General features: G+C 71.6%; 56 protein-coding genes and 1 pseudogene (1 of these 57 running past the window's edge). 45 read left to right on the top strand and 12 right to left on the bottom strand.

The window, feature by feature from the left end:
* Positions 1-429 carry the 3' portion of a PH domain-containing protein gene (locus tag ABD140_RS27460; RefSeq protein ID WP_344243892.1) on the top strand. It extends 111 nt beyond the left edge of the window, so the window shows 429 of its 540 coding nt (coding positions 112-540); its start codon lies off the left edge, out of view; the stop codon is at positions 427-429.
* Positions 426-1,781: a PH domain-containing protein gene (locus ABD140_RS27455; protein ID WP_344243891.1), complete on the top strand. Its 1,356-nt coding sequence runs from the start codon at positions 426-428 to the stop codon at positions 1,779-1,781. The genes ABD140_RS27460 and ABD140_RS27455 overlap by 4 nt, the downstream gene beginning before the upstream one ends.
* 55 nt (positions 1,782-1,836) lie before the next feature.
* On the opposite strand, the gene ABD140_RS27450 is transcribed toward ABD140_RS27455, so the two are convergent.
* From ABD140_RS27450 to ABD140_RS27440, 3 genes are all read right to left on the bottom strand, one after another.
* A complete protein-coding gene (locus tag ABD140_RS27450) occupies positions 1,837-2,130 on the bottom strand; it encodes a hypothetical protein (RefSeq protein WP_344243890.1) in 294 nt (97 codons plus the stop codon).
* A gap of 277 nt (positions 2,131-2,407) precedes the next feature.
* On the bottom strand, positions 2,408-2,722 hold the full coding sequence (locus ABD140_RS27445) for a hypothetical protein (protein ID WP_344243889.1): 315 nt from the start codon (positions 2,720-2,722) through the stop codon (positions 2,408-2,410).
* 275 nt (positions 2,723-2,997) lie between these two features.
* On the bottom strand, positions 2,998-3,279 hold the full coding sequence (locus ABD140_RS27440; RefSeq protein ID WP_344243888.1) for a hypothetical protein: 282 nt from the start codon (positions 3,277-3,279) through the stop codon (positions 2,998-3,000).
* 236 nt (positions 3,280-3,515) lie between these two features.
* On the opposite strand from ABD140_RS27440, the gene ABD140_RS27435 reads away from it, so the two are divergent.
* The 7 genes and pseudogenes from ABD140_RS27435 to lysX all read left to right on the top strand — a co-directional run bounded on the left by ABD140_RS27435 (position 3,516) and on the right by lysX (position 11,923).
* Entirely contained in the window at positions 3,516-4,469 is a 954-nt protein-coding gene (locus tag ABD140_RS27435) for an SAM-dependent methyltransferase (RefSeq protein ID WP_344243887.1), read from the top strand.
* Between the two features lie 264 nt (positions 4,470-4,733).
* Positions 4,734-5,618: a Rossmann-like and DUF2520 domain-containing protein gene (locus ABD140_RS27430; protein ID WP_344243886.1), complete on the top strand. Its 885-nt coding sequence runs from the start codon at positions 4,734-4,736 to the stop codon at positions 5,616-5,618.
* A gap of 32 nt (positions 5,619-5,650) precedes the next feature.
* A complete protein-coding gene (gene panC, locus ABD140_RS27425; protein ID WP_344243885.1) occupies positions 5,651-6,490 on the top strand; it encodes a pantoate--beta-alanine ligase in 840 nt (279 codons plus the stop codon).
* Positions 6,491-6,904: an aspartate 1-decarboxylase gene (gene panD, locus ABD140_RS27420; protein ID WP_344243884.1), complete on the top strand. Its 414-nt coding sequence runs from the start codon at positions 6,491-6,493 to the stop codon at positions 6,902-6,904. It begins immediately after the preceding gene.
* A gap of 85 nt (positions 6,905-6,989) precedes the next feature.
* Positions 6,990-9,596 (top strand): annotated as a pseudogene (locus ABD140_RS27415) (L-aspartate oxidase).
* The gene (locus tag ABD140_RS27410; protein WP_344243883.1) at positions 9,596-10,384 is read left to right on the top strand and encodes a type III pantothenate kinase; all 789 of its coding nucleotides are present in this window, start codon (positions 9,596-9,598) and stop codon (positions 10,382-10,384) included. Before ABD140_RS27415 ends, ABD140_RS27410 begins: the two are co-directional and overlap by 1 nt.
* Positions 10,385-10,429: 45 nt before the next feature.
* On the top strand, positions 10,430-11,923 hold the full coding sequence (lysX, locus tag ABD140_RS27405; protein ID WP_344243882.1) for a bifunctional lysylphosphatidylglycerol synthetase/lysine--tRNA ligase LysX: 1,494 nt from the start codon (positions 10,430-10,432) through the stop codon (positions 11,921-11,923).
* A gap of 125 nt (positions 11,924-12,048) precedes the next feature.
* Here lysX and ABD140_RS27400 read toward each other — a convergent pair whose 3' ends face one another.
* The gene (locus ABD140_RS27400) at positions 12,049-13,032 is read right to left on the bottom strand and encodes a LacI family DNA-binding transcriptional regulator (RefSeq protein ID WP_344243881.1); all 984 of its coding nucleotides are present in this window, start codon (positions 13,030-13,032) and stop codon (positions 12,049-12,051) included.
* A 376-nt stretch (positions 13,033-13,408) separates the two neighbouring features.
* On the opposite strand from ABD140_RS27400, the gene ABD140_RS27395 reads away from it, so the two are divergent.
* Positions 13,409-13,639 (top strand): LuxR family transcriptional regulator, encoded by a 231-nt coding sequence (locus tag ABD140_RS27395; RefSeq protein WP_106397151.1) that lies wholly within the window; start codon positions 13,409-13,411, stop codon positions 13,637-13,639.
* Between the two features lie 112 nt (positions 13,640-13,751).
* Here ABD140_RS27395 and ABD140_RS27390 read toward each other — a convergent pair whose 3' ends face one another.
* A complete protein-coding gene (locus ABD140_RS27390) occupies positions 13,752-14,690 on the bottom strand; it encodes a C40 family peptidase (RefSeq protein ID WP_344243880.1) in 939 nt (312 codons plus the stop codon).
* Between the two features lie 189 nt (positions 14,691-14,879).
* On the opposite strand from ABD140_RS27390, the gene ABD140_RS27385 reads away from it, so the two are divergent.
* From ABD140_RS27385 to ABD140_RS27370, 4 genes are all read left to right on the top strand, one after another.
* Positions 14,880-15,392: an amino-acid N-acetyltransferase gene (locus ABD140_RS27385; RefSeq protein WP_344243879.1), complete on the top strand. Its 513-nt coding sequence runs from the start codon at positions 14,880-14,882 to the stop codon at positions 15,390-15,392.
* Between the two features lie 7 nt (positions 15,393-15,399).
* Positions 15,400-16,173 carry an RDD family protein gene (locus tag ABD140_RS27380; protein WP_344243878.1) on the top strand — a complete coding sequence of 258 codons (774 nt, stop codon included), beginning with the start codon at positions 15,400-15,402 and terminating at the stop codon, positions 16,171-16,173.
* Between the two features lie 466 nt (positions 16,174-16,639).
* Positions 16,640-16,972, top strand: a complete 333-nt coding sequence (locus tag ABD140_RS27375; protein WP_344243877.1) for a histone-like nucleoid-structuring protein Lsr2 — start codon at positions 16,640-16,642, stop codon at positions 16,970-16,972.
* Between the two features lie 271 nt (positions 16,973-17,243).
* Complete coding sequence (locus ABD140_RS27370) at positions 17,244-19,757, top strand: ATP-dependent Clp protease ATP-binding subunit (protein ID WP_344243876.1); 2,514 nt, start codon at positions 17,244-17,246, stop codon at positions 19,755-19,757.
* Positions 19,758-20,057: 300 nt separating this feature from the next.
* Here the strand turns inward: ABD140_RS27370 and ABD140_RS27365 are convergent, their stop codons facing one another.
* Entirely contained in the window at positions 20,058-20,933 is an 876-nt protein-coding gene (locus ABD140_RS27365) for an HhH-GPD family protein (RefSeq protein ID WP_344243875.1), read from the bottom strand.
* A 67-nt stretch (positions 20,934-21,000) separates the two neighbouring features.
* Between ABD140_RS27365 and ABD140_RS27360 the strand changes: the two genes are divergently transcribed.
* From ABD140_RS27360 to disA, 3 genes are all read left to right on the top strand, one after another.
* Positions 21,001-21,705: a hypothetical protein gene (locus ABD140_RS27360; protein ID WP_344243874.1), complete on the top strand. Its 705-nt coding sequence runs from the start codon at positions 21,001-21,003 to the stop codon at positions 21,703-21,705.
* Between the two features lie 48 nt (positions 21,706-21,753).
* Complete coding sequence (gene radA / locus ABD140_RS27355; protein WP_344243873.1) at positions 21,754-23,148, top strand: DNA repair protein RadA; 1,395 nt, start codon at positions 21,754-21,756, stop codon at positions 23,146-23,148.
* A gap of 586 nt (positions 23,149-23,734) precedes the next feature.
* Positions 23,735-24,805, top strand: a complete 1,071-nt coding sequence (disA, locus tag ABD140_RS27350) for a DNA integrity scanning diadenylate cyclase DisA (RefSeq protein ID WP_344243872.1) — start codon at positions 23,735-23,737, stop codon at positions 24,803-24,805.
* A gap of 193 nt (positions 24,806-24,998) precedes the next feature.
* Here disA and ABD140_RS27345 read toward each other — a convergent pair whose 3' ends face one another.
* Positions 24,999-26,048, bottom strand: a complete 1,050-nt coding sequence (locus tag ABD140_RS27345) for an alpha/beta fold hydrolase (protein WP_344243871.1) — start codon at positions 26,046-26,048, stop codon at positions 24,999-25,001.
* A 63-nt stretch (positions 26,049-26,111) separates the two neighbouring features.
* Positions 26,112-26,810 carry a class I SAM-dependent methyltransferase gene (locus ABD140_RS27340; RefSeq protein ID WP_344243870.1) on the bottom strand — a complete coding sequence of 233 codons (699 nt, stop codon included), beginning with the start codon at positions 26,808-26,810 and terminating at the stop codon, positions 26,112-26,114.
* Positions 26,811-26,923: 113 nt separating this feature from the next.
* Between ABD140_RS27340 and ABD140_RS27335 the strand changes: the two genes are divergently transcribed.
* The 6 genes from ABD140_RS27335 to proC all read left to right on the top strand — a co-directional run bounded on the left by ABD140_RS27335 (position 26,924) and on the right by proC (position 31,683).
* On the top strand, positions 26,924-27,796 hold the full coding sequence (locus tag ABD140_RS27335; protein WP_344243869.1) for a sugar phosphate isomerase/epimerase family protein: 873 nt from the start codon (positions 26,924-26,926) through the stop codon (positions 27,794-27,796).
* Between the two features lie 2 nt (positions 27,797-27,798).
* A complete protein-coding gene (locus ABD140_RS27330) occupies positions 27,799-28,059 on the top strand; it encodes a helix-turn-helix domain-containing protein (RefSeq protein ID WP_344243868.1) in 261 nt (86 codons plus the stop codon).
* Between the two features lie 7 nt (positions 28,060-28,066).
* Positions 28,067-29,251 (top strand): RNA-guided endonuclease InsQ/TnpB family protein, encoded by a 1,185-nt coding sequence (locus ABD140_RS27325; RefSeq protein ID WP_344243867.1) that lies wholly within the window; start codon positions 28,067-28,069, stop codon positions 29,249-29,251.
* Positions 29,252-29,343: 92 nt separating this feature from the next.
* Positions 29,344-29,889, top strand: a complete 546-nt coding sequence (locus ABD140_RS27320; protein ID WP_344243866.1) for an ABC transporter permease — start codon at positions 29,344-29,346, stop codon at positions 29,887-29,889.
* Between the two features lie 28 nt (positions 29,890-29,917).
* Entirely contained in the window at positions 29,918-30,823 is a 906-nt protein-coding gene (locus ABD140_RS27315; protein WP_344243865.1) for a proline dehydrogenase family protein, read from the top strand.
* A 65-nt stretch (positions 30,824-30,888) separates the two neighbouring features.
* Positions 30,889-31,683, top strand: coding sequence for a pyrroline-5-carboxylate reductase (gene proC / locus ABD140_RS27310; protein WP_344243864.1), 795 nt, complete (start codon positions 30,889-30,891; stop codon positions 31,681-31,683).
* Between the two features lie 129 nt (positions 31,684-31,812).
* On the opposite strand, the gene ABD140_RS27305 is transcribed toward proC, so the two are convergent.
* Positions 31,813-32,841, bottom strand: a complete 1,029-nt coding sequence (locus ABD140_RS27305) for an alpha/beta hydrolase (protein WP_344243862.1) — start codon at positions 32,839-32,841, stop codon at positions 31,813-31,815.
* A gap of 180 nt (positions 32,842-33,021) precedes the next feature.
* Here ABD140_RS27305 and ABD140_RS27300 point away from each other — a divergent pair, with 180 nt between their 5' ends.
* From ABD140_RS27300 to ABD140_RS27275, 6 genes are all read left to right on the top strand, one after another.
* Positions 33,022-34,182 (top strand): acetoin utilization protein AcuC, encoded by a 1,161-nt coding sequence (locus ABD140_RS27300; protein WP_344243860.1) that lies wholly within the window; start codon positions 33,022-33,024, stop codon positions 34,180-34,182.
* A 2-nt stretch (positions 34,183-34,184) separates the two neighbouring features.
* Complete coding sequence (locus tag ABD140_RS27295; RefSeq protein ID WP_344243917.1) at positions 34,185-34,964, top strand: phosphatase; 780 nt, start codon at positions 34,185-34,187, stop codon at positions 34,962-34,964.
* Between the two features lie 109 nt (positions 34,965-35,073).
* Entirely contained in the window at positions 35,074-35,277 is a 204-nt protein-coding gene (locus tag ABD140_RS27290; protein ID WP_106397174.1) for a helix-turn-helix domain-containing protein, read from the top strand.
* A 188-nt stretch (positions 35,278-35,465) separates the two neighbouring features.
* Positions 35,466-35,564: a 30S ribosomal protein bS22 gene (locus tag ABD140_RS27285; protein ID WP_012854759.1), complete on the top strand. Its 99-nt coding sequence runs from the start codon at positions 35,466-35,468 to the stop codon at positions 35,562-35,564.
* Between the two features lie 92 nt (positions 35,565-35,656).
* Positions 35,657-36,673, top strand: a complete 1,017-nt coding sequence (locus tag ABD140_RS27280; protein ID WP_344243856.1) for an NAD-dependent epimerase/dehydratase family protein — start codon at positions 35,657-35,659, stop codon at positions 36,671-36,673.
* Complete coding sequence (locus ABD140_RS27275) at positions 36,673-37,602, top strand: lysophospholipid acyltransferase family protein (protein WP_344243855.1); 930 nt, start codon at positions 36,673-36,675, stop codon at positions 37,600-37,602. The genes ABD140_RS27280 and ABD140_RS27275 overlap by 1 nt, the downstream gene beginning before the upstream one ends.
* Before the next feature lie 18 nt (positions 37,603-37,620).
* Here the strand turns inward: ABD140_RS27275 and ABD140_RS27270 are convergent, their stop codons facing one another.
* The gene (locus ABD140_RS27270; RefSeq protein ID WP_344243854.1) at positions 37,621-38,493 is read right to left on the bottom strand and encodes an HAD family hydrolase; all 873 of its coding nucleotides are present in this window, start codon (positions 38,491-38,493) and stop codon (positions 37,621-37,623) included.
* Between the two features lie 234 nt (positions 38,494-38,727).
* On the opposite strand from ABD140_RS27270, the gene ABD140_RS40215 reads away from it, so the two are divergent.
* The 8 genes from ABD140_RS40215 (at position 38,728) to ABD140_RS27230 (ending at position 46,718) form a co-directional block, all read left to right on the top strand.
* A complete protein-coding gene (locus tag ABD140_RS40215) occupies positions 38,728-40,071 on the top strand; it encodes a putative quinol monooxygenase (RefSeq protein WP_425544157.1) in 1,344 nt (447 codons plus the stop codon).
* Entirely contained in the window at positions 40,068-40,301 is a 234-nt protein-coding gene (locus ABD140_RS27260; protein WP_344243853.1) for a glutaredoxin family protein, read from the top strand. Before ABD140_RS40215 ends, ABD140_RS27260 begins: the two co-directional genes overlap by 4 nt.
* A 187-nt stretch (positions 40,302-40,488) precedes the next feature.
* Positions 40,489-41,190: a redox-sensing transcriptional repressor Rex gene (locus ABD140_RS27255; RefSeq protein WP_344243852.1), complete on the top strand. Its 702-nt coding sequence runs from the start codon at positions 40,489-40,491 to the stop codon at positions 41,188-41,190.
* On the top strand, positions 41,187-42,512 hold the full coding sequence (locus ABD140_RS27250) for a glutamyl-tRNA reductase (protein ID WP_344243851.1): 1,326 nt from the start codon (positions 41,187-41,189) through the stop codon (positions 42,510-42,512). Before ABD140_RS27255 ends, ABD140_RS27250 begins: the two co-directional genes overlap by 4 nt.
* On the top strand, positions 42,509-43,411 hold the full coding sequence (gene hemC / locus ABD140_RS27245; protein ID WP_344243850.1) for a hydroxymethylbilane synthase: 903 nt from the start codon (positions 42,509-42,511) through the stop codon (positions 43,409-43,411). Before ABD140_RS27250 ends, hemC begins: the two co-directional genes overlap by 4 nt.
* On the top strand, positions 43,408-44,952 hold the full coding sequence (locus ABD140_RS27240) for a bifunctional uroporphyrinogen-III C-methyltransferase/uroporphyrinogen-III synthase (RefSeq protein ID WP_344243849.1): 1,545 nt from the start codon (positions 43,408-43,410) through the stop codon (positions 44,950-44,952). The genes hemC and ABD140_RS27240 overlap by 4 nt, the downstream gene beginning before the upstream one ends.
* On the top strand, positions 44,952-45,917 hold the full coding sequence (hemB, locus tag ABD140_RS27235; RefSeq protein ID WP_344243848.1) for a porphobilinogen synthase: 966 nt from the start codon (positions 44,952-44,954) through the stop codon (positions 45,915-45,917). Before ABD140_RS27240 ends, hemB begins: the two co-directional genes overlap by 1 nt.
* A gap of 153 nt (positions 45,918-46,070) precedes the next feature.
* Positions 46,071-46,718 carry a bifunctional DNA primase/polymerase gene (locus ABD140_RS27230; RefSeq protein WP_344243847.1) on the top strand — a complete coding sequence of 216 codons (648 nt, stop codon included), beginning with the start codon at positions 46,071-46,073 and terminating at the stop codon, positions 46,716-46,718.
* A gap of 103 nt (positions 46,719-46,821) precedes the next feature.
* Here the strand turns inward: ABD140_RS27230 and ABD140_RS27225 are convergent, their stop codons facing one another.
* The gene (locus ABD140_RS27225) at positions 46,822-48,495 is read right to left on the bottom strand and encodes a serine/threonine-protein kinase (RefSeq protein WP_344243846.1); all 1,674 of its coding nucleotides are present in this window, start codon (positions 48,493-48,495) and stop codon (positions 46,822-46,824) included.
* Positions 48,496-48,706: 211 nt separating this feature from the next.
* On the opposite strand from ABD140_RS27225, the gene hemL reads away from it, so the two are divergent.
* The 8 genes from hemL to ABD140_RS27185 all read left to right on the top strand — a co-directional run bounded on the left by hemL (position 48,707) and on the right by ABD140_RS27185 (position 55,673).
* Positions 48,707-50,014, top strand: coding sequence for a glutamate-1-semialdehyde 2,1-aminomutase (hemL, locus tag ABD140_RS27220; RefSeq protein WP_344243845.1), 1,308 nt, complete (start codon positions 48,707-48,709; stop codon positions 50,012-50,014).
* 18 nt (positions 50,015-50,032) lie between these two features.
* Entirely contained in the window at positions 50,033-50,665 is a 633-nt protein-coding gene (locus ABD140_RS27215) for a histidine phosphatase family protein (RefSeq protein WP_344243844.1), read from the top strand.
* A 51-nt stretch (positions 50,666-50,716) separates the two neighbouring features.
* Positions 50,717-51,256 carry a TlpA family protein disulfide reductase gene (locus tag ABD140_RS27210; protein ID WP_344243843.1) on the top strand — a complete coding sequence of 180 codons (540 nt, stop codon included), beginning with the start codon at positions 50,717-50,719 and terminating at the stop codon, positions 51,254-51,256.
* Positions 51,253-52,005 (top strand): cytochrome c biogenesis CcdA family protein, encoded by a 753-nt coding sequence (locus tag ABD140_RS27205; RefSeq protein WP_344243842.1) that lies wholly within the window; start codon positions 51,253-51,255, stop codon positions 52,003-52,005. Before ABD140_RS27210 ends, ABD140_RS27205 begins: the two co-directional genes overlap by 4 nt.
* Positions 52,006-53,544, top strand: coding sequence for a cytochrome c biogenesis protein ResB (gene resB, locus ABD140_RS27200; protein WP_344243841.1), 1,539 nt, complete (start codon positions 52,006-52,008; stop codon positions 53,542-53,544).
* Positions 53,545-53,548: 4 nt separating this feature from the next.
* Positions 53,549-54,496, top strand: a complete 948-nt coding sequence (gene ccsB, locus ABD140_RS27195; RefSeq protein ID WP_344243840.1) for a c-type cytochrome biogenesis protein CcsB — start codon at positions 53,549-53,551, stop codon at positions 54,494-54,496.
* A gap of 62 nt (positions 54,497-54,558) precedes the next feature.
* Complete coding sequence (locus ABD140_RS27190; RefSeq protein WP_344243839.1) at positions 54,559-55,368, top strand: hypothetical protein; 810 nt, start codon at positions 54,559-54,561, stop codon at positions 55,366-55,368.
* A gap of 11 nt (positions 55,369-55,379) precedes the next feature.
* Positions 55,380-55,673 (top strand): hypothetical protein, encoded by a 294-nt coding sequence (locus ABD140_RS27185; protein WP_344243838.1) that lies wholly within the window; start codon positions 55,380-55,382, stop codon positions 55,671-55,673.
* Here ABD140_RS27185 and ABD140_RS27180 read toward each other — a convergent pair.
* Entirely contained in the window at positions 55,670-55,867 is a 198-nt protein-coding gene (locus ABD140_RS27180; RefSeq protein ID WP_106397192.1) for a BldC family transcriptional regulator, read from the bottom strand. The two genes, ABD140_RS27185 and ABD140_RS27180, sit on opposite strands and share 4 nt — an antisense overlap.
* Positions 55,868-56,115: the final 248 nt, after the last annotated feature.

Here is a 56,115-nt window from a genome sequence, read left to right as displayed (position 1 = left end):
AAGTGGTATCGGCGGGTGGTCGCGCTGGTCGTCGCGCTGCTCGCCGGTCCGCTCGGCGCGTTCGTCGTGGCGCGGACGGGCGGGACGCCCGGCGCGGTCGTCTGGAGCGCGGCGACGGTGCTGGCCTTCGTCCTGGCCTGGCTGGTGGCCGAGCAGGCGTACCAGGCCTGGGGCTTCCTGGAGCGCGGCGACGATCTCGTGATCACCTCGGGCGTCTTCCAGCGCCGGATCGTCATCGTCCCCTACGCGCGGATGCAGTTCGTGGACGTGACGTCGGGCCCGCTGGAGCAGCTCTTCGGGCTGGCGACGGTGCGGCTGCACACCGCCGCGGCGACGACGGACGCCGCGATCCCCGGGCTGCCGATCGCGGTCGCCGACCAGCTGCGGGACAGGCTGGCGGCCAGAGGAGACGAGGGGGCCGGCCTGTGAACCCCCACCCGTACCCGCCGAGGCACCCGCACCACCGGCCGGGCTGGGCGCCGCCCGCCCGCCCGGCGATGGAGGTGCACCGGCTGCACTGGGCGACCGCTCCGCTGCGTTCGCTGAACATCGTGGTCGTCTACTTCGTGCTGATCGGGATGTGGCTGCTGCTGGACCCGGAGGACTGGTCCCGGCTGGACCCGGCACGGTTCCTGGTGTTCCTGCTGGTCACCTTCCCGGTGGCGGTGGTGGCGGGCGTGATCGGGGTGTGGGCGTGGTGGGCGGTGCGGTTCTGGATCGACGGCGACGACCTGGTGGTCGACACCGGGATGGTGCGCAGCCGGATCCGCCGCATCCCGTTGTCGCGGATGCAGGGCGTCGACGTGGTCAGCCCGCTGCTGGGCAGGCTGCTCGGGCTGGCCGAGGTGCGGCTGGAGCTGGCCGGGGGCAGCTCCGCCGAGATCACGTTGCGGTATCTGGGCAAACGTCGGGCGCGCGAGCTGCGGGCCGAGCTGGTGGCGCTGGCCGCCGGGCTGCCCGGTCACACCCCGGAGGCGCCGGAGCGGCCGTTCTGCCGGGTGGGGTTCGGCGTGCTGTTCGCCTCGCTCGCGTTGCGGATCCCGGTGCTGCTGTCCTTCGCGCTGTTCGTCGCGCTGGTCGTCTTCGGCATCGCCACCGGGGAGCTGGCGGTGCTCGCGGTGGCCGTCCCGATCCTGCTGGGCCTGTGCCGCGAGGTGATCGCGCCGCTGGTGATGTACACCCGGTTCCGCTCCTCGATCGCGCCGGACGGCATCCGGTTGCGGTTCGGCCTGCTGGAGAGCCGGCTGCAGACGGTGCCGCCGGGCCGGATCCAGGCGCTGCGGGTGGTGGAGCCGTGGATGTGGCGGTACTTCGGCTGGGCCCGGGTGGAGATGACGGTCGCCGGTTACGGTGGAGAGCGCCAGTCCCTGTCGTCCACGCTGCTGCCGGTGGGGCCGGTGGAGGCGGCTTTCGCGATGGTCTCGGAGGTCTTCCCCGGAGTCGTGGTCGAGGGCGTCGCGCTGACTCCGACGCAGTCGCGGTGGCGGAAGAACGACGCCGCGGGCATCTCCCGCGAGGTCTTCGTGTCCCGGCGGGGCAGGTTCCGCCGTACCTGGGACGTGGTCGACTTCGCCCGCGCGCAGTCCGTGCGGCTGACCTCCTCGCCGCTCCAGCGGCTGCTGGGGCTCGGCACCGTCCAGGTGGACGTGCCGCCGGGTCCGGTGCAGGTGGCGGCGGTGGACTGGGAGGTGGCGCGGGCCAGGGGCCTGGCGGACGAGACGGTGGCGCGGGCCAGGCCGGCGCGGGCCAGGTCCGGTTCGCTGGAGCACTGGGCCGGATAGGGATGAAAAGGGCCGGGGCCCCCAGAGGGGACCCCGGCCGGATGCCGCGAGGCGATCAGTGGCGGAAGCCGCGCTCGACCTCGATGCTGTCCTCGTTCTGGCTGTCCTCGCAACCCGCGGTGGTCGGGCTGACGACCGGGATCAGCTCGATCGGGACCACGTTGGTGCCGCAGATGTTGATCGAGAGCAGGTTGTTCAGCAGCCCGTTGCCGTCGACGCTGGTGGGGCTGATGACGTCCGGCCCGCCGAAGTGCGGGTGCGGGTTGGCGTAGGCGGGGCTGACGGAGCCGAGAACGGCAGCCGTGGACAGAGCGAGCGCACCGGCCGCGGCGAACTTCTTGAACGACATGTAGGGGATCCTCCCTGTACTGGTTGATGCCGGAGCACCTGCGCAGCGACCCCGGCCATACGTAGAGTAGTTATTCAGCTACTCCGGGGTAGCGCGACCCCTAGTGGCAGAGAGTTACCCGACCTCTATCAAGGCGTGACCATTCGATGACTTTAAGTAGTCAACTTGTCTGTTTGTGGTGGGAGACCAGGGGGAATGCCAGGTCAGCCGGTTTTTTGCGTGATGTGGGAGAAGGCCGGGACTCCTGGGGAGCCCCGGCCGGATACCGCTAAGCGGATCAGTGGTGGAAGCCGCGGAAGCCGCGGTCGACCTCGATGTTGTCGTCGTTCTGGCTGTCCTCGCAGCTCGCGATCGTCGGGCTGACGACCGGGATGACCTCGATCGGGATCACGTTGCTGCCGCAGATGTTCAGCGAGAGCAGGTTGTTCAGGATGCCGTTGCCGTCGACGCTGGTGGGGCTGATGACGTCGGGGCCGCCGAAGTGCGGGTGCGGCTGCGGGCCGCCGCCGGCGAGGGCGGGACCCGCGGTGGCCAGGGCACCGGCGGTGGCGAGGGCGAGCGCACCGGCTGCGGCGAGCTTCTTGAGCGTCATTAGGGGATCCTCCCTGTGTTCTGGCGGGGCCGTAGCGCCTGTGCGGCGCTCCCGGTCGTCCGGGTGGTCTTCCGGCCTTCCGCCGATGATGCGAGATGGGGCGACGGCAGCCGTTCGCTGCCGCCCGAAGAGGACGGGCTGGTCACCTGAGGGTGATCAACCCGTCCGGGTGGTGCTGGAGACCCGGGGTTCGCGCCGTTGAGGCGGCTCCACCGGTCGTCTCCGGGTGGTCGGGGCCTTGCTGCGGTCCCGACCGGAGCGGTCGGCGGACCGGGTCAGTCGACCTCGATGTGGCCGTCGTTCTGGCTGTCCTCGCAGAACGCGGTGGTCGGGCTGAGCACCGGGATGACCTCGATCGGGATCACGTTGCTGCCGCAGATGTTCAGCGAGATCAGGTTGTTGCCGATGCCGTTGCCGTCGACGCTGGTCGGGCTGATGACGTCCGGGCCGCCGAAGTGCGGGTGCGGCTGCGGGTGCTGGGCGGCGAGCGCCGGTCCCGCGACACCCATGACGCCGAGGGCCAGCGCACCGGCCGCGGCGAACTTCTTGAGCGTCATTAAGGGGATCCTCCCTGTACTGGTCGATGCCGGAGCACCTGCGCAGCGACCCCGGCCATACGTAGAGTAGTTATTCAGCTACTCACGGGTAGTGCGACCCCTGTGGGCAGAGGGTTGCTTTACCTGTGCTCAAGTGTGACGGGTGCATTACTTTAAGTAGTTATTTCATCCGTATGTACCGGTGGTTGAGTTGAATGTCGGCACCGCCGGGTTGCTGGGCATGCGACCCTGGTGCAGTGATCACCTGGCGCGCGGCGATGGAGCGGGCACTGTACGGGCCCGACGGTTTCTACCGGCGGGAACATCCTGAGGCGCACTTCCGGACGTCGGTGCACGCCTCGCCGCTGTTCGCCCGAGCCTTGGCCGGTCTGCTGGCGGAAGTTGACGCCCGGCTCGGCCGCCCGGATCGGCTCGACGTGGTGGACATGGGCGCGGGCTGCGCCTCCCTGCTCACCGGGATACGGGAGGCGGCGCCCCGGGACGTGGCGCGGCGCATGCGCACGGTCGCCGTCGAGGTGGAGCCCAGGGGCGGCGGCGAGGGCGTCGTGTGGGCGACCGAGCCGCCGGAGGGGATCACCGGTCTCGTCGTGGCCAACGAGTGGCTCGACAACGTGCCGCTGGACATCGTGGAGTACGGCCCCGGCGGGCCGCGCCTGATGCTCGTGGACACCGCGGGCAACGAGCAGCCGGGGCCCGAGCCGGCGGAGGCCGATCTGGCCTGGCTGGCCCGCTGGTGGCCGGAGCGCACGGGCAGGGCCGAGATCGGGCGCAGCCGGGACGAGGCGTGGGCGTGGCTGGTGGGGCGGATGGACGCCGGGGTGGCCGTCGCCGTCGACTACGCCCACGACGCGGCGACCCGGCGGCCCACCCTCGCCGGCTACCGGGACGGCAGGTCCGTCTGGCCCGTCCCGGACGGCTCCTGCGACGTCACCGCGCACGTCGCGCTGGACTCCTGCGCGGTGCCGGGGCTGGAGACCGTGCTCACCACCCAGCGGGAGGCCCTGCACGCCCTGGGCGTGGACGGGCGCAGGCCGCCCAGGGAGCTGGCGGTCCGCGATCCGCGCGGTTACGTGGCCGCCCTTTCGCGGGCCGGCGAGGCCGCCGAGCTCACCGATCCGGGCGGTCTGGGCGGGTTCGGCTGGCTGATGCAGGCCAAGGAGCCCGCCGGCCTGGACTTCTTCCGGACCTGAGAAGCCGCCGCCCCTCCGGCGAACGGTGGGACGGCGGTCTTCGGGACCCCTGGAGTAACTGAGCGAACGTCCGTCCCTAGGCGCCTCCTCCCTGTGAATGGGCAGGAACACCACCTTGTCCCGTGGCACCCTCGAGGAGTAATGACCGCCGGGGTGACCATAGGGTGACTCGGAGTCAGGGAGGGCGTCAGACGAGGTGCCCCCCGGGCTTGGGTAACCTTGGCTCGCACCGTCCGGTACCCCTTTCGAGGACTGGAACGTTCAATGGATCTGCCTACCCAGCGGCCCGGCAGGCTGAAGGTCGGCGTCGTCGGCGCGGGCCGCGTCGGCGCCGTGCTGGCCGCCGCGCTCGCGCGCGCCGGCCATCGCGTCGTCGCCGCCTCCGCCGTCGCCTCGCTGCTGCGCGCCCAGGAGCTGCTGCACGGGCTGCCGTTCCTGGCCCCCCAGGAGGTGGTCGCCGCCGCCGACCTCGTCCTGCTGACCGTCCCCGACGACGCCCTCGCCGACCTGGCGGCCGGCATGGTCGAGGCGGGAGTCCCCGTCCAGGGCAGGATCTTGGTCCACGCCAGCGGCCGGCACGGCACCGCGGTGCTGGCCCCGCTCGCCCGGGAGGGCGGGCTGCCGCTGGCCCTGCACCCGGTGATGACCTTCACCGGCCGCACCGACGACCTGGAGCGGCTCACGGGCGTCTCCTTCGGGGTGACCGCGCCGGGGCCGCTGCGCCCGGTGGCCGAGGCGCTGGTGGTGGAGATGGGCGCCGAGCCCGTCTGGATCGCCGAGGAGCAGCGCACGACCTACCACGCGGCACTCGCCCTGGGCGCCAACCACCTGGTCACCCTGGTCGTGGAGGCCTCGGGGCTGCTGCGCGCCGCCGGGGTCGCCGAGCCGGGCCGGATGCTGGGGCCGCTGCTGGGCGCGGCCCTGGACAACGGGCTGCGGCTGGGCGGCCAGGGGCTGACCGGCCCGGTGGCGCGGGGCGACGCGGGCACCGTCTCGGACCACCTGGCCGCGCTGAAGGCGGTCGAGCCGGACGCGGTGCCGGGCTACCTGGCGCTGGCCCGGCGCACCGCCGACCTGGCACTGGACTCCGGCCTCCTCAAGCCCGAGGACGCCGAAAGGCTGCTGGGCGTGCTGGCCGACTCCCGGTGAGCCCGCCTTCTTCCCGAGCAGGAAGGACCTCGATGATCGTTCACTCTCTCGCCGACCTGGCGCGGGCCCGCGGGGCGCTGCCGGGCACCGTCGGGTTCGTCCCCACGATGGGGGCGCTGCACGACGGGCACCGCGAGTTGATCAGGCGGGCGCGCGAGGCCGCCGACCACGTTGTGGTCAGCGTCTTCGTCAACCCGCTGCAGTTCGGCGAGCAGGCGGACCTCGAGCGCTACCCCCGGACGCTGGAGGCCGACGCGGCGATCTGCGCCGCCGAGGGCGTGGCCGTGGTGTTCGCGCCGTCCGTCGAGGACGTCTACCCCAGGCCGCTGGAGGTCTCGGTGAGCACCGGCCGGATGGGCCGGGTCGTGGAGGGCGCGGCACGGCCGGGGCACTTCGACGGGATGGCCACGGTGGTGGCCAAGCTCTTCGGAATGGTCCGCCCCGACAGCGCGTTCTTCGGGCAGAAGGACGCCCAGCAGCTCGCGGTGATCCGCCGGCTCGCCGAGGACCTCAACCTCGGCGTGGAGATCGTCGCGGTGCCGACCGTCCGGGAGCCGGACGGGCTGGCGCTCTCCAGCCGCAACCGCTTCCTGGCGGAGGCCGAGCGGCGTACCGCGCTCGCACTGTCGCGGGCCCTGTTCGCGGGCCGCGACGCCGTACCGGACGGCGTGGCGGCCGTCCTGGCGGCGGCGCAGCCCGTGCTGGACGAGGCGTCCAAGGCCGATCCCCCGCTGCGCCAGGACTACCTGGTCCTGGCCGATCCGGCTACCTTCGATCCCGTCGAACCCGGGCACCGCGGCCCGGCCGTCCTGGCCGTCGCGGCACGCGTCGGCGCCACCCGTCTGATCGACAACCTCCCCCTGGAGTTCTGAATGTTCCGGACCATGTTCAAGTCCAAGATCCACCGCGCCACCGTCACCCAGGCGGACCTGCACTACGTCGGTTCGGTCACCATCGACGCCGACCTCATGGAGGCGGCCGACCTGCTGCCCGGCGAGCAGGTGCACATCGTGGACATCACCAACGGGGCACGGCTGGAGACCTACGTCATCGAGGGCCCGCGCGGCACCGGGGTGATCGGGATCAACGGCGCCGCCGCGCACCTGGTGCACCCGGGCGACCTGGTCATCGTCATCAGCTACGCCGCGATGACCGACGCCGACGCGCGCTCCTTCCGTCCCTCGGTGGTGCACGTGGACGCCGACAACAAGATCGTCCTGCTGGGCGAGGACCCGGCCGAGCCGGTGCCGGGCACCGACACCCGCCGTCCCGACCTCGTGCACTGACCCGGGGCCTCGTGCGACCTACCCCGGGGGAATAGCCCTCCCCGGATTAGTGTCATACTGACGAAAACCCCCCGAGGAGGGCGTCATGATCGAGGAGCTCGCCGCAGGAGCGCCCGGCTGGACCGCGCGCACCGACACGGTCGTGATCGGCTCGGGCATCGCCGGGCTGGTGGCGGCCATGCGCGCGACGCGGCACGGCCGGGTGCTGCTGGTCACCAAGGCGCTGCTGGACGCCGGTTCCACCCGCTGGGCCCAGGGCGGCATCGCCGCCGCGCTCGCCCCCGAGGACAGCCCCGAGGAGCACCTGGCCGACACCCTCACCGCCGGGGCCGGCCTGTGCGACGCCGAGGCCGTGCGGACCCTGGTCACCGAGGGCCCGGACGCGGTGCGCCGGCTCATCGCCCTGGGCGCCCACTTCGACCTCGCCGCCGACGGCACGGTCTCGCTCACCCGCGAGGGGGGCCACCACCGGCGGCGCATCGCCCACGCGGGGGGAGACGCCACCGGCGCCGAGATCAGCCGGGCGCTGCTGGCCGCGCTCAAGCAGGCCGAGGGGGTCGAGGTCATCGAGCACGCCCTGGTGCTCGACCTGCTCACCGAGGGCGGGCGCGCCGCCGGGGTCACCCTGCACGTCATGGGCGAGGGCAGCCGGGACGGGGTGGGCGCGGTGCGGGCGCACTCGGTCGTGCTGGCCACCGGCGGGCTCGGCCAGGTCTTCTCGGCCACCACCAACCCGGCGGTCTCCACCGGCGACGGGGTGGCGCTGGCGCTGCGCGCCGGAGCCGAGGTCGCCGACCTGGAGTTCGTGCAGTTCCACCCCACGGTGATGTGGCTGGGGGAGGGCGCCACCGGCCAGCAGCCGCTGATCTCCGAGGCGGTGCGGGGCGAGGGCGCGCACCTGGTCGACGCCTCGGGCACCCGCTTCATGCTCGGCCGGCACGAGCTGGCCGAGCTCGCGCCCCGCGACGTCGTCGCCAAGGGCATCATGAACCGCATGCGCGAGACGGGCGAGCCGCACATGCTGCTCGACGGGCGCCACCTGGGCGCCCGCTTCTGGGAGTCGCGCTTCCCGACGATCCTGGCCAGCTGCCGCGAGCACGGCATCGACCCGGTGGTCCAGCCGGTCCCCGTCGTCCCGGCCGCCCACTACGCCAGCGGGGGCGTGCGCACCGACGGGTACGGGCGCACCTCGATCCCCGGCCTGTACGCCTGCGGGGAGGTGGCCTGCACGGGCGTCCACGGCGCGAACAGGCTGGCCTCCAACTCGCTGCTGGAAGGCCTGGTCTTCGCCGAGCGCATCGGCGAGGCGCTGGCCGGGGACCCGGTCGCGACCGGGACGCCCGCGACCGCGCGGCCGCGCCGCCGCGGCCTGCTCGACCCGTCGGTCCGCGGCGAGGTGCAGCGCGTCATGAGCGGCCACTGCGGGGTCCTGCGCTCGGCGGAGGGGCTGGCCGAGGCGCGCCGCCTGCTGGCGGAGCTGGGCGGGCGCACCTGCGACGACCCGTGCCTGGAGGCGTGGGAGGCCACCAACCTGCACACCGTGGCCACGGCCGTCGTGGCGGCGGCCGAGCGCCGCGGGGAGACCCGCGGCAGCCACTGGCGCGAGGACTTCCCCGACCGCGACGACGCCCGCTGGCTGGGGCGGCTGAACGGGCGGCTGGCCGAAGGGGGGTTCCGGCTGGAGTTCACTCCCGAGCGCTCCCACCGGACCACCGCCGCCTGAGCGGTCCCGGGTCCGCGGGCCCGATCAGGCACCACCCCCGTCAGCGCGGCCGCGCGCCGCGCCAGTGAGCAAGTGAGTGAGGAACCGATGACGCCCGAGCTGTCGCAGCGGCTGCGGGACCAGGGGCTGGACCCCCTGGCCGTGGCGAGCCTCGTCAGGACGGCGCTGGCCGAGGACGGCGAGACCGACGTCACCAGCGAGCCCATCTTCGACCCCCGGCAGGTCTCCACCGCGGACTTCACGGCCCGGGAGGAGGGCGTCGTGGCCGGGCTGGTGGTCGCCGAGACGGTCTTCGAGGTCCTCATGGACGGCGAGGCCGAGCTGGAGCGGCACTTCCGGGACGGCGACCACGTCGCCAAGGGCGACGTGCTGCTGACGGTCACCGCGCCGACGGTCAAGCTGCTGCGGGCCGAGCGGATCGCCCTCAACTTCATGACACATCTGTCGGGTATCGCCTCCCAGACGGCGCTGTGGGTGAAGGAGATCGAGGGCACGGGCGCGCGGGTGCGCGACAGCCGCAAAACGCTGCCCGGCCTGCGCGCGCTCCAGAAGTGGGCGGTGCGCTGCGGCGGCGGCGTCAACCACCGCATGTCGCTGGAGGACGCCGCGCTGGTCAAGGACAACCACGTCGCCGCGGCGGGCGGCGTCACCGCGGCGTACGAGGCGATCCGCAGTCGTTACCCCGAGCTGCACATCCAGGTCGAAGTGGACACCCTGGAGCAGCTGGAGGAGGCATTGACGGCCGGAGCCACCGACGTTCTGCTGGACAATATGTCGGACATGACGATGGCCGAGGCCGTCCGGCTCACGGCCGGGCGCGCCACGCTGGAGGCATCGGGCGGACTGGGCTTGGCCAGGGCCCGGAGAGCCGCCGCCACCGGGGTGGACTACCTTGCGGTGGGTGGCCTCACGCATTCCGCGACGGCCCTCGACATCGGCCTTGACTTCCGTACCGCAGCGGGGACCTGATGCTTCTCACGATCGACGTCGGCAACACCAACACCGTCCTGGGACTGTTCGAGGGCGACGAGGTCATCGAGCACTGGCGGATCAACACCGATCCGCGCCGGACCGCGGACGAGATAGCCGTCGTCCTGCAGGGGCTCATCCAGCAGAGCCCGCTGCTGGTCGAGACCGACATCAGCGGCATCGCGCTGTGCTCCACGGTGCCGTCGGTGCTGCACGAGATGCGGGAGATGTGCCGCCGCTACTACGGCGACGTCCCCGCGATCATCGTGGAGCCGGGCGTGAAGACCGGGGTGCCGGTGCGCATGGACAACCCCAAGGAGGTCGGGTCCGACCGGATCGTCAACTCCCTGGCCGCCATCCACCTGCACGGCGGCCCGGCGATCGTGGTGGACTTCGGCACCGCGACGACCTTCGACTGCATCTCGGCCCGCGGCGAGTACGTCGGCGGCGCCATCGCGCCGGGCATAGAGATCTCGATAGACGCCCTGTCGATGCGCGGCGCCCAGCTGCACAAGATCGAGCTGGTGCGGCCCCGGCACGTCATCGCCAAGAACACCGTCGAGGCGCTGCAGTCGGGCATCATCTTCGGCTTCGCCGGCCAGGTCGACGGGCTGGTCGACCGGATGGTCGAGGAGCTGTCGGACAACCCCGACGAGGTGAAGGTCGTGGCGACCGGCGGGCTGGCGCCGCTGGTGCTGGAGGAGGCGCGCAGCATCGACGTCTTCGAGCCCTGGCTCACCCTGCACGGCCTGCGGCTCATCTACGAGCGCAACATCGGCGGTTCCTGAGATACGCGTTCGCACCGGTTTTCCGGGGTCGATAGCCTTGACATCGTGAGCGAACATGCCTACGAGGACGCCCCGGAGCAGATGCGCGTCCGCCTGGACAAGGTGGAGCGGCTCCGGGAGAGCGGCATCGACCCCTATCCGGTGAACTTCCCGCGGACCCACGCCATCGCCGAGGTCCGCGAGAAACATCCCGACCTCGAGCCGGGCACCGAGACGGGGGAGAAGGTCTCCGTCGCGGGACGGGTCATGCTCTCGCGCGTCGGCGGCAAGCTCTGCTTCGCCACCCTCAAGGACGGCACCGCCGAGATCCAGGTCATGGTGTCCCTGGCCGGGGTCGGCGAGGAGTCCCTGGCGGCCTGGAAGCGCGACGTCGACCTCGGCGACCACGTCGGCGTCACCGGCGAGGTCATCACGTCCCGCCGCGGCGAGCTGTCGATCATGGCCGAGAGCTGGGCGATCACCTCCAAGTGCCTGCGCCCGCTGCCGGAGAAGCACGCCGGGCTCACCGACCCCGAGGCGCGGGTGCGGTACCGCTACGTCGACCTCATCGTCAACGACGAGGCGCGCCGGATGGCGCGGCTGCGCAGCGACACCGTGCGCGCCGTCCGCGACTTCTGGCACGAGGAGGGCTACCTCGAGGTCGAGACGCCGATGCTGCAGCCGATCCACGGCGGCGCGACGGCGCGTCCGTTCAAGACGCACATCAACGCCTACGACATGGAGCTCTATCTGCGCATCGCGATCGAGCTCTACCTCAAGCGGCTGGTCGTCGGCGGCATCGACAAGGTCTTCGAGATCAACCGCAACTTCCGCAACGAGGGCGCGGACTCGACGCACAACCCCGAGTTCACCATGCTCGAGGCCTACGGCACCTACCTCGACTACAACGACATGGCCGACCTCACCCAGCGCATGTACCAGAAGGCCGTGGTGGCCGCGCTGGGCACCACGGTGGTCGTGCACGAGGGGCAGGAGTACGACCTCGGCCTGAAGGAGTGGCCGCGCATCACGCTGTACGGCGCGGTGTCGGAGGCGGTGGGCGAGGAGCTGACCCCGCACACTCCCATCGAGACCGTGCGCAAGCTCGCGGACGCCCGCGAGGTGCACTGGGACCCCAAGTGGGGCCAGGGCAAGGTGGTGCAGGAGCTGTTCGAGGAGCTCGTCGAGCACACCCTGAGGCAGCCGACGTTCGTCATGGACTACCCGCTGGAGACGTCGCCGCTCACCCGCGAGCACCGCGAGGAGCCGCTGCTGACCGAGAAGTGGGACCTCATCGGGTTCGGCACCGAGCTGGGCACCGCCTACTCGGAGCTGGTCGACCCGATCGAGCAGCGCCGCAGGCTCACCGAGCAGTCGCTGCTGGCCGCCGGCGGCGACCCGGAGGCGATGCAGCTGGACGAGGACTTCCTGCGCGCCCTGGAGTACGCGATGCCGCCGACCGGCGGCATGGGGGCGGGCATCGACCGGATGATCATGGCCTTCACCGGGCGGAACATCCGCGAGACCATCCTCTTCCCGCTGGTGAAGCCGGGCTCCTGACCCGCTCCCGGGGAGGTGCCGGGCTTCCGGCCCGCTCCCGCGGAGGCCGGGCTCCCGTCTCGTTCGCCACGGGCGAGGCCGGGGGCCCGGCCCTGCGCTTTTCCGGGACGTGCCGCCGGCGCTCCTCAGGAGGCCGAGTCGCGGACGACGAGCTCGGGCGCCAGCGTGAGGTGGCGCCCCTCGGCCTCGTCCATGAGGAGCTCCGCCGCCGCCGCGCCCAGCTCGTCGCGGGGCTGGCGCACGGTCGTGAGCGGGACGACGCAGGTGGCCGCCGGGGCGATGTCGCCGTAGCCGACGACCGCGACGTCCTGCGGGATCTTCACCCCGTTGCGGGTGAGCTCGTTGACGAGTCCGACGGCCAGCAGGTCGTCGACGCAGAAAACGCCGGTGGGGAGCGTTCCAAACTCCAGAAGCCGCCGTGCCGCGCGCTGCCCCGCCTGCGCGGTGGGCTCCTGCTCGGCGATGGTGAGCACCTGCTCGGGCGCGTACCCGGCCTGGCCCAGCGACTGCAGCGCGCCGCCGCGCCGCTGGCGCACCGGCGGCGGTTCGGGCTCGGTGGTGACGAACGCGATGTCGTGCCGGCCGAGCTCGACGAGGTGGCGCGTGGCGAGCCTGCCGCCCTGCCGGTGGTCGACGCCCACCGAGGACGCGGTGGTCCCGCTCATCCTGCGGTCGAGGAGCACCGTGCGGATGTCGCGGGCGCGCAGCCGGGCGACGCGGTCGGCGTCCAGCGCGACGGGGGCGACGATGACGCCGGAGACGCCCTGCTGCTCCAGGAAGTCCAGCCGGCGCCGCTCCTTCTCGGGGTCGCCGTCGCTGGTGCACCAGATGATGTCGTAGCCGCCGGTGTCGCAGGCGCGCTCGACGCCGCGGACGAGGTCCGCGGCGCAGGGGCCGGCGAGGTCCTCGACGATCACTCCCAGTGTCCGCCCGGAGCCCTTGCGCAGAGTCCGCGCCGCCTCGTTGCGCACGAAGCCGAGCTCCTCGATGGCGGCGAGAACGCGGACACGGGTGGCTTCGGCCACGACGTCTGGCCGATTTAGGACATTCGAAACGGTCCCAACTGAAACTCCCGCGCGGCGTGCTACCTCCCGGATGCTGGCTCGCATCAGACCACTCCCCCCCGGGTCGGGATGTGTTGTCGCAGGTTAACGGCTTTCGGGCGCGCACCGCTTCTCGGGGGCGGCACGAAACGTGATTCAGGGGTCACTTTTTGCGCTCTCGGAGAGCTTGACGGTCCGCATCCGGCCGCCTAGCGTTCCGGGTCGTAGGGAGTTTGAAACGATTCATGGACCGGAGAGGGCAAGGCTGCAACCGATGACCCTTCTCTCGAGCCGACGTTACTCAGCGTTCCCCGCGAACGGCGCTCGAACGACGTATCGGCCGAGTCCGGCCACCGACGGACAGTAGTAGTACGGGACCCATTGCCCACAGCAGCGCACGCTGCGCCCCCGCGGTCAGCACCAGCGACGAGGGAGGAATGGAGTGGATCAGGGCACACTCGCGCGCCGGGCCTTCGACGAACCCCGGTTGAACGAGGATGAACTGAAGTTGCTGGCGCAGATCGCCAGCGGCGTGACCGCCGACGTGGCGGCCCGGAAGCTCGAACTCAGCGCGCGCACCCTGCGCCGCAGGCTTCGTGCCATCTGCGACCGCCTCGACGTCAACACCCCCATCGAAGCCGTCGTGTGGGCGGCTCGCAGACAACTCATCTAGCACGACCGCGGAGCGGGCGACCCGGCGATCCCGGTGCCCCCGACGAACACCGCCGCCATGGAGGGCCACGCCCCCATGGCGGCGTTCTGCGTCCTGCGGGCCTGCGGCGGCCTCAGGCGACCCGTACGCCGCCCGCGAAGGGGCGGCCGCCGATCGGGGCTATCTTCACCACGTCGCCCGTCTGGGGGGCGTGCACCATCTGCCCGTCGCCGATGTAGAGGCCGACGTGGTGCAGGTCGCTGTAGAAGAAGACGAGGTCGCCCGGCTGCAGTTCGGCGAGCCCGACGTGGGCGCCGGCGTTCCACTGGCTGCCGGTGTAGTGCGGCAGGTGGATGCCGACCTTCGCGTACGCCCACATCGTCAGCCCCGAGCAGTCGTAGCTGTCGGGCCCGTCCGCGCCCCAGACGTAGGGCTTGCCGAGCTGGGTGAGGGCCAGCCGCAGCGCCTCGGCCGCCTTGCCCGCGCCGGGCACCGGCGGGATGTCGACGATGCTCTTGGGACTCTTCCGGACGATTTTGTCGCGGATCTGGGTGTAGTCCTTCTTGAGCTTGTCCTGCCGCTCGGTCAGCTGGGTGTTGAGCCGGCGGACCTGGCCAGCGCGGTCGTCGGCGGCCTTCTCCGCGCGCTGCGCCGACTGCATGGCGGCGAGCAGCTCGGACACCTTGGTGCCGTTCTGGGAGGCGAAGAAGCTGAGCGTGGAGGTGCGGTCCAGGAAGTGCTGCGGCTGGTCGGTGGTGGCCAGGATGAGCGCCTGGTCGGTGCCGCCCAGCATGTAGCTGGTGGCGGCCAGCCCGCTCACCTCCCGCGCCACGACGTCCAGCGCCTTCTTCTGGCGCGAGGCGTTGTCGGAGGCGACCTTGGCGGCGCGCTCCGCCTGCTTCAGCTTGACCTTGAGGCCGTTGATCTGCTCGCTGACCTTCTCGAGCTCCTCGTGAATGGACTGGATCCGCTTCATCGGGTCGGGCTCGGCGTACGCGGCGCCGGGAACGGCGACGACGGCGGCGAGGGCGCCGCAGGCCAGGGCGAGCAGGCGATGGTGGGGGCGCTTCACGGAATTCCTCTCCTCGGCCGCCCACCGGGTCAGCTGTGGATGGGGGCCGGAGCAGCAGATTGCGAGCCACTGCTGATACTCAGCGCAGGAGACTAACGAAGTCTGCCGTCCGTGCCAACCGCGGCCGCTGATTCCGCAGGTCGTTCCCGGTCCGCGAAGGGGTCGCGTACGACTAGTCTCAAGCCCATTATGGAGATGGCGATCCGGCGGGCGCGCACGCCCGATGTCCGTGCCGTCCGGCGTCTCGTCGACACGTACGGCGGCCCGGGACGGCGTCTTCTGGAGAAGAGCACGGTGAACCTCTACGAGGACGTCCAGGAGTTCTGGGTGGCCGACGCGCCGGAACTCGGGGGAGTCATCGGATGCGGCGCCCTCCATGTGATGTGGGAGGACCTCGCGGAGGTCCGCACGGTCGCCATCGATCCGGAATGCCGGGGTATGGGGATCGGTCACCGGATCGTCGACCGGCTTCTGTCCACGGCGCGGGAACTGGGTGTCCGGCGGGTTTTCTGCCTTACCTTCGAGGTGGAGTTCTTCGCCCGCCACGGTTTCCGAGAGATCCAGGGCACTCCGGTGGCGCACGCCGTCTATGAAGAGCTCCTGAGATCCTATGACGACGGGATCGCGGAGTTCCTCGACCTGGATCGGGTGAAGCCCAACACACTGGGAAACACGCGGATGTTGCTCCGCTTGGAGGAATGACGACATCATGACCGAACCCCCCAACCCGTACGGTCCGCGTTCGGGCGGCGGATATGGTCCGCCTCCGCCGTCGCAAGGACCTTACGGCGCACCTCGCCCACCGCAACGGCCCGGGTATGGACCGCCTGAGCCGGGATATGGCGGAGATCCGGGATATGGCCCGCCACAGTCGGCATATCCCGATCCCGCGGAACAGCCGCAGCGGACTTACCGTTCCGCCGCGTCCAGCGGTCCGCATCCGGCGGAGAACCTTCCGCTCGCCGCATTCAAGCAACGCGCGTTCGCCCGGCTCATCGACGCCGGCCTGGTGTGGGTCGCCGGTTTCGCGCTGGTCTTCCCGATCGTTCTGGCGTCCATCGGCATCAACAAGGACGAGGAGGGCGGGTGGTCGACGCCCGTCCTGTGGACGACATTCGTCGTGGTGGCGGTGCTGCCGTTCCTCTACGAGGCGATCCAGCTCGCCTTCTGGGGCCGCACCCTGGGCAAGCGGCAGATCGGCCTGCGGGTCGTGCTGGCCGATCCGGCGGGGGACCCGCTTCCCCTGATGACGGCGTTGTGGCGGGCGGCCCTCAACAATCTCGGCTACATGCTCGGCGTCTTTCTCTTCCTGCTCCTGGGCGTGAAGGTCTGGGCCTTCTTCCTCTTCTTCATGTTCGTCGCGGCGGCCGGGGTGCTCATGGCCTACTTGTGGGCGATCTGGGATCGTCCCCTCTTCCAGGCGATCCACGACCGTTACGCGGGAACCGTCGTGGTGGACGACCACGCGGAGTGGAGCCCGTAGCGTTTCGGCGCGCTTTGCGAGAGGTTCCTCGCGGGCGCCCGCGGCAAGGCCCTTCGGAACGCCTTCCGAGGGGCCTTCGCCGTGGGGATAGGGTCTGCCGAGGTGAAGGCGCATGTCCGTAGCGTCCCAAGATCACGCAATTCTCACCTTATCTCCTCTTTATAGGGATGCTTCGTGGGGTGACGTTGCTGTTGGGTTATCAGGGGACATGTAGGTGGGAATCAGCCCGCTATGCAAGATCCACTTCAGCGTTCGATGGGCTTACTGTGAAACTCGGCGGGGATTTCGGCCGCCGGAGCCGATTACGGTGCGTTACCCGGTCGGCGCGTTACACGACCTCCGCAGAAGCCGGAGGAAAACTTCGAGCGCCTCGAATTGTCAAGTGCTGACGGCGGGTATATGTTTAGGAACCGAATGGAGTTTGCCGGGGCCTCCCGGCACTGACACTTGCGGAAAGGCCAGCCCCATGGCACGCGAAACTATTGTTCGTCTGGTCGACGATCTCGACGGCGGCGCGGCGGACGAGACCGTGTCGTTCTCGTTCGATGGTGTGGCCTATGAGATCGACCTCAGCTCGGAGAACGCCAAGAAGCTGCGTGATTCGCTGATCCCCTTCATCGAGCACTCGCGCCGTGCCGGTTCGGCCAAGCGCGGCCGGACGGGTGCCGCCAAGCGGGGGGCCTCCAACCGCGAGCGCAGCGCGGACATCCGCGCCTGGGCCAAGGGCCAGGGCATCAAGGTGAATGAGCGCGGTCGCATTCCCGCCTCGGTCGTCGAGCAGTACGACGCGGCGCACTGAGCGGATCCGCTCGCCGATGCGGCCCGCCTTCCGATCAGGAGGCGGGCCGTTCGCTTCTGGCGTATCGAAAAAATCGGTCATCTCGGGATCTCGAGCGTCTATGCGGGTAGCAGGGGGGAATGGCGGTTCCAGAGCCGTGGTCGTTCGTTCGCCTGTGGCGTATCGGGAACATCGCATGGCGAACCGGTAGTTGGATGAGGATGAACAGCCTCGGCTCTGGGAAGGTCTTCACCTGATGGCCTCCTGCGGGGCGGTGTGAGGGAGCGACGAGATGTTCGAAAGGTTCACCGACCGTGCGCGGCGGGTGGTCGTCCTGGCCCAGGAAGAGGCCAGGATGCTCAACCACAACTACATCGGCACTGAGCACATCCTGCTGGGGTTGATCCACGAGGGTGAGGGTGTCGCCGCAAAGGCCCTTGAGAGCCTGGGGATCAGTCTCGAAGCGGTGCGCCAGCAGGTCGAGGAGATCATCGGCCAGGGTCAGCAGGCGCCGTCGGGGCACATCCCCTTCACCCCGCGTGCCAAGAAGGTGCTCGAGCTGTCCCTGCGCGAGGCGCTGCAGCTGGGCCACAACTACATCGGCACCGAGCACATCCTGCTCGGGTTGATCCGCGAGGGCGAGGGAGTCGCCGCGCAGGTGCTGGTGAAGCTGGGAGCGGACCTCAACCGGGTCCGCCAGCAGGTGATCCAGCTGCTCCACGGCTACCAGGGCAAGGAGCCGGCCGCGTCCGGCGCGGCGTCGGAGTCCGCTCCCTCCACATCGCTCGTGCTCGACCAGTTCGGCCGCAACCTGACCCAGGCCGCCCGCGAGGGCAAGCTGGACCCGGTGATCGGGCGCGACAAGGAGATCGAGCGGGTCATGCAGGTGCTGTCCCGCCGCACCAAGAACAACCCGGTGCTGGTGGGCGAGCCCGGCGTCGGCAAGACCGCCGTGGTCGAGGGCCTGTCCCAGAAGATCGTCAAGGGCGAGGTGCCCGAGACGCTCAAGGACAAGCAGCTCTACACGCTGGACCTCGGCGCGCTGGTCGCCGGCTCCCGCTACCGCGGTGACTTCGAGGAGCGCCTGAAGAAGGTCCTCAAGGAGATCCGCACCCGCGGCGACATCATCCTGTTCATCGACGAGCTGCACACCCTGGTGGGCGCGGGCGCCGCGGAGGGCGCGATCGACGCCGCCAGCATCCTCAAGCCGATGCTGGCCCGCGGCGAGCTGCAGACCATCGGCGCCACCACCCTGGACGAGTACCGCAAGCACCTGGAGAAGGACGCGGCCCTGGAGCGCCGCTTCCAGCCCATCCAGGTCGCCGAGCCGTCCCTGCCGCACACCATCGAGATCCTCAAGGGCCTGCGCGACCGCTACGAGGCCCACCACCGGGTCTCGATCACCGACGGCGCGCTGGTGGCCGCGGCCCAGCTGGCCGACCGCTACATCAGCGACCGGTTCCTGCCGGACAAGGCGATCGACCTCATCGACGAGGCCGGGTCCCGGATGCGCATCCGCCGGATGACCGCGCCGCCGGACCTGCGCGAGTACGACGAGAAGATCGCCGACGTGCGCCGCGAGAAGGAGAGCGCGATCGACGCGCAGGACTTCGAGAAGGCCGCCGCGCTGCGCGACAAGGAGAAGCAGCTCCTGGCCGCCAAGTCCCAGCGCGAGAAGGAGTGGAAGGCCGGCGACATGGACGTCGTCGCCGAGGTCACCGAGGAGCTCATCGCCGAGGTCCTGGCCACGGCCACCGGCATCCCGGTCTTCAAGCTGACCGAGGAGGAGTCCGCCCGCCTGCTGCGCATGGAGGACGAGCTCCACCGCCGGGTCATCGGCCAGGAGGACGCCATCAAGGCGCTCTCCCAGTCGATCCGCCGCACCCGCGCCGGCCTGAAGGACCCCAAGCGCCCCGGCGGCTCGTTCATCTTCGCCGGCCCGTCCGGCGTCGGTAAGACCGAGCTGTCCAAGACGCTGGCGGAGTTCCTGTTCGGCGACGAGGACGCGCTGATCGCCCTCGACATGTCCGAGTTCATGGAGAAGCACACCGTCTCGCGGCTGTTCGGCTCGCCTCCCGGCTACGTCGGGTACGAGGAGGGCGGCCAGCTGACCGAGAAGGTGCGCCGCAAGCCGTTCTCGGTCGTGCTGTTCGACGAGATCGAGAAGGCGCACCCGGACATCTTCAACTCGCTGCTGCAGATCCTGGAGGACGGTCGCCTGACCGACGCCCAGGGCCGGGTCGTGGACTTCAAGAACACCGTCATCATCATGACGACCAACCTCGGCACCCGGGACATCTCCAAGGGCCTGTCCATCGGCTTCGGCCGCGCGGACGACGCCAAGGGCGACTACGAGCGGATGAAGGCCAAGGTCGGCGAGGAGCTCAAGCAGCACTTCCGCCCCGAGTTCCTCAACCGCGTCGACGACATCGTGGTCTTCCACCAGCTGACCCCGAAGGAGATCATCCAGATCGTCGACCTCATGGTCGCCAGCCTGGACGAGCGCCTGCGCGACCGCGACATGGGCATCGAGCTCAAGCAGCCCGCCAAGGACCTGCTGGCCGAGCGGGGCTACGACCCCGTGCTGGGCGCCCGGCCGCTGCGCCGGACCATCCAGCGGGAGATCGAGGACGCCCTGTCGGAGAAGATCCTGTACGGCGAGCTCCAGGCCGGCCAGATCGTCGTGGTCGACGTCGAGGGCGAGGGCGAGAACGCCAAGTTCACCTTCAAGGGCATGCCCAAGCCGTCCTCGGTGCCGGACGTGGCCGAGCTCGGCGCCTCGTCGCTGAACCTGAAGAAGGACTGACGGCCGCAGCGCCGCAGACCCGCCGGAAGGCCCGCACCCCCCAGGGGCGCGGGCCTTCCCCCTGTTCGGCCGTCCCGGACGGGCGGCCGGGGAGGGAGGGACGTTCGGCCCATGCCCGCGGGACACCGGGACCGGCAGACTCGGCCGAGGAGTTGGGGAACCCCCTTCCGCCCCAGGGCGGGAGGGGGCCGTACCGCGCTTCGGGCGGGCAGCCGGTTGCAGGGGGGCCGGGGCCGTGCCGCCGGCTCTGGTTCCGCGGGGGCGGTTCCGCCGGCGCGGGCGGGGCCGCCGTCGCGTGCCTCAGCGGGGGAGGGCGTAGCGGCCGTCCTCCAGGGGATCGACGAGGCCGTCGGCGATCAGGCCGTCCAGGGCGCGCTCCCGCTGGACGGCGTCGGACCACACGACGTCCAGGGCGGGCTTCTCCACCGGGCCGCTGGTCTCCCGCAGCACCGCCAGCAGGCGCCCGCGGCACTGCCGGTCGGTGCCCGCGTACGTCTGGCCGCGGCGGGGCGGGCCGTCGTAGGGCGGCTTGCCGTCCAGGTACCAGGCGCACTGGTCGATGACGGGGCAGTCGGCGCAGCGGGGGGAGCGGGCCGTGCAGACCAGGGCGCCCAGCTCCATGACGGCCACGGCCCAGGTGGCGGCGGTCTCCGCGTCGGCGGGCAGCAGGGTCTCGGCCAGCTTCGTCTCGGCGCGGGTGGCGGCCTTGGGCGGGTACTCCACGCCGGTGCGCAGCCGGGCCAGGACGCGGCGCACGTTGGTGTCCAGCACGGCGTGCCGCTGCCGGAAGGCGAAACTGGCGACGGCCGCGGCGGTGTAGGCGCCGACTCCGGGCAGGGCGAGCAGGGTGTCGTGGTCGTCGGGGACCCGGCCGCCGTGCCGCTCGGTGATCGCCACGGCGCAGGCGTGCAGGCGCAGGGCGCGGCGCGGGTAGCCCAGCCGGCCCCAGGCGCGCACCGCCTCCCCGGACGGCTCGGCGGCCAGGGCGGCGGGCGTGGGCCAGCGGCCCATCCACTCCCGCCACACCGGCAGGACCCGCACGACCGGGGTCTGCTGCAGCATCAGCTCGCTGACCAGGATCGACCAGGGGGTGGCGGACGCCTCCCGCCAGGGGAGGTCACGGGCGTTCTCGGCGTACCACTGCAGCACGGGCTCAGTGGGCATCTGGCTGGACATCGGCGCCAGCTTAAGGCTTGCGCGTGTCGCTCGGGGCAGGTGAAGATCGGAAAAGCATACTGTCCGTATGGATTCGGCCACGATGCGTCAAGACGACGAGGGCGACGAGGAGTTCCAGGAGGCCTACTGGCGCCGCAGGGCGATCGCGCTCGGCGTGGTCGTGCTGGTCGTCGGCGGCCTGGCCTGGGCCTGCTCGGGAGGCGGCGGGGAGAAGGCGCCGGCCGCCACGAAGACGAGCGCGGCGGCGAGCCCGACGCCCACGGTCTCCGATGGCGGAAGCGGCAGCGGCGGCCCCCTGGCGATCCCGACGGTCATGGTGACGGTGACCCAGACCGCGACGGTCGCCGCGCCGCGCCGGCCCGGCGACGCCTGCGCGCCCCGCGACGTGGTCGCCACCCTCACCCCGTCCGCGCCGGAGTTCGCCCCGGGCGTGCAGCCGACCTTCACCCTGACCGTGGTGAACACCGGGAAGATCGACTGCACCTTCGACGTCGGCTCCCGGGCCCTGGTGACGCGGATCAAGTCCGGCTCCGACCGGATCTGGAACTCGGCGCACTGCGAAGACGCCGCGGCCTCGTCCATCCAGCGCCTGCGCCGCGGCGTCCCCCACACCCGCGTGCTCTCCTGGGACCGCCGCCGCAGCGACAAGGGCTGCGACGGCCCGCGCACCAAGGCGCTCCCGGGCACCTACGTGATCCAGGCCCAGGGCAGCGGCGTCCACACGGAAAAGGGCGTGTTCGAGCTCGCCGAGGACAGGCGCTCCCGGCGCTGAGGTTTCGCGCGGGCGCTTTTGTCGGTGGGGCGCTCTAGGGTTCTGGCCATGGCCAAAGCAGTGAAGCCCGCTTACAGGTGCGGTGAGTGCGGGTGGCAGACCGCCAAGTGGGTGGGGCGGTGCGGGGAGTGCCAGGCCTGGGGCACGGTCGCGGAGGCGGGGGCGGCGGCTCCGCCGCGGGTGGTGAGCGCGGGTCCGGTGAGCTCGCCGGCCAAGCCGATCGGCGAGGTGGACGTGCGCTCGTCGCACAGCCAGCCGACCGGCATGGACGAGCTCGACCGGGTGCTCGGCGGCGGCCTGGTGCCCGGCGCGGTGCTGCTGATGGCGGGCGAGCCGGGCATCGGCAAGTCGACCCTGCTGCTGGAGGTGGCCGCCCTGGCCGCCGACCGGGGCAACGTGCTGTACGTCACGGGCGAGGAGTCCGCCGAGCAGGTCCGGCTGCGGGCCGACCGGGTCGGCGCCGTCGCCGCGCAGCTCTACCTGGCGGCCGAGACGGACCTGGGCGCGCTGCTGGGCCACGTGGAGACGGTGGAGCCCCAGCTGCTGATCGTCGACTCGATCCAGACGATCGGCTCGGCGGAGGCCGACGGGGCGCCCGGCGGGGTCACCCAGATCAGGGAGGTCACCGCCAACCTCATCCGCGTCGCCAAGGAGCGCGGCATCACCGTGGTCCTGGTCGGCCACGTGACCAAGGAGGGCGCGATCGCGGGCCCCCGGCTGCTGGAGCACCTGGTCGACGTGGTCCTGTACTTCGAGGGCGACCGGCACAGCCGGCTGCGGATGATCCGCGCGGTGAAGAACCGCTACGGGCCGACGGACGAGCTGGGCTGCTTCGACCTCTCGGAGGTCGGGATCGTGGGCCTGGCCGACCCCAGCGGGCTGTTCCTCACCCGCCGCGAGGAGCCGGTGCCGGGCACCTGCGTCACCGTCACCCTGGAGGGCAGGCGCCCCCTGGTCGCCGAGGTGCAGGCCCTGGTCGGCCCGAGCTTCCTGCCCTCGCCCCGGCGGGTCACCTCGGGCCTGGAGTCCAGCCGGGTGGCGATGGTGCTGGCGGTGCTGCAGCAGCGTGCCCGGATGAAGATGCACGAGAAGGACATCTACGTCTCGACGGTGGGCGGGGTGCGGCTGACCGAGACGTCGGTGGACCTCGCGGTGGCCCTGGCCGTCGCCGGCTCCGACACCGAGCAGCCGCTCTCGCCCACGCTCATCGCGGTCGGCGAGGTGGGCCTCGCCGGCGAGGTGCGCCCCGTCCCCGGCGCCCAGCGCCGCCTGAGCGAGGCGGCGCGTCTGGGCTTCCGCAGCGCGCTCGTCCCCCGCGGCGCCCTGGACCTGGGCAAGGGCGGCCCCCTGCGCCAGCTGGGCGCCGTCGAGTTCGAGGGCATGAAGGTCATCGAGGTCGACAACCTGGGCGAGGCCACCCGTGTGGCCTTCACCGCACCCTGAGCCCCCTCGGCTCACCCGGAACTCCCGGCTCTGCCCGGAACCCCGGCTCTGCCCGGAACCCCGGCTCTGCTCGGAGACCTCGGCTCTGTCCGGACCTCGGCTCTGCTCGGAGACCTCGGCTCTGTCCGGACCTCGGCTCTGCCCGGAGGCTCCCCGGCGGGGCTCAGATGCCCCTGGACGGCCCGGACGGGCACGACAGGACCGGATATGGGTCGACAGGCACTGAGTGTGCCCAAATCGGGCTGTAAGTCCTTTGCATGGCCTTTTCCTGCCTTCCGGGGAAAGGGCCCGGTAAGGGGTGTCTGGCCGCGGGGAGAGGGTGTTTCGGCGGCGCGGGGGGTGGACGGCCGCGGATTCGGGGGTATGGGCACGTGGGTGGGACTGACCGGAGGGAAGGATCCGGCTCCGTGGGAAAGAAGAAGGGAACCGATGGACCGGATCGGGCGTCGAATCATGGCAGGTGGCGGCCTCGATAGGCTGTCCGCGCTCTGACGCCGCCTTCGGCGGGGTCCTTCTCCGGGAGGCCTTCTTCCGGCGGGGGGCCGAGGGCGCACCTTGTTGACGACCGGCGACCTGCGGGGGTCAAGTGCCAACACAAGAAAAAATCGTCGACGAGAGGCGCCGCGCGACGCTGGCCGCGGTGGCTCCGGGGACGGCTCTTCGTGACGGCCTGGAACGCATCCTGCGCGGCCACACCGGGGGCCTCATCGTCCTGGGCCACGACCGGACCGTGGAAGAGGTGTGCTCCGGCGGGTTCACCCTGGACGTCGAGTTCTCCGCCACCCGCCTGCGCGAGCTGGCCAAGATGGACGGCGCGATCGTGCTGGACTCCTCCTGCACGCGCATCGTGCGGGCGGCGGTGCACCTGGTGCCCGATCCGACCATCGAGACCGAGGAGTCCGGCACCCGGCACCGCACCGCCGAGCGGGTGGCGCGGCAGACCGGCTATCCGGTGATCTCGGTGAGCCAGTCGATGCGGATCATCGCCCTGTACCTGGACGGCCGCTACGTGCTGGAGGACTCGGCGGCGATCCTGTCCAAGGCCAACCAGGCGCTGGCCACCCTCGAACGCTACAAGCTCCGCCTCGACGAGGTCTCCGGCACCCTGTCGGCGCTGGAGATCGAGGACCTGGTCACCGTCCGCGACGTCACCGCGGTCGTGCAGCGGCTGGAGATGGTGCGCCGGATCGCCGACGAGATCGACGGCTACGTGGTGGAGCTGGGCACCGACGGGCGGCTGCTCTCCCTGCAGCTGGAGGAGCTGGTCTCCGGGGTGGAGGAGGAGCGCGAGCTGATCGTGCGGGACTACCAGCCCAGCGAGCGCCCCACCGAGGAGGTGCTGGCCGCCCTCGACGAGCTGACCCCCAACGGCCTGCTGGAGCTGGGTGACGTCGCCCGCACCATGGACTTCAGCGGCGCCGACGCCCTGGACCTCCCGGTGAGCCCCAAGGGCTACCGCCTCCTGGCCAAGGTCCCCCGCCTGCCCAACCCGGTGGTGGAGCGCCTCGTGGAGCACTTCGGCGGCCTGCAGAAGCTGCTCGCCGCGACCATAGACGACCTCCAGGCCGTGGGCGGCGTCGGCGAGGCCCGCGCCCGCTCGGTCCGCGAGGGCCTCTCCCGCCTCGCCGAGTCCAGCATCCTGGAGCGCTACGTCTGACCGCCCCGGCGGACGCCCGGCAGACCGCGCCCCGGTGGGCCTTGCCGCCCGGCAGGCCGCGCCCGGTGGGGCCGTACCGCCCGGTGGGCCGCGCCCCGGCGGGGCCGTACGCCCGGCGGGCCGTACCGTCCGGCGGGCGCCGTTCCCCCAGGGGTGGGGCGTGCCGGAGGCCGGGGGGCCTCCGGCGGCGGGGTCAGAGGGTCTTGCGGGTGCGTTCGATGAGGTCGCCCAGGTGGTCGCTGACGATCGAGGGGCGCTCCATCATGGCCATGTGGCCGGCGGTGGGGATGACCTCCAGCCGGGCGTCGGGGCACTTGGTGGCGAGGGTGAGGCTGTGCTCGACGGGGGTCAGCGCGTCGTTCTCGGCGGCGATGATCAGGGTCTCGGCCTTGCGCAGGGCGTTGCAGGGGCTGAGCTCGGGGACGCTGGTCATCGAGTGGATGAAGCCGGTGAGGGCCTGCATGCGGGTGGCGGTCATCATCTCCTCGGCGAAGAGCACCGCCGAGGGGCTGGCGTCGGGGCCGAAGGCGACGAGGTCCTCCACCAGCAGGGCGGAGTCGCGGCCGAGGTGGCGCAGCCGCTCCAGGACGCCCGAGCCGAGCCCGGCGGCCTTGAGGCCGTGCGGCATCAGCAGGCGGTTGACCCGGGCCAGGGCGGCGGGCAGCCCGAGGGTGACCTCGCCCAGGCCGCCGGAGGAGGTGCACAGCAGCCCCGCGGCCCTGACTTTGCCACCGATGAGCTCGGGGTGCTCGTCGGCGAACTTCATGATCGTCATGCCGCCCATGGAGTGGCCGACGAGGACCACGGGGGTCTCCGGCGGGACGGTCTGCTCGATGACGGCGCGCAGGTCGTGCGCGAGCTGGTCCACGCAGTAGGAGGAGCGGTCGTCCGCCGAGCCGGAGCGGCCGTGGCCGCGCTGGTCCCAGAAGACGAGCCGGCCCAGGCCGCGCAGCGCCTTGCGCTGGAAGTGCCAGGAGTCGCCGGTGAGGGTCCAGCCGTGGCAGAAGACGACGGCCAGGTCGGTGCGGTCGTCGTTGTCGATCTCCGCGTACAGCCGGGTGCCGTCGTCGGCCAGCACCGGCACGGGGGTGCCGCGCAGGGCGCCGAACTGCTCCCCGGCGTGGGGGTCGGGGCGCAGCCGCAGCCGGCGCAGGGCGTGCCGCTGCAGGGCCATCCCGCCCGCGGCGCCCGCCGCGCCCAGTCCGAGGGCGGTCGCCGCCAGCATCACATTACGACGAGTCATGGAAGTCCTCCTGTTTCCCGGCATTGTTGTACAAACTGTCTAGCGAGTGAAGTGCCGGGCGGGTCAGTAGGACCTGTGCCACAGATTGACCGCGTAGTCGACCTCGGTCCCCGGCACCTCGGCCAGGAATCCGGCGGCCAGGTCGGCGGGGAACTCGATGTTCAGCACCGCCTCCAGCCCCGCCCGGTCGGCGAAGGCCCAGCGGATGGTCAAGGGAAGGCGGGAGAAGCCCTGGCGGGTCCAGAAGCGCTCGACCTCGGCCGGGTCGTAGGCGGGCAGCCACCGGCGGAACCAGCGGCCGAAGGTGGACCTGGTGGCGTCGTTGTCGATGATGAAGGCGGTGCCGCCGCGCCGCGTCACCCGGGCGATCTCGCGCAGCCCCGGCTCGCAGCCCGGACCGAAGAAGTACGCCCACCTCGCGTGCACGACGTCGACACTGGAGTCGGGTAGTGGCAGGGCCTGGGCGGCGGCGGTGCGGACCGTCACATGGCCCAGTCCGGCCACCCGGGAACGGGCCGCGGCGGCCAGGCCCGAGTGGGGCTCCACCCCGATCACCCGCGCCGCCTTCTCCGCGAAGAAGGGCAGGTGGTAGCCGGTGCCGCAGCCGACGTCCAGGACCGTGGCGCCGTCCCAGGGGCGCAGCTCCCGCATCGCCTCCGCCAGCACCCCGTCGGGGTCGACGGCGCGGTTCTCCAACTCGTACGTCTGGGGGGTGTTCCAGATGTTGGGACTGGGCACGGCACCGGGGGCGATCTCTACCACGGACAGAGAGTAACCAACAGTGCTGATGGTTCGTCCTTTTCCCGCCAAGTACGGGTCCCGTCGCGGCGGGGAACGCATAGGCTTTCGGCAGAACGGTCAGAGAGCGAGGAGCCTTGTCCCGCAACGACGTCGCCGAGTCGATCCGGGTGCCCGACGCCCCGATCACGCTGTCCACCGCTTCGGTGTACCCCGAGAAGGTGCCGAGCGCCTTCGAGATGGCGTCCTGGCTGGGTTATGACGGGGTGGAGGTGATGGTCACCCTGGACGCCGCCTCGCAGGACCTCAACGTGCTGCGCCGGCTGTCGGAATACCACCAGATGCCGATCAAGTCGATCCACGCGCCCTGCCTGCTGTTCACCCAGATGGTCTGGGGCCGCGATCCGTGGCACAAGCTGATGCGCTCCAAGGAGATCGCCGAGCGGCTGGGCGCGGAGGTCGTGGTGGTGCACCCGCCGTTCCGCTGGCAGCGCGAGTACGCCCGGGACTTCGAGACGGGCCTGGCGCGCATGCAGGAGGAGACCGACGTGGTCTTCGCGGTGGAGAACATGTTCCCCGCCAAGGCGCGCGGCACCGAGCTCGGCATGTACGCCCCGCACTGGGACCCCACCGGCTACGACTATCCGCACCTGACGCTGGACACCTCGCACACCGCGGTCTCGGGCAGCGACGCGCTGGAGATGGCCGACCGCTACGGCGAGCGGCTGCGCCACCTGCACCTGGCCGACGGCGTCGGCATCCCCAACAAGGACGAGCACCTGGTGCCGGGCCGCGGCTCCCAGCCGTGCGGGGAGATCCTGGAGCGGCTGGCGCTGCAGGGCTTCCGCGGCCACGTGGTGCTGGAGGTCAACACCCGCAAGGCCACCTCGCGCTCCGAGCGCATCGAGGACCTCGCCGAGGCGCTGGCCTTCGCCCGCCTGCACCTGGCGGCCAGCCGCACATGGGAGGTCTCGCGTTCGGGCGAGGTCTCCCGGCAGCGCACCAGCTGACCGTGCCCCCGGGCAGAGACGGCGCGCCCGCGCGGCCGGGCCGGCGCAAAGGCCCCTCCGGCACCCGCCCGCTGATCCTCGCCGCCGCCCGCGAGCTGTTCGCCGAGAAGGGCTTCGACGGCACCTCGCTGCGCGCGGTGGCCAGGTCGGCCGGGGTGGACCCGGCGCTGGTGCACCACTTCTTCGCCGGCAAGGAGGCGCTCTTCGTCGACCGGCCTGGAGCGGTGCATTCACACCTCCTCCATCGAACTGGCGTGCGATGATGGGCGCGTGGCATCTGCGGCAGGAGAAACGGGCAGTGCCCGCTACACCTACCGGTTGCGGTTGTCGTCGCGGGCTGAGGCGGCGTTGCTGGCTGAATGGGATCGGTGCCGGTGGGTGTGGAACCAATGCGTGAGCGTCTCTCGTGCCACCTACCAAGCCGGTGAGGCGTGTGGTCCGGCACTGCTGGACAAACAACTGACCGCCTGGCGCGCCGAGCATCCGTGGCTGGGGCAGGGCGCGTCGGTGCCACAGCAGCAGACCGTTCGAGATTTCGGTCGTTCGCGTGCCAAGGCGATCAAAGACATCAAGGCGCGTTTGCCGGTACGGCGGCGGTCCGGGATGCCACGTTTCAAGAAGAAGCATGCGGCGGCTCCGACGTTGAACTACACCCGCAACGGATTCCGTCTTCGTGAGGGGCGCCTGCTGCTGGCCGGTGGTATCAGTGTGCGGGTGGTGTGGTCACGTCCGCTTCCCGCACAGCCGTCCAGCGTCCGTATCTACCGCGATGTGCTGGGCCACTGGTATGGCTCGTTCGTCGCCCCTGCACCGTTCGAACCTCTCCCGTCGGTGGGTGGGGCGATCGGTATCGACTGGGGAGTGAAGGAGATCGCGACGACCACCAGCGACGCCCACGACCTGCCCCACTCCCAGCACGGCAAGTCGGCCGCTGCGCGTCTGGCCCGCTACCAGCGGATGATGGCCCGTCGCCGCACACCCAAGGGCAGGCTGGCCTCTCAGGGCTACCGCAATGCCTGTCGCCAAGCAGCCAGGGCGTACGCCAAGGTCGCACGGCGCAGGCAGGATGAGGCCCGTAAATGGGCCAAGAGCGTGGTGCGTGATCATGATGTGCTGGCGGTGGAGGACTTTCGGCCGAAGTTTCTGACCAGATCTACAATGGCCCGTAAGGCTGCAGACGCTGCGATCGGGTCGGCCAAGAGCACACTGATCCGGATGGCGCGTAAACACGGCAGGACCGTTCATCTGGTGGACCCTGGCCATACCACCATGGATTGCGGCACGTGCGGGGCGAGAGCCAAGCACCGCCTGCCGCTGTCGGAGCGCACTTACACCTGCACCACGTGCGGAGCCGTATCCCCCAGGGACAAGAACTCCGCGCGTGTGATGCTCGTCCGGGCGGGTCTGGACCCGGACGGCGCTGATCGCAGAAGACCTCTTGCTCCGCCGGGGTGAGAGGCAGCGTGAGCCGTGAATCCCCACACATTCTCAGGTGAGGAAAAGGCCCATCAGGGCTCTTTCCTTCAGAGCGGGGAGCAGTCAAGTTCATGTTCGTGGTGACCAGCGTGGCCACGCTGCGCGAGCGCACCGGGGGCACCCTGGAGCGGCTGATGACGACGCCGCTGGGCAAGCTCGACCTCATCATCGGCTACGCGCTGGCGTTCTCGGCGGTCGCGCTGGCGCAGGTCGCGGTGATCCTGGGGGTGTCGCTGCTCTTCCTGGGGATGTCCGTCAGCGGGCCGCTGTGGGCGCTGGTGCTGATCGCGCTGCTGGACGCGCTGCTGGGAGTGGCGCTCGGCCTGTTCGCGAGCGCGTTCGCCCGCACGGAGTTCCAGGCCGTCCAGCTCATGCCGGCGTTCGTCCTGCCGCAGGCGCTGCTGTGCGGCCTGTTCGCGCCCCGCGACGCCATGCAGCCGGTGCTGTCCGCGCTGTCGGACGTGATGCCGCTGTCGTACGCGGTGGACGCCATGGGCGAGCTGACCGTCTCGCCGGAACCCGGCGCGGGCTTCGCCGTGGACGTCGCGGTGATCGCGGGCGCGGCGCTGGTCTCCCTGCTGGTCGGCGCGGTGACGCTGCCCCGCCGTACGCCCTGAGGACGCGTCCAGCGCTTAAGGTGAAGAGATGCTCCGCCGAAGCCTGCTCGCCGCCTCGCGCAGTCCGGGCCTGCGCACGACGCTCGTGACCGCGCCGGTGACCCGCCGGGTGGTGCGGAGGTTCGTCGCGGGGGAGGACGCCGCGCGGGCCCTGGAGGTCGCGGCGCGGCTGCTGGCCGACGGGCTGCTGGTCAGCCTGGACCGGCTCGGCGAGGACGTGCGGGACCCGGCGGGCGCCGAGGCGACGGTGCGGGCGTACGAGAAGCTGCTGCCGGAGCTGCCCGGCGGGGTGGAGGTCTCGGTCAAGCTCACCGCGCTCGGCCAGGCGCTGGACGAGGACCTGGCGCTGGCGAACGCCCGCCGGGTGTGCGTCGCGGCCGCGCGGGCCGGCACCACGGTCACCCTCGACATGGAGGACCACACGACGGTCGCGTCCACGCTGCGCGTCCTGGACGCGCTGCGCGAGGAGCACCCGGGAACGGGCGCGGTCGTCCAGGCGCAGCTGCGCCGCGCCGAGGAGTACTGCGCGCGCCTGGCGTACGAGGGCTCCCGGGTGCGGTTGTGCAAGGGCGCCTACGACCCGCCGCCGTCGGTGGGCTACACCGCCAAGGCGGACGTCGACAAGTCCTACGTGCGCTGCCTGCGGACGCTGATGGCCGGGCGCGGCTACCCGATGGTCGCCACCCACGACCCGCGCCTCATCGAGATCGCCGACGCGCTGCGGATGGTCGGCGGCCGCGACCACGACTCGTTCGAGTACCAGATGCTCTACGGCATCCGCCCGGACGAGCAGCTGCGCCTGGCCCGGACGGGCGCGCGGGTGCGCGTCTACGTCCCCTACGGCGAGGACTGGTACGGCTACCTGGTGCGGCGGCTCGCCGAACGGCCCGCCAACCTCGCCTTCTTCCTGCGCGCCCTGCGCACGCGCTCCTAGCCTCCGCGGCCCGTTAGGCTGACGAGATCGTCCGTAGGACTCAGGACTACCAGGTCAGGTGTGTGATGATCGCGATTCTCGGTACCGGCAAGATGGGCGAGGCGCTGCTGTCGGGCCTGCTGCGGGCCGGCCGCCGCCCCTCGGAGCTGCTGGTGACGGCCCGCCGCGAGGAGCGCGCCGCGCTGCTGCGCGAACGCCACGGCGTGGCCGTGGTGGCCAACGTCGAGGCCGCGACGAAGGCCTCCGTGCTGGTGCTGGCCGTCAAGCCGCAGGACATGGCGGCGCTGCTGGCCGAGGTCGGGCCGCACGTGTCGTCGGGCACGCTGGTCGTGTCGATGGCGGCGGGCATCACGACTTCCTTCGTCTCCGAGCGGCTGCCCGCCGACGTCCCGGTCATCCGGGTCATGTCGAACACCCCGGTGCTGGTGGACGAGGCGATGAGCGTCATCTCCGCCGGGGAGCACGCCGGGCCGGAGCACCTGGCGCTCGCCGAGGAGATCCTGCGGCCGGTCGGCAAGGTGACGCGGCTGCCGGAGTCGCTGCAGGACGCCGCGACCGCGCTGTCGGGCTCGGGCCCCGCCTACTTCTACTACCTGGTCGAGGCCATGGTCGACGCGGGCATCCTGCTGGGCATGCCGCGCGCCGCGGCCCTGGAGCTGGTGATCCAGTCGGCGGTCGGCGCGGCGGTGATGCTGCGCGACTCCGGCGAGCACCCGGTGCTGCTGCGCGAGGCGGTGACCTCCCCGGCCGGCACGACCATCTCCGCCATCCGCGAGCTGGAGAAGCACGGCGTGCGCGCCGCCGTGCTGGAGGCGATCGAGGCCGCCCGCGACCGCGGCCGCGAACTGGCCGGCGGCTGACCCTCCGGGCCCGGCCTCCCGGCCCGCCCGCCGCCCCGCGGCCCTGTCCGTGTGCCGCCCTGCGGCCCTGTCCGTGTGTCGCTACGCGGCCCTGTCCGTGTGTCGCTACGCGGCCCTGTCCGTGTGTCGCTACGCGACGACGGTGAGGCCGGGGCGCCGGCCCTCGATGACGGAGCCGATGAACGAGGCGGTCTCGCGCATGGCCTCGTCGGCGTCCGGGAGGATCTTGTTGAGGAGCTGGAAGACGTGCATCTGGCCGGGCCAGACCTGCAGGTCGACCGGGGCGCCGGCGGCCATGAGCAGCTCGGCGAAGGCCTCGCCCTCGGGGCGCAGCACCTCCGCGCCGCCGATCTGGATGAGCACCGGGGGCAGCTGCGACCACTCCAGGGACAGCAGCGCCATGCGCGGGTCCATCCGGGTCCCGGCCACCAGCCTGCCGACGCGCCGCGCGGTGTGCGGGCTGATGTAGGGGTCGCGGACCAGGGCGTCCTCGGCGAGGGAGAGCTCGCACGACAGGTCGACCCAGGGGGAGTAGAGCACCAGGCCCGCCGGGGCGGGCAGCTCGTGCCGGTTGATCTCGGCGGTGAGGCCGGCGGCCAGGTGGCCGCCCGCGGAGTCGCCCGCCACCACGATCCGGGTGAAGCCGCGGGCCAGCAGCCAGCGGTAGGCCTCCAGGGCGTCCTCGAGCGCGGCGGGGAAGGGGTGCTCGGGGGCGAGCCGGTAGTGCGGGACGAGGACGGGCATGGCGTTGTCCACCGCGAGCCGGGTGGTGAGGCCGCGGTGGGTCTGCGGGGAGCAGACGACGTAGCCGCCGCCGTGCAGGTACAGGACCGCGGCGTCGTCGGCGCCGTGGCCGTCGGGGATGACCCACTCGGCCTTGACCACGTGCCCGTTGTGCAGCTGGGGGTCGCGGACCCGCTCGATCCGCACCCGGCGGTCGGTGGGGAGCAGGCGGGAGGCGCGGTCGATGGCGGCGCGCGCCGCGCGGATCGGCAGGGGACGGCCGGGCATGCGGTGCAGCAGGGGGCGCACGGTGAAGCGGAGGGCGCCGCCCACGAGCCTGCTCTGAAGACTGGGGTCACGTTCCAGGACCGGCGTGGGGCGCGGTACCCGGGGCGTCACCTCGGGGACGGAGGGCATCGCCTCTTCCTCGAACATGGCCACCCCCCTCCCGAAGATCGGTGATCTCTCTCACACTGTTTCTGCTTTGTTAAGCAGATACCCATTTTGACTCAGTGTTTCACTTCACAAAAGGGTGACTTTGGTACGCTCCATGTCACTCTGCGTAACGCGCTACCTTTGATCCACAGGGACGAACGGCGGCGGGAGAGTGGACGTATGACCGGAACGCTTCAGGTCTTCTGGGACGACAAGCTGCTGTCCTACGACTTCGGATCCGCCCATCCCCTCAACCCCGTCCGGGTCGAGCTCACCATGGAGCTGTCCCGCCACCTGGGGGTGCTCGACCGCGTCGAGGTGCGCGGCTTCGAATCCGCGGGGGACGGGCTGATCTCGCTGGTGCACGGGCGCGAGTACATCGAGGCGGTGAAGAGGGCGGGGCGGGATCTCAAGCCCCACTACGTCTACGGCCTCGGCACCACCGACAATCCGCTGTTCGGCGGCATGCACGAGGCCTCCTCGCTGGTCGTCGGGGCGAGCGTCGCGGCGGCGAAGGCGGTCTGGACGGGCGAGGCCGGGCACGCGGCCAACATCTCCGGAGGGCTCCACCACGCGATGCCGGACGCCGCCTCCGGGTTCTGCATCTACAACGACCCCGCCGTCGCCATCGCCTGGCTCCTGGAGCACGGGGCGCAGAAGGTGGCGTACGTGGACGTGGACGTCCACCACGGGGACGGCGTCCAGAAGGCGTTCTACGACGATCCGCGCGTCATGACGATCAGCCTGCACGAGTCCCCCCGCACGCTCTTCCCCGGCACGGGGTTCCCGCACGAGACGGGAGCCGAGGGCACCTCCGTCAACGTGGCGCTGCCCCCCGGCACGGGGGACCGCGCCTGGCTGCGGGCGTTCGACGCGGTGGTGCCGCCGCTGCTGCGCGCCTTCCAGCCGCAGATCCTGGTCACTCAGCAGGGCTGCGACTCGCACCTGTCGGACCCGCTGGCCCACCTGTCCCTCACCGTGGACGGGCAGCGCACCGCCTACCAGCGGCTCCACGCGCTCGCGCACGAGCTGACCGGGGGCAAGTGGGTCCTCACCGGAGGCGGCGGTTACGAACTGGTGCAGGTGGTCCCCCGGGCGTGGACGCACCTGCTGGCCGAGGCGAGCGGGCATCCGATCGACCCGCGGACCGCCTGCCCCGAGGACTGGCGGGATTTCGTCCGGGAGCGGACGGGCGAGATCGCCCCCAAGGTGATGACCGATGGTTTCCAGGTGGAGGTGCAGACGTGGGGCGAGGGCTACGACCCGGCCAATCCGATCGACCAGGCGATCCTGGCGACGCGCAGGGCGGTGTTCCCGGAGCACGGCCTCCTTCCCGAGTAGAGCTGCGCGACCACCTGGTGCGCACGTTCATCGCCGGAGACGTGGCGACTCCCCGGCACAACAACCTGCGCCACTTCCGCAAGATGGCCGAGGGCGAGCCGTACTACCAGTTCGGACTCGACCTGGGGGAGTGGACGTACGAGCAGACCATCGAGGCGATGGCGCGCCTCGCCGGCACGAGTCCCGACCCCGGGCACTTCTACGGCGAGGACACCATCGACCCCGACCTCACCCTGGACGCGCTGGAGGCGATGGCAGGGCACATCGGCAGGGCGGCCCGCGCGAAGCAGAACGTCCTCCTGGCCACCGGCCACCCCGGCGCCCTGCTGGACCCGCTGTACGTGCCGGTCGCGCGGGCGCTGCGCGAGGCGGGCTGCACGGTCCTGACCCCCGCCGAGGGCTGGTCCTACCTGTCGGACGAGTCGTGGGAGGGGCGGCAGCGGCGCGTCATCCGCTACACCGAGGGCGTCGCCGCGCTGGAGTTCGGCGGCGTCTTCCAGCACACCCACCACGCCGCTCCCATGGAGCGCATGCTGGCAAACCTCGCAGACGAATCCGGGCATTGGCCGGACCTGGTCATCGCCGACCACGGGTGGGCCGGGGCGGCCGGCGAGGCCGGCGTTTCGACCGTCGGATTCGCCGACTGCAACGATCCCGCCCTGTTCGCCGGGCATATCGTAGGGAAAATCGAGGTCTGTGTGCCGCTGGACGACAACGTGCTTCCTGCTCACTACATCCCGCTGACGACCTATCTTCTGAGCCATGCGGGCCTGTTGGCGTAAAGAACCCTCTTGCGACTTGGGATGCACGATTTACGCTGGATGAAGTACGCGTGCGTGATCGAAGTCACCCAAAGGGCAGGTGGCGGGCACGTGTGGAAAAGGGCGGCACATGGCTTCAGGCGAGCGTCCCCTCAGCGAGGTGCGGTTCCTGACCGTCGCTGAAGTGGCATCGGTGATGAGGGTGTCCAAGATGACCGTCTACCGACTCGTTCACTCGGGAGAACTTCCGGCCATCCGGGTCGGTCGCTCCTTCCGGGTGCCCGAACAGGCTGTCCATGACTATCTGCGTGAGGCCTACATCGAGGCCGGCTGATCGCGGGTCGTCCCAGCCTGTCCGGACGCGTGAGCGACGAGACGACACCGGCGGCCGAGAGGCCGCCGGTTCTCCTCAACGTGCGAGCGGCGGTAGTGTTAGCCGTTGGGCTGCGCTGTAGCCCGTTTTCCTGCACGCCCCATGACGGTCATCCCGGCGATGGCCGGGGATCGTATGAGTGAGGTTTCGTGGGCTCCGTTATCAAGAAGCGTCGTAAGCGGATGGCGAAGAAGAAGCACCGCAAGCTGCTGAAGAAGACCCGCGTGCAGCGCCGCAACAAGAAGTGACCACGCCGCTCGACCAGCCGTGAGGGGTGGGCCGCAGAGTGTCCTCCAAACGCGCCTCGGAACCGGAGAACCCTCGGGCCTCTGCCCGTGTCGTGCTGGTCACCGGCGTGTCCCGCTTCCTCGGCGCCCGGGTCGCGCACACGCTGCAGGCGGACCCGGGGATCGAGCGCGTCATCGGCGTGGACACCGTCCCGCCGACCGGGCGCCTGGGCCGCACGGAGTTCGTCCGGGTGGACATCCGGACGCCGAGCATCGCCAAGGTGATCTCCTCCGCGCAGGTCGACACCGTGGTGCATCTGAACCTGGTGACCTCCCCGTCCGGACAGCGGTCCGCGGCCAAGGAGATCAACGTCATCGGGGCGATGCAGCTGCTCGGCGCGTGCCAGCGCTCGCCGTACACGCGCAAGCTGGTCGTGCGCTCCTCGGCCGCGGTCTACGGCTCCTCGCCGCGCGACCCGGCGGTCTTCACCGAGGACTCCCACGCGGCGGTGCCGCCGTCCTCGGGGTACGCCAAGGACGCCCTGGAGGTCGAGGGGTACGTGCGGGGGCTGCAGCGCCGCAGGTCTGACCTGACGGTGTCGGTGCTGCGGTTCGCCAACTTCCTCGGCGCGGGCGTCGACTCCCCGCTCACCCGCTACCTCCGCATGCCGGTGGTGCCGACCGTGCTGGGTTTCGACCCCCGCCTGCAGTTCCTGCACGAGGACGACGGCGTCGAGGTGCTGCGCCGGATGACCGTCGAGGACCATCCGGGCGTCTTCAACGTGGCCGGCGACGGCGTGCTGCTGCTGTCGCAGTGCCTGCGCAGGGCCGGTCGGCAGCCGCTGCCGCTGCCCGGACCGGCCTTCGGGCTGGCCGGGGACGCGGGCAAGCGGCTGGGCGGTGTGCCCGGCTTCTCCGACGAGCTGCGGCGGTGGCTCACCTACGGCCGGGTCATCGACACCACGCGGCTGGTCGAGGAGCTGTCCTGGCGGCCCAAGTACGGCTCCGAGGCCGCCTTCAGCGAGTTCCTGCAGGCGCACGGGCTGGGTAACACCCTGCCGTTGGAGCTGTTCGATCTGGTGGCCGGAGCCCTTCCGGGGCGGTCGGAGCGAGGGGGCGGTGTCCGGTGATGGACGCGTACGGCACGGACGACGGGGACGGGCCGCGCCCCGCCCTCGCACAGGTCATCCCGCTGCACGCCGACCGGCCTTCGGAGCCGGAGCGCAACCCGCTGGAGCGGGCGCTCGCCGGCGGCCTGTCCTTCCTGCGGCGCCGGATCTCCGGCGAGTACGAGGTCGACGAGTTCGGGTTCGACCCCGACCTCAACGCCTCGGTGCTGCTGCCGCTGGCCCGGCTGCTGTACGACCACTGGTTCCGGGTGGAGCTGCACGGCCTGGAGAACGTCCCCGAGCACGGCGGCGCGCTGCTGGTGGCCAACCACTCGGGCACCGTCCCGCTGGACGCCGTCATGCTCCAGGTCGGCCTGCACGACTCGGTCCAGCGCAACCTGCGCCTGCTGGGCGCCGACCTGGTCTACCAGGTGCCGTTCCTGGCGCATCTGGCGCGCAAGTCCGGCCACACCCTGGCCTGCCCGCAGGACGCCGACAGGCTGCTGCGCCAGGGCGAACTGGTCGGCGTCTTCCCCGAGGGCTTCAAGGGCGTGGGCAAGCCCTACGACGAGCGCTACCGGCTCCAGCGGTTCGGCCGCGGCGGCTTCGTGGCGACCGCGCTGCGCGCCGGGGTGCCGATCATCCCGTGCTCCGTGGTGGGCGCCGAGGAGATCTACCCCAAGATCGCCGACCTGCGGCCGCTCGCCCGGCTGCTGGGCCTGCCGTACTTCCCCGTCACCCCCACCTGGCCGCTGCTGGGCCCGCTGGGGCTGGTGCCGCTGCCGTCCAAGTGGATGATCCGCTTCGGCGAGCCGATCCTGCTGGAGGACTACGGGCCCGAGCAGGCCGACGACCCGATGGTGGTGTTCGATCTCACGGACCAGATCCGCGAGACGATCCAGCACCAGCTCTACGACCTGCTGCTGCGCCGGGGCCCCGCCTTCTTCTGAAAAGGCCGCGGCCGGTTCTCAGGCGGTGCCGCGGTAGTGGCGGCGCAGCGCCATGCCCGCGGCGACCCCGCCGGCCAGCGCGCCCGCCCCGGCGGCGGCGGGCAGCGCGATCAGCGTGACCTTGCGCCCGGTGCGGAAGTCGTGGACCGGCCAGCCGTCGGTCCTGGCGCGCTCGCGCAGGTCGCCGTCGGGGTTGACCGCGTGCGGGTCCCCGACCGCGGTGAGCATCGGCAGGTCGTTGTGGGAGTCGCTGTAGGCCGAGCAGCTGGCCAGCTCCAGCCCCTCCTTGAGGGCGAGGGCGCGCACCGCCTCGGCCTTGGCGGGGCCGTGCAGCAGGCTGCCGACGAGCCGTCCGGTGTAGTACCCGTCGGCGGTCTCGGCGACGGTGCCCAGCGCCCCGGTGAGGCCCAGCCGGTTGGCGATGACCCGGGCGATCTCCACGGGCGTGGCGGTGACCAGCCAGACCTGCTGGCCCGCCTCCAGGTGGGCCAGGGCCAAAGTGCGGGTGCCCTGCCAGATCCGGTCGGCCATGACGTCGTCGTAGATCTCCTCGCAGAGCTGGACGAGCTCGTCCACGGCCATGCCCGCCACGAAGGACAGGGCGGCCTCGCGCGCGCTGCCGATGTGCTCGGTGTTCTCGGTGCCGCGCAGCCGGAAGGCGGCCTGGCCCCAGGCGAACATCGCCAGGTCGCGGGTGGTGAACAGCTTGCGCTTGGCCAGCCCGCGGGCGAAGTGGTAGATCGATGCGCCGCGGATCATCGTGTTGTCGACGTCGAAGAACGCCGCCGCGCCGGGGTCGGGCACGGGCCACGCGACCGTCTCGGCCGCTTCGGCGGCCACCTTGCCCGCGTTGACCGGATCCGTCGCCTGCCGTTGCCAGAAGTGCCGCATGTTCCCGTCTCTCCTACGCTGGGCCCGGAACCGCTGACGGCGAGCCTGCTTCCCCTGGGTACAGATCTACCCGACCCCCCGGCCCCGCACAACGATCACGGCTCCGTACCGCTTCCCGGACCTCACCCTAGGTACCGCCGGGTAGCCCGGCAACGTCCGCTCAGATGGAAATACGGTGAGAAGTCGCCCTCCAGGTACGCCCCAGTGACATTCATCGGGCACCATGGGGGCGCGATGGTCGAAGGAATCCTGGCTCTGGCGGCGACCCTGGCAGCCCTTGCGGGCGCCGGGACGCTGGTGCAGCGCGCCCTGAAGGACAAGCGGATCCACCTGTGGGTCTGGGCCGCGGCCACCGGAACGGCGGGTCTGGCGCTGGCCGCGCTGGCCGTCGGGCAGTTCGCGGGCTTCAGCAGCCCCGTCTTCCGGAGCATGGCGATCACCGGGGCGCTGCTGGCCCCCGCCTGCATCGCGGTCGGCGCGATCGAGCTGTGCGTCAAGGCGCTGCAGGCGCGTTTCGCCACCCGGTTGATCGCGGTCTCCTACTCGCTGGTCGCGGTGGTCGTCCTCCTCTTCGACCCCCTGTCGAACGACTCGCTGGGCGACGCGGCGCCGCACCCCGGCGACGTCTACGGACTGCTGCCCGGCGGGCTGCTGACCGGTGCCATGGTGCTGGTGATCGTCGCGCTCCTCGCGGCCGTGGCCACCGTCGTGGTCCGCTCCCAGAAGCGGGACAAGGACGCCTATGAGCTGATGGCGCCCGCGGGTCTGGCGGCGGGCGCGGGCCTGGTCGGCCTGGTCGCCGTCGGCTACCTCCCGGGCCTGGTGAAGATCATCGGTCTCGCCGCGGCGGCGGGGATGGTCTGGTTCGCGGCCTGGCGCACCCTCGACACGGCGGACGGTGCGGACGAGGAGCAGGACGAGAAGGACGGCGGGGCCCGCACGGGCCGCGCCGCCGGGAGCGGCCGTGGATCCCGCACCGAACGCCGAGACCCCCAGGAGAAGGAGGCTGAGGACGAGATGGCCTACGAACCGCCGCGTCCCCACCGCGCCCGCCCCGACACCCACGGCATGATGCGCCCCGAGCCGCCGCAGCCGCCCCAGGCCCCGCTGCCGCCGCGGCACACCGGCTCCCGGCCGCTGCCCCCGCAGCCGCCGCAGTCCGTGCCGCCGCAGGGCCCGCCCACGACGCAGATGCCGGGTCCGGTGGTCGGCGACGACTGGTTCGCCCCGGCCCCGCCGCAGCCCCCGCAGCCCTCCCGGATCATGGGCCCCTACGGCCAGATCGTGGTCTACACCTTGCTGGACGGCCGGGAGCAGGCCTTCGACCGGCAGGTCAACCAGCTCATCGGCCAGGCGGTGCAGGCCGAGCCGGGCATCCTGATCTTCACCTGCCACGAGGTGGACGGCGCGCCGACCCAGCGCATCTCCTACCAGCTCTTCCGCGACCGCGAGGCCTTCGACGAGCACCAGGGCCGGCCGTACGTGCACCGGTTCCAGGCCGAGAGCCGCACCCACGTGCTGGCCACCAACGTGATCGACCTGAAGCTGACCGGCGGCAGCCTCCCGGTGCTGCGATGATCACGCTGCTGTCGCGTCCCGGCTGCCACCTGTGCGACGACGCCCGCGCGGTGGTGGAGCGGGTGGCTCGGGAGGTCGGCGAGCCGTGGGAGGAGCGCGACATCACCCGGGACGAGCGGCTGCTGGACGCCTACCACGACCACATCCCGGTGACGCTGGTCGACGGAAAGCAGATCGACTTCTGGCGGATCGACGAGCAGAGGCTGCGGCAGGCGCTCGCGGACCGCTGACCGAGGCGGGAAAACGCGGGAAAGGGTGTCTAATTTGTCACAACCTTTCCCGCGATCTCGTCGGCTACCTGGGGAAATGGCACCGAACGCGATTCGGTGACTTTGTGCGTTCGTTCACAATGGGGTTAACCTGAAGGAAATACGCCTCTCCCGGTGGGAGGCCGCGTAGAGAGGCCGTGCCACCGCGATGACTCCCCGGCATCCGAACGCGAGGACTCTCAAGGAATCCGCCAAGGGGATCCCGGAGGCCACCGTGGCGCGGCTGCCCGTCTACCTGCGGGCCCTGCAGGGCCTGAAGGACCGGGGCGTGGCGACCGTCTCCTCCGAGGAGCTGGCGGCCGCCGCCGGCGTCAACTCCGCCAAGCTGCGTAAAGACCTGTCCCACCTCGGCTCGTATGGCACGCGTGGAGTCGGGTACGAGGTTGAGTACCTCGTGTACCAGATCTCACGTGAACTCGGTCTCACCCAGGACTGGGTCGTGGCCATCATCGGGGTGGGTAACCTGGGCCGCGCCCTCGCCGGTTACGGCGGGTTCGCTTCCCGGGGGTTCCGGGTGGCCGGGCTGCTCGACGCCGACGCCTCCATCGTCGGCGAGCGCATCTCCGGGCTCACCGTGGAGCACACAGACAAGCTGGAGACCATCATCAAGGACCAGGGCGTGTCCATCGCCGTCATCGCGACCCCCGCGGCGGCTGCCCAGGCGGTGTGCGACCGGGTGGTCGCCGCCGGGGTCACCAGCGTGCTCAATTTCGCCCCCGTCGTCCTCAGCGTCCCCGAGGGCGTCGACGTCCGCAAGGTCGACCTGTCGATCGAGCTGCAGATCCTCGCGTTCCACGAGCAGCGTAAGGCCGGCGGACCGCATGAGGAGTACATCGAGGTACATCCATGAGCCTGCTAGTCGTCGGTCTGAGCCACCGGTCCGCCCCCGTCGCGCTGCTGGAGCAGACGTCGATCACCGGTGACGATCTGGTCAAGCTGCTGCACGAGATCCATGACGCGGTCAGCGAGGTGATGATCGTCTCGACCTGCAACCGGGTCGAGGTGTACGCCTCGGTGGACAAGTTCCACGGCGGCGTCCAGCTGGTCTCCGAGTCGCTCGCGCGGCACTCGGGCGTGCCGCTGGAGGAGCTGTCCCGGCACCTGTACGTGCACTACGAGGACCGTGCCGTCCAGCACGCCTTCACCGTCGCGTGCGGCCTGGAGTCGATGGTCGTGGGCGAGGGCCAGATCCTCGGCCAGATCCGCACCGCGTTCCGGCTGGCGCAGGCCGAGGGCACCATCGGGCGCACCCTGCACGAGGTGGTCCAGCGGGCGCTGCGGGTCGGCAAGCGCGCGCATTCGGACACCGGCATCGACCAGGCGGGCGCCTCGCTGGTCAGCGTCGGCCTCCAGGTCGCCGCGGGCCACCTGGGCGACCTGTCGCAGTGCCGCGCCCTGGTGATCGGGGCGGGCGCGATGAGCGGCCTGGCCGTGGCCACCCTGGCCCGGGCGGGCGTCGCGGAGATCACGGTGGCCAACCGCACCTTCGACAAGGCCGAGCGGTTGGCCGAGTCGGCCCGCACGGTCGGCGTCCCGGCCCGCCCGCTGCCGCTGGAGGACCTCGCCGGCGAGCTGAACTCCGCCGACCTGATCGTCTCCTGCACCGGCGCCGGCCAGATGATCGCCCGGGAGCAGCTCGTCCCCGGGCGCCGCTTCATCCTCGACCTCGCCCTGCCGCGCGACGTCGACCCCGGCGTCCGCGACGTCGAGGGCACCGGCCTGGCCTCCCTGGACGACCTGCGCACCGCCGAGGAGGCGGCGCGGGCCATCGGGCCCGAGGCCGTGGAGGCGGTGCGGCAGATCGTCGCCGACGAGGTGGCCGCCTTCCTGTCCGCCGCCCGCGCCGCCGCCGTGGCGCCGACCGTGGTCGCGCTGCGCAGCAAGGCCGCCGAGGTGGTGGACCTGGAGCTGGCGCGGCTGCGCGCCAAGCTGCCCGACCTCGACCCCAAGACCGAACACGAGCTCGCGATGACCGTCCGGCGGGTGGCCGACAAGCTGCTGCACGCGCCGACCGTCCGCGTCAAGGAGCTGGCCGCCGCACCCGGCGGCGACTCCTACGCCGACGCGCTGCGCGAGCTCTTCGACCTCGACCCCACGGCACCCCAGGCCGTGACCCGCGCCGACCTGCCCGCGGGTAAGGGCACACAGCGGCAGGAACGGAGCAAGGCGTGAGCACTCTGAAGCTGGCCACCCGCAAGAGCCTGCTGGCGACGACCCAGTCCGGGATGGTCGCCGACGCGCTGACCGCGGCCACGGGACGCGCCGTGGAACTGGTGGGCATCACCACCGAGGGCGACGTCAACAAGGCGCTGCTCGCCCAGATCGGCGGCACCGGCGTGTTCGTCAACCGGCTGCGCGAGGAGATCCTCGCCGGCACGGTGGACTTCGCCGTGCACTCGCTGAAGGACCTGCCGACCACGCCCGCCGAGGGCATCGAGCTGGTCGCGCTGCCGCCGCGCCACGACCACAGGGACGCGCTGTGCGGCCCGGGCAAGCTCTCGGAGCTGCCCGCGGGGGCGCGGGTCGGCACCGGCTCGCCCCGCCGCGTCGCCCAGCTGCGGGCGCTGCGCCCCGACCTGGAGGTCGTGCCGATCCGCGGCAACGCCGACACCCGGCTGGCCAAGGTCACCGACGGCGAGCTGGACGCGGTGGTGCTGGCCAACGCCGGCCTGACCCGGATCGGGCGCACCGAGCTGATCGGCGAGCTCTTCGAGCCCGAGCAGATGCTCCCGGCCCCCGGCCAGGGCGCGCTGGCGGTGGAGTGCCGCTCCGACGACGCCGGGCTGATCGAACTTCTCCGGGTGCTGGACGACCCGGCCACCCGGGCGGCCGTCACCGCCGAGCGCGCCGTCCTGGCGGTGCTCGAGGCGGGATGTTCCGCGCCGGTGGGTGCGTTCGCACAGGTGGAGAACGAGGTATTGAGCCTGACGGCCGCAGTCGTGTCGCTGGACGGCACCCGCCAGATCAGGCTCTCCGCGAGCGGCCACCCCGAGAGCGCCGCGGAGCTGGGCCGCCAGCTGGCGGCCCGGCTCTTCGAGCAGGGGGCCGACAAGCTGATGGAGGGACCATGACCGTCACTTTCGTAGGTCTGGGGCCGGGCGACCCCGGCCTGCTGACCCTGCGCGGAGCCGAGGCGCTGGGCCGCGCGGACACGGTCGTGGTGAACCGGTCGAGCTGCCCCGCCGAGGTGCTGGGGCACTGCCGCCCCGAGGCCGAGATCCTGGACGCCGACGAGCGCGACGCGGTCAAGCTGGTGCTGGCGGCGGCCCGCGACGGCGAGGTGGTGCGGCTGGTCTCCGGCGACTCCGGGCTCGGCGGCAAGGCGGCGCGGGAGGCCGCCGCGTGCGCCGACGAGGGCGTCCCCTTCGAGATCGTCCCCGGTGTGTCCGCGGTGACGGCGGTGCCGCAGTACGCCGGCTTCCCGCTGCGCGACGAGCGCACCCGCGAGGTGCGGGTGATCGACGTGACGGACGGCGGCGTCGACTGGGCGGCGGCGGCCGCGGGCGAGGCCACCCTGGTCGTGCTGGGCGCCGAGGGACAGGTGAGCGAGCTGGCCAAGCGGCTGATCGCCGCGGGCCGCAAGGACTCCACCCCGGCCGCCTACACCAGCCTGGGCAGCACCACCGAGCAGGAGACGGTGGTCACCACGCTCAACCGGCTGTACGCCGAGACCAAGGGCATGGACGCCCCGGCGCTGATCGTGGTCGGCGACGTGGTGAACTGGCGCGAGAAGCTGTCCTGGTTCGAGACCAAGGCGCTGTTCGGCTGGCGGGTGCTGGTGCCGCGCACCAAGGAGCAGGCCGCCGACCTGTCGGAGCAGCTGCGCTCCTACGGCGCGGTGCCCCAGGAGGTGCCCACCATCTCGGTGGAGCCGCCGCGCACCCCCCAGCAGATGGACCGCGCCATCAAGGGCTTGGTCACCGGCCGCTACGAGTGGGTGGTCTTCACCTCGGTCAACGCGGTGAAGGCGGTGCGGGAGAAGTTCGCCGAGTACGGCCTGGACGCCCGCGCCTTCGCCGGCCTGAAGGTCGCCGCGGTGGGCGACCAGACGGCGGCGTCGCTGGTGGAGTTCGGGGTGCAGCCCGACCTCATGCCGCCGGTCAACCAGTCCGGCGAGGGCCTGGTGGAGATCTGGCCGCCCTACGACGAGGACCTCGACCCGATCAACCGGGTGCTGCTGCCGCGCGCCGACATCGCCACCGACCGGCTGATCTCGGGCCTGACCGAGCTCGGCTGGGAGTGCGACGACGTCACCGCCTACCGGACGGTGCGGGCGGCGCCGCCGCCGCAGCCGATCCGCGAGGCGATCAAGGGCGGCGGGTTCGACGCGGTGCTGTTCACCAGCTCCTCCACGGTCAAGAACCTCATCGGCATCGCCGGCAAGCCGCACAATGTGACGGTCATCGCGGTCATCGGCCCGCAGACGGCCAAGACCGCCGAGGAGTACGGCCTCCGCGTCGACGTGATGGCCGAGAAGCCTTCCATCTCGGACCTGGCGGTCGCCTTGGCCGAGTACGGTGCGAAGCGGAGAGCCGCCCAGATCGAGGCGGGCGAGCCGCTGCGCAAGCCCAGCCAGATGCGGCGGGGAGCCCGGAAGAAGAGGTTCACGTGATGATCGAGCGTCCGCGCAGGCTGCGCCGTTCGGCGGCGCTGCGCCGGCTGGTGGCCGAGACCCGGCTGAACCCGGCCGACCTGATCCTGCCCCTGTTCGTCAAGGAGGGCATCGAGGAGGCGGCAGAGGTCTCCTCGATGCCGGGGGTGTACCAGCACACCCGCGACAGCCTCCGCAAGGCCGCGCACGAGGCGGCCGAGGCGGGGGTCGGCGGGCTGATCCTGTTCGGCGTGCCCGAGCACAAGGACGAGCGCGGCTCGGCCGCCGACGACCCGCAGGGCATCATGCAGCGCGCGCTGCGCGACCTGTCGGCGGACCTGGGCGACGCGGTGGTCCTGATGACCGACCTGTGCCTGGACGAGTACACCTCGCACGGCCACTGCGGCCTGCTCACCCCCTCCGGCGAGGTCGACAACGACTCCACCCTGGAGCGGTACGCCTCCGTCGCGCTGGCGCAGGCCGAGGCCGGCGCCCAGGTGGTGGCGCCCAGCGGCATGATGGACGGCCAGGTGCGGGCGATCCGCGCCGCCCTGGACGGCGCCGGACACCAGGACATCCCGGTCATGGCGTACGCGGCCAAGTACGCCTCGGCGTTCTACGGCCCGTTCCGCGACGCCGCCGAGTGCGCCCCGCAGTTCGGCGACCGCGCCTCCTACCAGCAGGACCCGGCCAACGCCCGGGAGTCCCTGCGCGAGGTCCGCCTGGACCTGGAGGAGGGCGCCGACATCGTCATGGTCAAGCCCGCCGGCGCCTACCTGGACGTGGTGCGCCAGGTGAAGGACTCGGTGGACGTGCCGGTCGCCGCCTACCAGGTGAGCGGCGAGTACGCGATGATCGAGGCGGCCGCCGCGCGGGGCTGGATCGACCGCGAGCGGGCGATCCACGAGTCGCTGGTCTCCATCCGGCGGGCCGGCGCCGACCTCGTCCTGACCTACTGGGCCACCGAGGTCGCCCGGCGCCTGTGAGCCGCGCGCGGCAACCGGTGAACCCCCGGGGAAACGCCGCACGGGTGGCCTGCGTATAGTCATTTGGAACCGTATCCGGGGGTCGGTGCGCAGATTTCCACCGCCTTTCGCCATGATCTGGGGAAAGGCGGTTCTCTCTTCGGGGGGCGATACATGTTGGCGGTCACCCGTAATTCCCGCAACAGTCGCAACAGCCGTGACACCCGCGCCAGGAACCTCCTGGTCGTGGCGGCGCGTGAGTACGCCGCGCGGGGCTGGGCCACCGTGGTGGGCGCCCACGCGCCGGCCGCGGGCGACCGCGCCTGCTCCTGCGACCGGATCGGCTGCCCCAGACCGGGCGCCCATCCGGTGACGACGGGCTGGGCGCGCCAGGCCACCACCGAGCGCGAGACGCTCGACCGATGGTGGTCGGTCACCCCCGAGGCCAACGTGATCCTGCCCACCGGCCGCGTCTTCGACGTCTTCGACGTCCCGGCCGCGACGGGCCGGGCGGCGCTGGCGGCGATGGCCGCCGCGGGGGTCGAGGCGGGCCCGGTCGCCGCGATCGGCGACGAGCGCCACCTGTTCTTCGTGGCCACCCGGGGCGCCCCCGAGGACGAGGACGAGTGGTGGTCCTGTCACCTGGACTGCTCGCCCGAGACCCTCGCCGACACCCCGGGCATGCGCTGGCACTGCCGGGACAGCTACGTGGTGGCGCCCCCGTCCGTCCTGCCGTCCGGCCGCGAGGTCACCTGGGTGCGCCCGCCGGACGACGCCCCGCTGCCCGACCCCCTGCGCGTCCTGGAGTTCCTGGTCGACTGAAGGCGGCCGGTCTCCGGGCGGTCCAGACCCTCATCAGACGGCGAACCCTCCTTCCCCCTGAGGGGGAGGAGGGTTCGTCCGTGTTCGGGATGCTGGGGGGTTCTCAGCGCTTCGCGGGAGCCTTGATGGTGACCTTGCCGCCCCACTTGGAGAAGGCGGTGGTGGTGACGACCTTGGTCTTCCCGCCGGCGGTGATGGTCGCCTTGAGGTGCTTGGGCAGCCAGTTGGCGCCGAGTTGGAGCTCGAAGGCGACCTTGGCCTTGCGGTAGCCGGGCGCGACGGCGTCCAGACCGGTCGCCTGGGGCACGGTGCCGCTCCAGCGGTTGCCGTTGCGGGTGAGGGTCTCGGCGTCCTCCAGCAGGGTGCTCAGGGCGTCCGCGGAGGTGCCCCAGCGGGCCTGCTCGGCCAGCACGCCGTAGCCCTTGGCCTTGCCGCCCAGGGGGAGCCTGGTCCAGGCCGACCCCTGCTGCAGGTAGCCGTCGCCGCCGAGGACGATCGCCTGCCGCTTGGCCAGCTTGGGACCGGTCAGGGAGACCCGGTAGGAGTCGGCCCTGGCGCTGCCGCTGACGCTGGTGACCTCCTTGCCCGCGACCCGGCGGAAGGACAGCGTGAACGACTCCTTCTCGGCGATCGCGTCGGAGACCCGCTGGGCCAGCTCGGCGCCGTCGGGCTCCGCCGTGGTCGGGGTGGCGGGGGAGGAGGGCTCGACGGAGGGGGTGGCCGGGCCCGCCAGGTGGGAGGGGGCGAGCGTCGGGCCGGAGGCGGGGTCGCCGCCGGAGCCGCTGAGGCCGTAGGCGACGCCGCCGATGAGGACCACGGCGGCGATGCCGGCGCCGGCGAAGAGCAGGGGCCGCCGGTCGCGGCTGAGGTCCGGCGGCGCGGCGGCGGCGGAGATGCGGGCGTCGGCCTTGGAGGGCGGCGGCGGGGCGGGCGCGGTGGCGGCCCGCTGGGCCAGTTCCCGCACCCGGGCGCGGCCGCGCTTCTCCCAGTCGGCGCCGAAGACGGGGCTGACCGCCTCGTCGAGCTCGGTGAGGAAGTCGACGGCCGACGCGGGCCGCTTCTCGGGCTCCTTGGAGAGCCCGTGCAGCACCAGGGAGCGCAGCGGACCCGGCACGTCGATGACGGGGATCGCGGCGTTGTTGTGCGCCCGGTTCAGCGCGCCGATCGAGGTGGCGGGGAACAGCCGCCGTCCCGTCAGGCACTCCACGAACACGCCGGTGGCCGCGTAGATGTCGCTCTGCGGGCTCGGCGGGCCGCCCTGCCAGCGCTCGGGCGCCTGGTAGACGGGGTCGCCCGAGGGGGCGCCCTTGCCGTGCGGCACCGCGATGCCCAGGTCCGAGAGCTTGGCGCGCCCGTCGGGGGCGATGAGCACCTTGTCCGGCGAGCAGTCGCCGTGCGCGATGTCCCTGCCGTGCGCGGCGGCCAGCCCGAGCAGGATGTCGCTGAGCACCACGACCGCGGACTCGGGGTCCAGCGGGTCGGTGAGCAGCCGCCGCAGGGGCACGCCCTCGAAGTACTCCGAGACGACCGCGGCCGAGGAGGGGTCCTCCTTGTCGGTGACCAGCTCGTAGACCTGGACGAGGTTGTCGTCCTCCAGTTGGGCGAGCCGGCTCATCCGCCCGCCGAACTCCTCGTCCTTGTCCAGCGCGGGGGACAGGTAGCGGATCGTGACCTGGGTCCTGGTCATCTCGTCCGTCGCGAGCACCTGCCGCCCGGAGGCATCGGTCCCCAGTTCGCGTACGAGGGTGAACCCCGGTACCGCCCAGCCTTCCGTCACTTCAACCCTTCCCCGCCAGACCTGCACGTTAAGTCGCCTTCATGGGTGGATATAGGCCATTGTGGCTCATGGTCAAGGGAGTTACCGGATTGTGTCGGCTCCGGCATCGCGGCGCGTCTCCCCGGTCGCCGCGCGCCGCCCTCCCGGCACCCACCGTGATCATGGCGGCACCCGGACGGGCGCGGTGGCCGGGCGGTGGCAGACTGGACGGGTGACTTCCAGCGAGCGATCTCAGCAGCTGTTCGACCGGGCCCGCGAGGTCGTGCCCGGCGGGGTGAACTCCCCCGTGCGCGCCTTCCGGGCGGTGGGCGGGACACCCCGGTTCATGGCGTCCGCGCAGGGTCCGTACCTGACGGACGCGGACGGCGCCACCTACGTCGACCTGATCTGCTCGTGGGGTCCGATGATTCTGGGCCACGCGCACCCGGCGGTGGTCGAGGCGGTCCAGGCCGCGGCGGGCCGCGGCACCTCCTACGGCGCGCCGACGCAGGGCGAGGTGGAGCTGGCCGAGGAGATCGTCTCTCGCGCCCCGGTGGAGAAGGTGCGGCTGGTCAACTCCGGCACCGAGGCCACCATGTCGGCGATCCGGCTGGCCCGCGGCTTCACCGGCCGCTCCAAGGTCGTCAAGTTCGCCGGCTGCTACCACGGGCACGTCGACGCGCTGCTGGCCGCGGCCGGCTCCGGCGTGGTCACCCTGGGCCTGCCCGACACCCCCGGCGTCACCGGGGCCGCCACGGCCGACACGATCGTGCTGCCCTACAACGACGCCGTCGCGGTCGAGGAGGCGTTCACCGAGTACGGCGGCGAGATCGCCTGCGTGATCACCGAGGCGTGCCCGTCCAACATGGGCGTGGTGCCGCCGATCGACGGCTTCAACGAGCTGCTGCGCCGCCTGTGCGACAAGGCGGGCGCGCTGCTGGTCATCGACGAGGTGCTCACCGGCTTCCGGGTCACCCGCTCGGGCTGGTACGGCCGGGAGGGCGTGGCGGCCGACCTGTTCACCTACGGCAAGGTCATGGGCGGCGGCCTGCCCGCCGCCGCGTTCGGCGGCCGCGCCGAGGTCATGGACCACCTGGCCCCGGCCGGGCCGGTCTACCAGGCCGGCACCCTGTCGGGGAACCCGCTGGCCACCGCCGCGGGCCTGGCCACCCTGCGCAACTGCACGCCCGAGGTGTACGCGCGGGTCGACCGGGCGGCGTCCCTGGTCGGGAAGTGGGCGAGCGAGGCGCTGACGAGGGAGGGCGTCCCGCACCGCCTGCAGACCGCGGGCAACCTCTTCTCGGTGTTCTTCACCGACGAGCGCGTGCTGGACTTCGACCACGCCCAGAAGCAGGACTCGGCGGCCTACGCGGCCTTCTTCCACGAGGCGCTCGCCCGCGGCGTCTACCTGCCGCCCTCCTCCTACGAGGTGTGGTTCCTGTCCGCCGCCCACGACGACGCCGCGCTGGAGCGGATCGCCGAGGCGCTGCCGCACGCCGCGAAGGCCGCGGCCGAGAAGACCGGCTTGCCCGGGACGTGAGGGTAATCTGTTCCCGCCATGACTGAGACCACCATCGTTCATCTCCTGCGTCACGGTGAGGTCCACAACCCCCGAGGCGTGTTGTACGGCCGTCTTCCGGACTTCCACCTCAGCGAGGACGGGCACCTGATGGCCAAGGCCGCGGCCGGCTGGTTCGCCGGCCGGGACATCGCCGCGCTCTACACCTCCCCGCTGGACCGAGCCCGGGAGACGATCGCGCCGCTGGCCGCCGCCACCGGGCTGAGCCCGGTGATCGACGTGCGGCTGATCGAGGCCGACAACAAGTTCGAGGGCGAGGTCTTCCGGATGGGGAGGCTGGCCGACCCCCGGGTCTGGCGCAGGTTCACCAACCCGTTCCGGCCCTCCTGGGGCGAGCCCTTCCAGGAGGTCGCCGACCGCATGTGGTCCTTCACCCAGGAGGCGCGGGAGGCCGCGCGCGGCCGGGAGGCGGTGTGCGTCAGCCACCAGCTGCCGATCTACACCGCGCGCAGGCTCGCCGAGGGCGTGCGGCTCTGGCACGATCCGCGCCGCCGCCAGTGCGGGCTGGCCAGCGTCACCAGCCTCGTCTTCGAGGGCGAGGCGCTGGCGCGGGTGGAGTACTCCGAGCCCGCCGCCCACCTGGTCAGGCACCCGAGCATCCCCGGCGCCTGAGCCCGGGTACAGTCACGTACTACAGCTCGTAGTGCCCGAGGAGTGACCCTGATGATCCGCCGTGCCGCCATGCCCGCCTTCCTGGCGGCCGTCGCGCTGACGCTGACCGCCGGCTGCTCCGGAGGCGGCACGGCCGCCAAGCCGGGCGAGCCGGTCCCCGTCGACGACCGCCAGAGCCCGGCCGCGGTCAAGGGCGAGACCCTGGAGGGCGAGCAGCTCGACCTCGCCTCCTACGACGGCAAGGTCGTGGTCGTCAACTTCTGGGCGTCCTGGTGCGGGCCCTGCCGGGCCGAGGCCCCGGCGCTGGAGGCGACCTACCAGGAGAACAAGGACGAGGTGGCGTTCCTAGGCGTCGACATCAAGGACACCCGGGACGGCGCCAAGGCGTTCGTGCGCAAGTACGGCAACTCCTACCCGAGCCTGTTCGACCCCGAGGGCAAGATCACTCAGTCCTTCTCCTCGGTGAACCCCGGCGCGCTGCCGACCACCCTGATCCTGGACCGCGAGGGGCGGGTCGCCGTCCAGTTCCCGGGCATGGTCAGCAAGGCGCGGCTCGACCCGGCCCTGGCGAAGATCGTCGCCGAGAGATGATCCTCGCCGCGGGAATCGAGGAGACCATCACCGGCGGCACGCTGGCGCTCGCGCTGCCGCTGGCCGCGCTGGCGGGCATGGTCTCCTTCCTCAGCCCCTGCGTGCTGCCGCTGGTCCCCGGCTACCTGTCGTACGTGACGGGCATGACCGGCGAGGACCTGGCCGAGCAGCGCAAGGGCAGGCTCGTCGCGGGCGTCGCACTGTTCGTGCTGGGCTTCACGCTGGTCTTCATGGCCTACGGGTTCTTCTTCGGCGGCCTGGGCCACTGGCTGAAGACCTACGAAGAGGTGATCACCCGCGTCCTGGGCGCGGTGACGATCGTCATGGGCCTGCTGTTCATGGGCTTCTTCGTCAACCTGCAGCGCACCTTCAAGACCGCCCGGATGCCGGGCCCCGGAGTGGCGGGCGCCCCGCTGCTGGGCCTGCTGTTCGGGCTCGGCTGGACGCCCTGCATCGGCCCCACGCTGACCGCCATCCAGTCGCTGGCGATGACCGAGGCGACACCGGTGCGCGGCGGCGTGCTCTCCTTCTTCTACTGCGTGGGCCTGGGCCTGCCGTTTCTGCTCACGGCCCTGGCGTACCGTAAGGCGCTCACCGTCTTCGGGTGGGTGAAGAACCACTACCGGCTGGTGATGCGGCTGGGCGGCGGAATGCTCGTTCTGATCGGGGTACTGCTGGTCACCGGGCTGTGGACCGAGTTGAACAACGAGCTGCGGGTGTGGATCGGCAGCTTCGGGACGGTGATCTAGATGGGTCTGACAGGGTGGCTGCGCTGGGGATGGCGGCAGCTGACGTCCATGCGGACGGCGCTGATCCTGCTCTTCCTGGTGGCGCTGGCCTCCGTGCCGGGCTCGATCTTCCCCCAGCGCGGCCAGTCGCCGGAGCGGGTCGTGCAGTACCTGGAGGAGCACAAGACCCTCGGGCCCTGGCTGGACAGGCTGTCGCTGTTCGACGTGTTCGCCGCGCCGTGGTTCGCCGCGGTCTACCTGCTGCTGTTCGTCTCGCTGGCGGGCTGCGTCCTGCCGCGCTCCTGGCAGCTCCTGCAGAACCTGCGGTCCCGGCCGCCGTCCGCGCCCAAGCGCCTCGGGCGGCTTCCGCAGCACGCGGAGTTCCACTCCGGCGAGACGCCCGAGCGGGTGCTGGAGCAGGCCCGCGAGACGCTGCGCAGGCGGCGCTTCCGCACGGTCGCCGACGACGGCTCGCTCGCCGCGGAGAAGGGCTACCTGCACGAGGCGGGCAACCTCGTCTTCCACCTGGCGCTGCTGGCCCTGCTCTTCGCCGTCGGGCTCGGCGCGCTGTTCGGCTACCGGGGCAACCTGCTGCTGACCGAGGGGACCGGCTTCTCCAACTCGGTCGCCCACTACGGCGAGTTCCACCCGGGCCACCTGGTCGACCCGGACGACCTGGCGCCGTTCCAGGCGACGATGGACGACTTCGAGGTGGAGTTCGTCTCCTCGGGCGCGCAGACCGGCCAGGCGCGGGAGTTCCACGCGCGGATGACCTACCGCGAGAAGCCCGGCTCGGCCGAGCGCTCCGAGACGGTCAGGGTGAACCACCCGCTGGAGGTGGCCGGGGCGAAGGTCTACCTGCTGGGCCACGGCTACGCCCCGACCTTCAAGGTCACCGACGGCGCGGGGCACGTCGTCTTCGACGACGCGGTCCAGTTCCTGCCGCTGGACTCGGCGAACCTCGCCTCCGAGGGCGTCATCAAGGCGCCTGACGCCGAGCCGCAGCAGCTGGGCTTCCAGATGATGTTCTGGCCCACCGCCGCGCCGACCCCGGACGGGTCCTCGGTCATGTCCACCTTCCCCGGCCCGCTGAACCCCATGGTCGCGGTGGTCGGCGCCTTCAAGGGCGACCTCAACATGGACTCCGGCGACCCCCAGTCGGTGTACGAGCTGGACGCCGAGAACCTGGAGATGGTGAAGGTCGAGCGCAAGGCGATGGCCGTGGGCGAGACGCTGAAGCTGCCCGACGGGGCCGGCGAGATCACCTTCACCGGCTTCAAGGAGTACGCCTCGATGACCGTCACCTACGACCCGGGACGCGTCCCGGCCCTGGTCTCGGCCTCGCTGGCGATCGCCGGCCTGGTGGTCTCGCTGATGACCCGGCGCCGCAGGGTGTGGGTCCGTGCGAGCGCCGGAGAGGACGGGCGTACGGTGGTCGAGGTCGGCGGCCTCACCCTGGGCACCCCCACCGTCGAGTTCGACGACCTGCTGCGCGAACTGCGCGCCGAGGAACCGGAACCGGAGCCCGCACCGGCCTCCGCCGGAACGATCAAGGAGTGACACGGTGGTCGACACCGAACTCGCCGACCTGAGCAACAACATGCTGCTCGGCGCGGTTCTGCTGTATGTGGTCGCGATGCTGGGCTACGCGGCGGACCTGGCCTTCACCCCCCGCCCGGCGAAGGCGCGGGCCAAGGCGCTGGCCGGCGCGGGAGCCCCCGTGGAGGAGGCCGCCGACACAGCCGAGGATTCGGCCGAGCCGGACGTCCCGCGCCGCGACTGGGGCCGGTTCGCCGTGCTCATCACGGTGTTCGGCGGGCTGCTGCACGCCGGCGGCGTGGTCGCCCGCGGCATGTCGGTGTCCCGCTGGCCGTGGGGCAACATGTACGAGTTCGTGGTGGCGATCTGCCTGGCCGCGGTGGTCGGCTTCCTGGTGCTGCTGGTCCGCAGCAAGGCGCGCTACCTCGGCGCGTTCGTCATGCTCGCGGTGATCCTCGGGCTGGGCGCGGCGACCATCTGGCTCTACCAGGCGCCCGGCGAGCTGGTCCCGGCGCTGAAGTCCTACTGGATCGCCATCCACGTCAGTGCCGCGATCATCGCCTCCGGCGGGTTCACCGTCGGTTTCGTGGCCACGCTGCTGTACCTGGCCAAGGCGCGGCACGAGGAGAAGGCCAGCACCGGCTTCCTCGACCGGCTGCCCGGTTCGACGACCCTGGACGACCTCGCCTACAAGGCGACGATGTTCGTCTTCCCGATCTGGACGTTCTCCATCATCGCCGGCGCGATCTGGGCGGACGAGGCGTGGGGCCGCTACTGGGGCTGGGACCCCAAGGAGACCTGGTCGTTCATCGTCTTCGCCATCTACGCCGGCTACCTGCACGCGCGGGCGACCGCGGGCTGGAAGGGCCGCAAGGCGGCGGTCGTGGCGACCATCGGCTACGCGGCGCTGCTGTTCAACCTGGTCGGCGTGAACGTCTTCCTCGAGGGCATGCACTCGTACGCCGACGTTTAATGTGATCTTGTGCCTTTTCACGCTTGAATGGACGGACGTGTCCAGGAGGAGCGGAGAAGGCCATGCGCTGGGGTCGCCACCGGAGGTCCGCCGACGCGTTCACGCGCGCCTCGCTCACCGAGGTCCGGCCCCGGGAGGCCCAGCCCAGGGACACCGGCGGGCGGTTTCGCCCGCCGGGCCGGGACTACCGCGCCTATGAGCTGGACGAGCCCCCGGAGGAGCCGGCGGACTCCCTCCGGGTGCCGGCGCACCCGCCGGACCACCCCTGGGGCGGGGACGGCAGGCTGCACTGCGGCCCGCTGGAGGCGATCCTGCACCGCCAGTGGGACCTCGCCGAGGGGCCGCCGCCGCCCGAGGTGATCCGGGCGGTGGAGAGCCTCGCCATGCTCCCCGAGCGGCTCAAGCTGAAGCTGGCCGAGTCGCTCACCGGCATCTACGTCGGCCCCGGCGGCGTGCCCGACCTGGACGACATGGGCTCGCTCAAGGGCAGGCCGCTGCCGTCGGGGCGCGCCACGTGGGACATCTGCGCCGGCGCCTACGGCAACCGCAAGGTCGTGGTGGGGGACCGCCCGTCCCCCACGCCGGACGTGATGATGCACGAGATCGGCCACGCCCTGGACGACGTGGACGACCCGCACGGCGGATGGGTCTCCGACGGCGCGGACTTCCAGCGGCTCTACGCCGCCTGCGCGCCGTTCCTGCAGAGCGACTTCCATCGGCAGCGGGGCGTGCTCGGCAGGCGCGAGTTCTTCGCCGACGCCTTCGCCGCCATCGCCTCGCACCAGCGCCCCGCCCTCGTCGACATGCTGGGCGGCAACATCCGCCTGGCGCTCGACGTGATGCTCTTCTTCAACCGCCGGTACGGAATCTGAGGGGTACGAGGATGTACGTGATCAGACTCGCCAACGGGAGGCTTCTCGTGCCGCACGGCGAGCTCACCGAATCGGACGAGATCGTGCAGGCCTACGTGGAGATCGGCCCGGACGATCCGGAGTACGAGAGGCTGGCCGCCGAGGCGCTCACCGAGGAGGAGTCGGCCGGGATGCGCGAGAGGTGGCGCCGTGACGACGAGGCGCTGCGCCTGCAGTTCGAGGAGTGGAAGGCGGCTCTGCCCGAAGCCGCCCCGCCCGGGGAGTCCACCGGTCCCGGAACCCCGCCGGGGCCGGTGGGTGACTAGCGGACCTCCGCCAGCGGCTCGTCTCCGCGCAGCAGCGCGTGCACCTCGGACTCGCGGAACCGTCGGTGGCCCCCCGGAGTACGGATGCTGCTGATCCGGCCGGCTGCCGCCCACCGGGTGACCGTCTTGGGGTCTACCCGGAACAGGGCCGCCACCTCACCGGGGGTCAACAGACGCTCACTAGTGCTTTCCACGGATTCTCTCCCCTTTTGTCCCGCTCTGGACGCGGGTGGATAGATTCCAAGTGTGCCGGGTCGAGACCGTTTCATGCCTTGTTTTCGGAAAACATAACTTTGAGTGACGCCCCGAACAGGCATTATCTCGTAAAGTAACAATGGCATGTCCCGCGGCGGTCTCCGCAGGGCCGCTGACACCGCACTTGACCACGGCGAACGTCCTCAGACGAGGGTCGGAGAAGGGCGTCGCGCGGGGCCGCGGGCGG

The organism is Actinocorallia libanotica, from assembly GCF_039525175.1.
GTDB lineage: Bacteria > Actinomycetota > Actinomycetes > Streptosporangiales > Streptosporangiaceae > Actinocorallia > Actinocorallia libanotica.
Note: the sequence above shows the minus strand (reverse complement) of the source record. Positions and strands in the feature narration are given on the sequence as shown.

Coding starts and splice junctions, on each gene's coding strand:
- ABD140_RS27345 (WP_344243871.1), bottom strand. CDS start 26,048: ATGACTCGTCGTAATGTGATGCTGGCGGCGACCGCCCTCGGACTGGGC.
- ABD140_RS27230 (WP_344243847.1), top strand. CDS start 46,071: ATGTTGGCGGTCACCCGTAATTCCCGCAACAGTCGCAACAGCCGTGAC.
- radA (WP_344243873.1), top strand. CDS start 21,754: ATGGCCAAAGCAGTGAAGCCCGCTTACAGGTGCGGTGAGTGCGGGTGG.
- hemB (WP_344243848.1), top strand. CDS start 44,952: ATGATCGAGCGTCCGCGCAGGCTGCGCCGTTCGGCGGCGCTGCGCCGG.
- ABD140_RS27205 (WP_344243842.1), top strand. CDS start 51,253: ATGATCCTCGCCGCGGGAATCGAGGAGACCATCACCGGCGGCACGCTG.
- ABD140_RS27360 (WP_344243874.1), top strand. CDS start 21,001: ATGGATTCGGCCACGATGCGTCAAGACGACGAGGGCGACGAGGAGTTC.
- ABD140_RS27275 (WP_344243855.1), top strand. CDS start 36,673: ATGGACGCGTACGGCACGGACGACGGGGACGGGCCGCGCCCCGCCCTC.
- ABD140_RS27255 (WP_344243852.1), top strand. CDS start 40,489: ATGACTCCCCGGCATCCGAACGCGAGGACTCTCAAGGAATCCGCCAAG.
- ABD140_RS27250 (WP_344243851.1), top strand. CDS start 41,187: ATGAGCCTGCTAGTCGTCGGTCTGAGCCACCGGTCCGCCCCCGTCGCG.
- ABD140_RS27260 (WP_344243853.1), top strand. CDS start 40,068: ATGATCACGCTGCTGTCGCGTCCCGGCTGCCACCTGTGCGACGACGCC.
- ABD140_RS27185 (WP_344243838.1), top strand. CDS start 55,380: ATGTACGTGATCAGACTCGCCAACGGGAGGCTTCTCGTGCCGCACGGC.
- ABD140_RS27400 (WP_344243881.1), bottom strand. CDS start 13,032: ATGCGAGCCAGCATCCGGGAGGTAGCACGCCGCGCGGGAGTTTCAGTT.
- ABD140_RS27445 (WP_344243889.1), bottom strand. CDS start 2,722: ATGACGCTCAAGAAGCTCGCCGCAGCCGGTGCGCTCGCCCTCGCCACC.
- ABD140_RS27380 (WP_344243878.1), top strand. CDS start 15,400: ATGACCGAACCCCCCAACCCGTACGGTCCGCGTTCGGGCGGCGGATAT.
- proC (WP_344243864.1), top strand. CDS start 30,889: ATGATCGCGATTCTCGGTACCGGCAAGATGGGCGAGGCGCTGCTGTCG.
- ABD140_RS27370 (WP_344243876.1), top strand. CDS start 17,244: ATGTTCGAAAGGTTCACCGACCGTGCGCGGCGGGTGGTCGTCCTGGCC.
- ABD140_RS27190 (WP_344243839.1), top strand. CDS start 54,559: ATGCGCTGGGGTCGCCACCGGAGGTCCGCCGACGCGTTCACGCGCGCC.
- ABD140_RS27385 (WP_344243879.1), top strand. CDS start 14,880: ATGGAGATGGCGATCCGGCGGGCGCGCACGCCCGATGTCCGTGCCGTC.
- ABD140_RS27210 (WP_344243843.1), top strand. CDS start 50,717: ATGATCCGCCGTGCCGCCATGCCCGCCTTCCTGGCGGCCGTCGCGCTG.
- ABD140_RS27450 (WP_344243890.1), bottom strand. CDS start 2,130: ATGTCGTTCAAGAAGTTCGCCGCGGCCGGTGCGCTCGCTCTGTCCACG.
- ABD140_RS27365 (WP_344243875.1), bottom strand. CDS start 20,933: ATGTCCAGCCAGATGCCCACTGAGCCCGTGCTGCAGTGGTACGCCGAG.
- resB (WP_344243841.1), top strand. CDS start 52,006: ATGGGTCTGACAGGGTGGCTGCGCTGGGGATGGCGGCAGCTGACGTCC.
- ABD140_RS27375 (WP_344243877.1), top strand. CDS start 16,640: ATGGCACGCGAAACTATTGTTCGTCTGGTCGACGATCTCGACGGCGGC.
- ABD140_RS27300 (WP_344243860.1), top strand. CDS start 33,022: ATGACCGGAACGCTTCAGGTCTTCTGGGACGACAAGCTGCTGTCCTAC.
- ABD140_RS27440 (WP_344243888.1), bottom strand. CDS start 3,279: ATGACGCTCAAGAAGTTCGCCGCGGCCGGTGCGCTGGCCCTCGGCGTC.
- ABD140_RS40215 (WP_425544157.1), top strand. CDS start 38,728: ATGGTCGAAGGAATCCTGGCTCTGGCGGCGACCCTGGCAGCCCTTGCG.
- panC (WP_344243885.1), top strand. CDS start 5,651: ATGATCGTTCACTCTCTCGCCGACCTGGCGCGGGCCCGCGGGGCGCTG.
- ABD140_RS27215 (WP_344243844.1), top strand. CDS start 50,033: ATGACTGAGACCACCATCGTTCATCTCCTGCGTCACGGTGAGGTCCAC.
- ABD140_RS27305 (WP_344243862.1), bottom strand. CDS start 32,841: ATGTTCGAGGAAGAGGCGATGCCCTCCGTCCCCGAGGTGACGCCCCGG.
- ABD140_RS27410 (WP_344243883.1), top strand. CDS start 9,596: ATGCTTCTCACGATCGACGTCGGCAACACCAACACCGTCCTGGGACTG.
- ABD140_RS27315 (WP_344243865.1), top strand. CDS start 29,918: ATGCTCCGCCGAAGCCTGCTCGCCGCCTCGCGCAGTCCGGGCCTGCGC.
- ABD140_RS27320 (WP_344243866.1), top strand. CDS start 29,344: ATGTTCGTGGTGACCAGCGTGGCCACGCTGCGCGAGCGCACCGGGGGC.
- ABD140_RS27270 (WP_344243854.1), bottom strand. CDS start 38,493: ATGCGGCACTTCTGGCAACGGCAGGCGACGGATCCGGTCAACGCGGGC.
- ABD140_RS27430 (WP_344243886.1), top strand. CDS start 4,734: ATGGATCTGCCTACCCAGCGGCCCGGCAGGCTGAAGGTCGGCGTCGTC.
- ABD140_RS27290 (WP_106397174.1), top strand. CDS start 35,074: ATGGCTTCAGGCGAGCGTCCCCTCAGCGAGGTGCGGTTCCTGACCGTC.
- ABD140_RS27240 (WP_344243849.1), top strand. CDS start 43,408: ATGACCGTCACTTTCGTAGGTCTGGGGCCGGGCGACCCCGGCCTGCTG.
- panD (WP_344243884.1), top strand. CDS start 6,491: ATGTTCCGGACCATGTTCAAGTCCAAGATCCACCGCGCCACCGTCACC.